Annotated in this window: 47 protein-coding genes and 1 tRNA gene (2 of these 48 running past the window's edge); 16 read left to right on the forward strand and 32 right to left on the reverse strand. The window is 33.0% G+C overall.

What is annotated here, in order from left to right; translation table 11 throughout:
• The 6 genes from EZS29_RS03400 to EZS29_RS03425 form a co-directional block, all read right to left on the reverse strand.
• Nucleotides 1-1,182: the 5' portion of a SpoIIE family protein phosphatase gene (locus tag EZS29_RS03400; protein ID WP_130606546.1), read on the reverse strand. Its footprint begins 489 nt before the window's first position; the window shows 1,182 of its 1,671 coding nt (coding positions 1-1,182); the start codon lies at nucleotides 1,180-1,182; the stop codon falls past the left edge of the window.
• A gap of 68 nt (nucleotides 1,183-1,250) precedes the next feature.
• On the reverse strand, nucleotides 1,251-1,946 hold the full coding sequence (locus EZS29_RS03405) for a class II aldolase/adducin family protein (RefSeq protein WP_130606548.1): 696 nt from the start codon (nucleotides 1,944-1,946) through the stop codon (nucleotides 1,251-1,253).
• A 43-nt stretch (nucleotides 1,947-1,989) separates the two neighbouring features.
• The gene (locus EZS29_RS03410; RefSeq protein WP_130606550.1) at nucleotides 1,990-3,138 is read right to left on the reverse strand and encodes a RuBisCO large subunit C-terminal-like domain-containing protein; all 1,149 of its coding nucleotides are present in this window, start codon (nucleotides 3,136-3,138) and stop codon (nucleotides 1,990-1,992) included.
• Between the two features lie 25 nt (nucleotides 3,139-3,163).
• A complete protein-coding gene (gene mtnA, locus EZS29_RS03415) occupies nucleotides 3,164-4,267 on the reverse strand; it encodes an S-methyl-5-thioribose-1-phosphate isomerase (protein WP_130606552.1) in 1,104 nt (367 codons plus the stop codon).
• A gap of 31 nt (nucleotides 4,268-4,298) precedes the next feature.
• A complete protein-coding gene (gene mtnP / locus EZS29_RS03420) occupies nucleotides 4,299-5,174 on the reverse strand; it encodes an S-methyl-5'-thioadenosine phosphorylase (protein ID WP_130606554.1) in 876 nt (291 codons plus the stop codon).
• An 11-nt stretch (nucleotides 5,175-5,185) separates the two neighbouring features.
• The gene (locus tag EZS29_RS03425) at nucleotides 5,186-6,211 is read right to left on the reverse strand and encodes a glutathione S-transferase N-terminal domain-containing protein (RefSeq protein WP_172603755.1); all 1,026 of its coding nucleotides are present in this window, start codon (nucleotides 6,209-6,211) and stop codon (nucleotides 5,186-5,188) included.
• A gap of 109 nt (nucleotides 6,212-6,320) precedes the next feature.
• Between EZS29_RS03425 and EZS29_RS03430 the strand changes: the two genes are divergently transcribed.
• Entirely contained in the window at nucleotides 6,321-6,830 is a 510-nt protein-coding gene (locus EZS29_RS03430) for a hypothetical protein (protein WP_130606558.1), read from the forward strand.
• Nucleotides 6,831-7,081: 251 nt separating this feature from the next.
• The gene (tuf, locus tag EZS29_RS03435) at nucleotides 7,082-8,269 is read left to right on the forward strand and encodes an elongation factor Tu (RefSeq protein ID WP_130606560.1); all 1,188 of its coding nucleotides are present in this window, start codon (nucleotides 7,082-7,084) and stop codon (nucleotides 8,267-8,269) included.
• Between the two features lie 53 nt (nucleotides 8,270-8,322).
• Here the strand turns inward: tuf and EZS29_RS03440 are convergent, their stop codons facing one another.
• Entirely contained in the window at nucleotides 8,323-8,982 is a 660-nt protein-coding gene (locus EZS29_RS03440; RefSeq protein ID WP_130606562.1) for a response regulator, read from the reverse strand.
• Nucleotides 8,982-11,828: an ATP-binding protein gene (locus EZS29_RS03445; protein ID WP_130606564.1), complete on the reverse strand. Its 2,847-nt coding sequence runs from the start codon at nucleotides 11,826-11,828 to the stop codon at nucleotides 8,982-8,984. Before EZS29_RS03445 ends, EZS29_RS03440 begins: the two co-directional genes overlap by 1 nt.
• A gap of 233 nt (nucleotides 11,829-12,061) precedes the next feature.
• Here EZS29_RS03445 and greB point away from each other — a divergent pair, with 233 nt between their 5' ends.
• Nucleotides 12,062-12,559, forward strand: coding sequence for a transcription elongation factor GreB (gene greB, locus EZS29_RS03450; RefSeq protein WP_130606566.1), 498 nt, complete (start codon nucleotides 12,062-12,064; stop codon nucleotides 12,557-12,559).
• A gap of 17 nt (nucleotides 12,560-12,576) precedes the next feature.
• Nucleotides 12,577-13,284, forward strand: a complete 708-nt coding sequence (locus EZS29_RS03455; RefSeq protein ID WP_130606568.1) for a dienelactone hydrolase family protein — start codon at nucleotides 12,577-12,579, stop codon at nucleotides 13,282-13,284.
• Here EZS29_RS03455 and EZS29_RS03460 read toward each other — a convergent pair.
• The 3 genes from EZS29_RS03460 to EZS29_RS03470 all read right to left on the reverse strand — a co-directional run bounded on the left by EZS29_RS03460 (nucleotide 13,281) and on the right by EZS29_RS03470 (nucleotide 14,862).
• A complete protein-coding gene (locus EZS29_RS03460; RefSeq protein ID WP_130606571.1) occupies nucleotides 13,281-14,021 on the reverse strand; it encodes a substrate-binding periplasmic protein in 741 nt (246 codons plus the stop codon). The two genes, EZS29_RS03455 and EZS29_RS03460, sit on opposite strands and share 4 nt — an antisense overlap.
• Before the next feature lie 130 nt (nucleotides 14,022-14,151).
• Nucleotides 14,152-14,226 (reverse strand) — tRNA-Cys (locus tag EZS29_RS03465).
• Nucleotides 14,227-14,295: 69 nt separating this feature from the next.
• A complete protein-coding gene (locus EZS29_RS03470; RefSeq protein WP_216678711.1) occupies nucleotides 14,296-14,862 on the reverse strand; it encodes a gamma carbonic anhydrase family protein in 567 nt (188 codons plus the stop codon).
• 97 nt (nucleotides 14,863-14,959) lie between these two features.
• Between EZS29_RS03470 and EZS29_RS03475 the strand changes: the two genes are divergently transcribed.
• The 3 genes from EZS29_RS03475 to EZS29_RS03485 all read left to right on the forward strand — a co-directional run bounded on the left by EZS29_RS03475 (nucleotide 14,960) and on the right by EZS29_RS03485 (nucleotide 18,730).
• Complete coding sequence (locus EZS29_RS03475) at nucleotides 14,960-16,072, forward strand: hypothetical protein (RefSeq protein ID WP_130606573.1); 1,113 nt, start codon at nucleotides 14,960-14,962, stop codon at nucleotides 16,070-16,072.
• Complete coding sequence (locus EZS29_RS03480; protein ID WP_130606575.1) at nucleotides 16,069-16,749, forward strand: tetratricopeptide repeat protein; 681 nt, start codon at nucleotides 16,069-16,071, stop codon at nucleotides 16,747-16,749. Before EZS29_RS03475 ends, EZS29_RS03480 begins: the two co-directional genes overlap by 4 nt.
• A gap of 178 nt (nucleotides 16,750-16,927) precedes the next feature.
• Nucleotides 16,928-18,730, forward strand: coding sequence for a PepSY domain-containing protein (locus EZS29_RS03485; protein ID WP_130606577.1), 1,803 nt, complete (start codon nucleotides 16,928-16,930; stop codon nucleotides 18,728-18,730).
• Between the two features lie 97 nt (nucleotides 18,731-18,827).
• Here the strand turns inward: EZS29_RS03485 and EZS29_RS03490 are convergent, their stop codons facing one another.
• A complete protein-coding gene (locus EZS29_RS03490) occupies nucleotides 18,828-19,880 on the reverse strand; it encodes an NAD(P)-dependent alcohol dehydrogenase (RefSeq protein ID WP_130606579.1) in 1,053 nt (350 codons plus the stop codon).
• A 411-nt stretch (nucleotides 19,881-20,291) separates the two neighbouring features.
• Between EZS29_RS03490 and EZS29_RS03495 the strand changes: the two genes are divergently transcribed.
• Nucleotides 20,292-20,588, forward strand: coding sequence for a hypothetical protein (locus tag EZS29_RS03495; RefSeq protein ID WP_130606581.1), 297 nt, complete (start codon nucleotides 20,292-20,294; stop codon nucleotides 20,586-20,588).
• Nucleotides 20,589-20,603: 15 nt separating this feature from the next.
• On the opposite strand, the gene EZS29_RS03500 is transcribed toward EZS29_RS03495, so the two are convergent.
• Complete coding sequence (locus EZS29_RS03500) at nucleotides 20,604-22,853, reverse strand: nitric-oxide reductase large subunit (RefSeq protein ID WP_130606583.1); 2,250 nt, start codon at nucleotides 22,851-22,853, stop codon at nucleotides 20,604-20,606.
• A gap of 23 nt (nucleotides 22,854-22,876) precedes the next feature.
• On the reverse strand, nucleotides 22,877-23,191 hold the full coding sequence (locus EZS29_RS03505; RefSeq protein WP_130606585.1) for a cupin domain-containing protein: 315 nt from the start codon (nucleotides 23,189-23,191) through the stop codon (nucleotides 22,877-22,879).
• A gap of 399 nt (nucleotides 23,192-23,590) precedes the next feature.
• Here EZS29_RS03505 and EZS29_RS03510 point away from each other — a divergent pair, with 399 nt between their 5' ends.
• Nucleotides 23,591-24,382, forward strand: coding sequence for a hypothetical protein (locus EZS29_RS03510; protein WP_130606587.1), 792 nt, complete (start codon nucleotides 23,591-23,593; stop codon nucleotides 24,380-24,382).
• Between the two features lie 72 nt (nucleotides 24,383-24,454).
• On the opposite strand, the gene EZS29_RS03515 is transcribed toward EZS29_RS03510, so the two are convergent.
• The 12 genes from EZS29_RS03515 to EZS29_RS03570 all read right to left on the reverse strand — a co-directional run bounded on the left by EZS29_RS03515 (nucleotide 24,455) and on the right by EZS29_RS03570 (nucleotide 40,429).
• Nucleotides 24,455-25,003, reverse strand: a complete 549-nt coding sequence (locus EZS29_RS03515) for a hypothetical protein (protein WP_130606589.1) — start codon at nucleotides 25,001-25,003, stop codon at nucleotides 24,455-24,457.
• 134 nt (nucleotides 25,004-25,137) lie between these two features.
• The gene (locus tag EZS29_RS03520) at nucleotides 25,138-27,462 is read right to left on the reverse strand and encodes a hybrid sensor histidine kinase/response regulator (RefSeq protein ID WP_130606591.1); all 2,325 of its coding nucleotides are present in this window, start codon (nucleotides 27,460-27,462) and stop codon (nucleotides 25,138-25,140) included.
• Between the two features lie 7 nt (nucleotides 27,463-27,469).
• Nucleotides 27,470-28,918 (reverse strand): ABC transporter substrate-binding protein, encoded by a 1,449-nt coding sequence (locus EZS29_RS03525; RefSeq protein ID WP_130606593.1) that lies wholly within the window; start codon nucleotides 28,916-28,918, stop codon nucleotides 27,470-27,472.
• A gap of 27 nt (nucleotides 28,919-28,945) precedes the next feature.
• On the reverse strand, nucleotides 28,946-30,466 hold the full coding sequence (locus EZS29_RS03530; protein WP_130606595.1) for an ABC transporter substrate-binding protein: 1,521 nt from the start codon (nucleotides 30,464-30,466) through the stop codon (nucleotides 28,946-28,948).
• Entirely contained in the window at nucleotides 30,463-30,696 is a 234-nt protein-coding gene (locus EZS29_RS03535; RefSeq protein WP_130606597.1) for a hypothetical protein, read from the reverse strand. Before EZS29_RS03535 ends, EZS29_RS03530 begins: the two co-directional genes overlap by 4 nt.
• Nucleotides 30,697-30,709: 13 nt before the next feature.
• Nucleotides 30,710-31,603, reverse strand: a complete 894-nt coding sequence (locus EZS29_RS03540; RefSeq protein ID WP_130606599.1) for an HEXXH motif-containing putative peptide modification protein — start codon at nucleotides 31,601-31,603, stop codon at nucleotides 30,710-30,712.
• 146 nt (nucleotides 31,604-31,749) lie between these two features.
• On the reverse strand, nucleotides 31,750-33,426 hold the full coding sequence (gene ilvD / locus EZS29_RS03545) for a dihydroxy-acid dehydratase (RefSeq protein ID WP_130606601.1): 1,677 nt from the start codon (nucleotides 33,424-33,426) through the stop codon (nucleotides 31,750-31,752).
• A 180-nt stretch (nucleotides 33,427-33,606) separates the two neighbouring features.
• Nucleotides 33,607-34,647 carry a ketol-acid reductoisomerase gene (gene ilvC / locus EZS29_RS03550; RefSeq protein ID WP_130606603.1) on the reverse strand — a complete coding sequence of 347 codons (1,041 nt, stop codon included), beginning with the start codon at nucleotides 34,645-34,647 and terminating at the stop codon, nucleotides 33,607-33,609.
• Nucleotides 34,635-34,922 carry an ACT domain-containing protein gene (locus EZS29_RS03555; protein ID WP_130606605.1) on the reverse strand — a complete coding sequence of 96 codons (288 nt, stop codon included), beginning with the start codon at nucleotides 34,920-34,922 and terminating at the stop codon, nucleotides 34,635-34,637. Before EZS29_RS03555 ends, ilvC begins: the two co-directional genes overlap by 13 nt.
• A gap of 9 nt (nucleotides 34,923-34,931) precedes the next feature.
• On the reverse strand, nucleotides 34,932-36,623 hold the full coding sequence (ilvB, locus tag EZS29_RS03560) for a biosynthetic-type acetolactate synthase large subunit (RefSeq protein ID WP_130606608.1): 1,692 nt from the start codon (nucleotides 36,621-36,623) through the stop codon (nucleotides 34,932-34,934).
• A gap of 275 nt (nucleotides 36,624-36,898) precedes the next feature.
• A complete protein-coding gene (locus EZS29_RS03565; RefSeq protein ID WP_130606610.1) occupies nucleotides 36,899-39,070 on the reverse strand; it encodes a 3-hydroxyacyl-CoA dehydrogenase NAD-binding domain-containing protein in 2,172 nt (723 codons plus the stop codon).
• 21 nt (nucleotides 39,071-39,091) lie between these two features.
• Nucleotides 39,092-40,429, reverse strand: a complete 1,338-nt coding sequence (locus EZS29_RS03570) for a thiolase family protein (protein ID WP_130606612.1) — start codon at nucleotides 40,427-40,429, stop codon at nucleotides 39,092-39,094.
• Nucleotides 40,430-41,633: 1,204 nt separating this feature from the next.
• Between EZS29_RS03570 and EZS29_RS03575 the strand changes: the two genes are divergently transcribed.
• From EZS29_RS03575 to EZS29_RS03585, 3 genes are all read left to right on the forward strand, one after another.
• Entirely contained in the window at nucleotides 41,634-42,008 is a 375-nt protein-coding gene (locus EZS29_RS03575; RefSeq protein ID WP_130606614.1) for a YgiW/YdeI family stress tolerance OB fold protein, read from the forward strand.
• A 142-nt stretch (nucleotides 42,009-42,150) separates the two neighbouring features.
• Nucleotides 42,151-42,864, forward strand: a complete 714-nt coding sequence (locus tag EZS29_RS03580) for a YebC/PmpR family DNA-binding transcriptional regulator (protein WP_130606616.1) — start codon at nucleotides 42,151-42,153, stop codon at nucleotides 42,862-42,864.
• A 21-nt stretch (nucleotides 42,865-42,885) separates the two neighbouring features.
• On the forward strand, nucleotides 42,886-44,613 hold the full coding sequence (locus EZS29_RS03585) for a M14 family metallopeptidase (protein ID WP_130606618.1): 1,728 nt from the start codon (nucleotides 42,886-42,888) through the stop codon (nucleotides 44,611-44,613).
• On the opposite strand, the gene EZS29_RS03590 is transcribed toward EZS29_RS03585, so the two are convergent.
• The 5 genes from EZS29_RS03590 to EZS29_RS03610 are packed head-to-tail and all read right to left on the reverse strand — an operon-like array spanning nucleotide 44,594 to nucleotide 52,994.
• Nucleotides 44,594-45,070, reverse strand: a complete 477-nt coding sequence (locus tag EZS29_RS03590) for a hypothetical protein (protein WP_130606620.1) — start codon at nucleotides 45,068-45,070, stop codon at nucleotides 44,594-44,596. The two genes, EZS29_RS03585 and EZS29_RS03590, sit on opposite strands and share 20 nt — an antisense overlap.
• An 11-nt stretch (nucleotides 45,071-45,081) precedes the next feature.
• Entirely contained in the window at nucleotides 45,082-46,920 is a 1,839-nt protein-coding gene (locus tag EZS29_RS03595; RefSeq protein WP_172603756.1) for a tetratricopeptide repeat protein, read from the reverse strand.
• Between the two features lie 41 nt (nucleotides 46,921-46,961).
• Entirely contained in the window at nucleotides 46,962-49,436 is a 2,475-nt protein-coding gene (locus EZS29_RS03600; RefSeq protein WP_130606624.1) for a Mur ligase family protein, read from the reverse strand.
• Between the two features lie 13 nt (nucleotides 49,437-49,449).
• On the reverse strand, nucleotides 49,450-52,410 hold the full coding sequence (locus EZS29_RS03605) for a hypothetical protein (protein ID WP_130606626.1): 2,961 nt from the start codon (nucleotides 52,408-52,410) through the stop codon (nucleotides 49,450-49,452).
• A gap of 53 nt (nucleotides 52,411-52,463) precedes the next feature.
• A complete protein-coding gene (locus EZS29_RS03610) occupies nucleotides 52,464-52,994 on the reverse strand; it encodes a rhodanese-like domain-containing protein (RefSeq protein ID WP_172603757.1) in 531 nt (176 codons plus the stop codon).
• A 122-nt stretch (nucleotides 52,995-53,116) separates the two neighbouring features.
• Here EZS29_RS03610 and EZS29_RS03615 point away from each other — a divergent pair, with 122 nt between their 5' ends.
• The 4 genes from EZS29_RS03615 (at nucleotide 53,117) to EZS29_RS03630 (ending at nucleotide 57,382) form a co-directional block, all read left to right on the forward strand.
• Complete coding sequence (locus EZS29_RS03615; RefSeq protein WP_130606654.1) at nucleotides 53,117-54,109, forward strand: alpha/beta hydrolase; 993 nt, start codon at nucleotides 53,117-53,119, stop codon at nucleotides 54,107-54,109.
• 12 nt (nucleotides 54,110-54,121) lie between these two features.
• Complete coding sequence (locus tag EZS29_RS03620) at nucleotides 54,122-56,431, forward strand: AsmA family protein (protein ID WP_130606656.1); 2,310 nt, start codon at nucleotides 54,122-54,124, stop codon at nucleotides 56,429-56,431.
• Nucleotide 56,432: 1 nt separating this feature from the next.
• Nucleotides 56,433-57,032, forward strand: a complete 600-nt coding sequence (locus tag EZS29_RS03625) for a GNAT family N-acetyltransferase (protein ID WP_130606658.1) — start codon at nucleotides 56,433-56,435, stop codon at nucleotides 57,030-57,032.
• Between the two features lie 122 nt (nucleotides 57,033-57,154).
• Nucleotides 57,155-57,382, forward strand: a complete 228-nt coding sequence (locus EZS29_RS03630; RefSeq protein ID WP_130606660.1) for a cold-shock protein — start codon at nucleotides 57,155-57,157, stop codon at nucleotides 57,380-57,382.
• 8 nt (nucleotides 57,383-57,390) lie between these two features.
• Here EZS29_RS03630 and EZS29_RS03635 read toward each other — a convergent pair whose 3' ends face one another.
• On the reverse strand, nucleotides 57,391-57,671 hold the 3' end of the coding sequence (locus EZS29_RS03635; protein ID WP_130606662.1) for an MFS transporter. Its footprint extends 1,255 nt past the window's final position; 281 of the gene's 1,536 nt are visible here — the last part of the coding sequence; the start codon falls outside the window, past its right edge; the stop codon is at nucleotides 57,391-57,393.

The following is a 57,671-nucleotide window of genomic DNA, read 5'->3' on the forward strand; positions in this document are numbered from 1 at the left end:
AGCATGAGGATCTATAATAGCTGCAAACATTGTCATGTAATGATCTTTATCTCCACTAAGTCGCACGACGATATCGAGTTCTTCTAGAATTTTTGCAGGATTTATTTCATTTTTTGCATAGATAGAGTCACAATATCCCTTAACAGCAGCTGTTAGCATTCCACTAGGTGTGCCATGCCCGGTTACGTCGCCAAGCATTATTAAAATCTTATTATGAGCCAAAGGATAAAAATGCCACCAGTCGCCTCCGCACTCAGAAGCAGCTTTAAAAAAACTCGATAATTCGAAATATCCAACGCGCAGATTCATAGCGTTTGGAATAAGAGATTCTTGCACAATTCGAGCCATTTCAAGTTCATTCGTCATTCTCTGTTGTTCTTTTTGTTCATCTATGAATTTTATAATCTGAACGACCATGTGATTAAAGTTATTTATAAGGCTATCAATTTCGTCTTCACCCAAAATACTATTTCTTCTTTTAGTTTGAATAAACTCATTTTTGGCAATTTTTAAACTGGATTTTTCGAGATCAGTTAATGGTAAAATTATAAGTTGTCTGATATAAAGAAAACTTGTAATGAGTATGACTGCACCAAGGATGAAAGAAAGAAAAATTGATTTATTTATTGTTTTATTTATTGCTTCTGAAATATTTTTTGTAGAGTATGTCATAACAAAATAACCAATTTTAAAGACAGATATTTTTCGAATATGGTTTTCTTTTGAATAAAGTGCTGTTGCGATAATTACTTTTTCTTCTTTAATAAGTCTTTTTTCAAATATTTTGTTAGCATTTTTATTATTTAATGCTTGCATTTCTTTTTTGCTAAAATATTTATATAAGGTAGAATTTTTTCCATCGTATTCTCTATCAAAGTAAGAAAAAACATTTTCATTTTCATCTAAAACAACGACCGAGTCAACTATTGGGTTTTTAAGAATTTGTTTTAATGCTGTTTCTACTAAGGTCTTATCAAGTCCCCAAATACCATTTTCTATTATTGGAACAGCAGAAGTGAATGCAGATTGCGTGTTCGTTTTTGCTTCTAATTCCATGGCGAGGCGAATAGATTTGATATCAAAAAAAGTATAAATTCCTATTACAAAATAAATAATAAAGATAAGGCTTGTTGCTATTTTTACTGTCAATGGAATTTTTATTGTTTTGAAATTAGAAACCAAATACTCTACCCCATGTTCTTAAAACTATAGATACAAATTTCAGCCATGAGGTTTTCGGTTTTTAGATATTATTTCTTTAGGTTTTTCGCGAAATGCAGAATTGCTTCGAGGCGCATTTCTGCTTGAGAAATTGAATTGCCAAAACAATAAATTCCATGTCTTTCTAAAACAAAAGCTGTGAGTGGAGAAGGAATTTTGTTTTGAATAAAATTTTCTATAATTACATTTGAAAGCAAAGACATATCCTGATGATTCTCAATTATGGGAAGAAAAAAATCTTCTGTATGAGATTTAAAACCAAGCGCTTTTAATAGTTCATGTCCTTTTATTTTAATAAAACCAAATTTTAAATCATATTGTTTTTGCTTTGTAAATTGTGTAAACTCATTACTTTCTAAATTAAATACATCGAGTTCGGGCGCATGGCAGTGCAAAACTGCATTGGCAGAGATAAAATTCTTATAAATCAATGCATGTAAAAGTGTTTCATCACTTGGTTTAGGGGAAAGCGAGTGTAAAGGGTTGCCGCTTAAATCTGTGCGGATGAAATGAGTTGGGTTGAGGTTCCTTTTGTGCAGTCCTGATTTTGTAATTAGAAATTCGTCGGGCTTTGTCCGCAAACTAAAATTGCTACTTGTTGCAGGGATAGCCTTGCGCGCATCTAAGCGAGTCACAACTTTGCATAAAGAATTTAATTCATAAATTTCCATTAGCGACAAAGGAAAAAAAGATGCATCTTTAATATATTTTTGCAATGTTTTCATAATAATTCCTAGGAAAAAAACTGCGAGAGAGAATTGAGAATTTCTATAATTCTTTAAGAAATTCTTTTATGCTTACATTTATTCCTTTGGGATGAGTAAAAATACCTGTCCCTGCATTTAATATAAAATTATTGCCAAAATCTTTTTTAGCCAAAGGAGCATGTTCTGGTTTTATCCCAGCACTTGGTACGGGAATCGTTTCATTTATGTGCCAATTGTTATTTTTCAAGAGACAATGCTTTGCAATGTCTAAAGCCAAATCTTTATTGAGACCTAGTTTTCCATAAGGACTTGGAAACAGACTCAGATCTGCGCCAGCGGCGCGAATAAACTGAGCTAAAGTGACGCGTGGATGAATCGTTGCTGTTGTTTCTTGAATACCAAATGCGCCTACCAGAGCAGGGTGTGAAACAATTGGTAGATTTGTTACTTTTCTGAGTTCTTGGAGGACATCAATTCCTGTGATCCAAGTGTTGAGAAGAAATGCGCTTGCCCCAGCATTTTCTAACGCTTTTGCATGCTCAAGAAAATGTGTCCCATCAATTTGTAAATGCACGGCATACAGAGTTTTTAAATTTCTTTTCGCAGACTCTTCAGCAATTAGACTGACTCTTTTTAAGCTTTCTAGAGGAGTTGAGTCATGGCGAATTTCGTCATCTTTTAATAAATGCACACCCGCTTCTGCTGCTTCTACGTAGAGTTCTGAGATTTTTTCTGTGCTCATGCCCACATTGGGTTTTAAAATTCCCATTAAGAGTGGTTTATTGAGATCAGCACCAACACTTATTCTTATATTATTAATATTATTTTTAGGGCCGATTAATGCTTTTTCGTTAAAACAATCTTGGGAAAACCAAACGGAATTGAGTTGAACTCCTTCAAAAAAACTCATTTTTCCAAACAGAATGGACATGAGCCAAGAAAGTTTACCCTGCCAAATTTCGAAAGGAAAAGCCACCGTTGCTTCATGATAGAATGTATCCGATTCAATATTCACTATTTTCGCAATTTTTTTTCGCAAAATATTGATAGCAACATTCTTTGTATCCCATGCACCTAAAGACTGACCTAAAGCAATTTCTTCAATTAAATTCACAGAGTGTTTCTGCGCATCAATGCGAAATTTTGCAAATGCATGGGGTTCGTTATTGAGTGGAGTCAAGAGTTCATGGTTTTTAATGTATTTATTCATTGATTATTTCCTATTAAATGAGGAATTAAAACAAAGACGTTGCTTTCTTTTTTTTATTTAAAAAATCAGCAACGTCATATTCGCCAATCTCATTTTTAAAGATCACACCAATCTCTGTCACTATTCCTGAAATAAGAAACGCGGGAGTGACATCGAATGATGGATTCCAAACATCAATACCGTCCGCAGCAATTTGCATATTGTTTATATGAGTTAATTCTTTTTTGGGACGCTCTTCGATCATAATTTCTTTTCCAGATTTTTTCTTACAGTCGATTGACGTTGTAGGGGCTGCCACATAAAAAGGAATATTGTGATAATGTGCTGCTATTGCAAGTTGGTAAGTGCCAATTTTATTTGCAGTATCTCCATTTGCAACAACTCTATCTGCACCAACAATAACTCCATCTATTCCTTTTTCTTTCATAAGGAATGAAGCCATGGAATCAGAAATGAGTGTGGCTGGAATTTTTTCATAGACTAGCTCGAAAGCAGTTAAACGTGCGCCTTGATTATATGGTCTCGTTTCACAAGCAAAAGTACGTTCCAGTTTTTTTTGTGCATGCAAAGTTCTTATAATTCCAAGAGCTGTGCCATAACCTGCTGTTGCTAAACTACCAGTGTTGCAGTGGGTTAATATTTTAACTTTTTCTTTTTTAGAAAAGCACTCTGCGCCAAAATGGCCAATGGCCATATTGTCAGAGATATCATTTTGCAGAAGTTCTTCTGCTTTCTTAATAAATAAATTTTTGAGTATTTCACCACCAGTAATATTATTTTCTAAATGAATCAATTCCTTTTGCATTAAGCTTTTCATATCTTCTGTCATTTTAAATAAATTAACAGCAGTGGGACGACTTTCGCATAAATAATCGAGTTTAGAAAAAATATAATTTTTAGTATCAACGAGATTTAATTTCTTATTTAAGTTTTTAAGTTCACTGGCAAGTGAAAGAGCTGCAGCGATAGCAATTGCAGGAGCTCCACGCACTTTCATGCTTTTAATTGCAGCAAAACCAAGATCGCTCGTTGAACAATCTTCATAGACAAATGTTTGAGGTAATAAAAGTTGGTTGAGTACTTCAAATTTATTATCATAATATCGAATAGATTCTAGTGATTTTGACATTATTTTGGCCCATTATTTGGATTGTAAAAAATTATTTCCAATATTTACCATATAAAATATCGAGTTTTCTTTTTGTTTCTGTGGGAATTAAACTCTTATCGGTCATAATTGCAAATTCAGCGGCATTAAAAATATGATTTTTGCTTTCAAGTGGTAAATGTTTATGTATAGCAAGAGCAATTCTTTTAGATGCTTCCACATTTTTCTTTAAAACGGCAAGGACTGCTTCAACTGTAACAGGTTCTGTTTCTTCTTTCCAGCAGTCATAGTCTGTAACAAATGCTAAAGTTGCATATGCAATTTCAGCCTCTCGTGCGAGTATTGCTTCTGGCATTGCTGTCATACCAATAATCACAGCGCCTTCTTTTCTAAAACTGTGGCTTTCTGCACGGCTGCTAAAGCGAGGGCCTTCAATACAAACTAAAGCGCCACCCATATGGGTTGTTACTTTTTCTTGTTCACATGCTTTTGAAATATATTTTTGCAGATCCGTGCAATATGGATCTGCAAAACTAATGTGACCAACAACTCCACTGCCGAAAAAACTTCTTTCGCGAATATATGTCGTTTTATCAATTATTTGTGTAGGAATAACTGCAGTACCTGGAGCCGTATTTTCTTGCAATCCTCCAACTGCGCTGACACTTACAATATGAGTTACTCCGAGCTTTTTAAGTGCATAGATATTTGCTCTATAATTAACTTCTGAAGGAGTAAATCTATGCCCTTTGCCATGACGAGGGATAAATGCAATAGGTTTTCCATCTATTTCTCCTGTGATAATTTTATCGGATGGAGAGCCAAATGGAGTCGATATATCTTCTTCTTTTAAATTTTGAATTCCAGGAAGATCGTACAATCCACTGCCACCAATAAATGCAAGATATGTTTTTTTAAATTGATTCATGAGAGTATCCTTTAATTGTAAATGCGTGTAGTAAGAACTTCAGCAAAAGCAAAATCCATTGAGGTAACACCCCACTTAGGTTCATGCGTACAAAGTTCTACTTTAAGTTGGTTAAAGTTTTCAAGTATGAAGTTTGTGTGATGATCTGAGCTTTCTTGCAAGTCGCAAATAATTTGGATTGCATTGAATGCTTCTTCATAATTCTTAAATTGAAAAACTGTTTCAATATATGGTCCAGATTTATTCGCATTTTTGTGCCATATTTGAGTTATATTTTTCTGTAATGATATGGAAATTTTTTCATTTAAATTAATGATCTCAGTTGATATATCATCGACCAGAGTGCGCGAAGAATTTTTAATTTTCTGAATGTCAACAGAAGGAGAAAAGAGAGGAGTCACAAATTTTGTAAACTCTTCTAAACTTGGCACAGATTTTCTTACTACAGAATGATGAATAATGTCATTTAAATATTTTGCAGCTCGAGAATTCTGATCTGGCAAAACCCATTTTTTTCGAATATTTTCTACTGAGAAATAATAAAGAAAAAAAGGTATTAAATTGATATCCGCAGCATTGATTTCCTGCCCACCTAGAAATCGAGAGTTATTTAATTCTAATAATTTTTCCAGCTCATAAAATGCTAAAGGAATTTGACCGAGGGCTTTATGCTCTTTTAAGATGCTGCCATTGCAAAAGAGTGTTTGCATGAAAGGTTTTGTTACCTTTTCAGACACCTTTTCCACAGTGAATTTTGTATGCATATTTTCTACAATATTATTGCCAAAAAGCTTATCACCTTTGCCTTGAATGGTATCGAGATATTCAATTATAAGCATACTCTCTGCAAAGCCGATTCCTTTTGAAAGCTCTAAGGCAGGAACGGTTTTATTTGGGCTGATTGCAAGAAAATTTTCCGGTGGATTAATCAAATCAATTTCTAATATTTCTATCTGTGGATCGACAATTTTTCTCATTTTGAGGGCTATTTTTACTCTAAAACAAAACGGGCATTCAGGAATGGTATATAGTTTCATTTTTTCCTCCATTTCAATGTCGAATTAAAAACGCGGAATTAACTTCCCTCCTATTTACTGCGCGCAGGTCGATAACGGAAAGCTCATCTATATAACAAGGACAGGTGATATGCTAATTCAATTTTTAAATTTTATCTTTTCCTATATAGCTATTTTTATTGGTATAATAATTCAGGCAATTTTTCTCATGCTGCCTATCGAATTTAAAAATTGGGATGATGATTTCTTAAATGTCATGACCTATGTTGCTTTACAAGTGTTTGTGGGAGGCATGCTTTTTGTCATTTCGCCTTGGTTTTTTGAATCTACAAAATTGAGTGGATTTACTTTAGTTGGATTTTTTGTAACGATAGGCATTTTGGCTGTTGCAAAAGCCTTAAAAATCATACCCCTCGAATTTACCCATGCAGTTAAAGAACAAATACATATTCCTAAGAGAATTAATTTCTTCGAGTTTTTTTATACGAAAAGGATGCTTGAATTGGGGGAAATTTCCTTTGAGCAACCTGATGCTGAGCTCCGATATAATGCTTTCCGGGAGAGATTGGTACGTACGCGTGCAGATGAGAACGAGACAATCATGGAGGAATTGATAAACATGGAGAATGAATCTCATTAAAATCTCTTAACAATATTAAAAAAAGCCAATCTTTTCCTTTGTGGCTGTATGGGATAAAACAAAGCAACTCTTGAGCTAAAAATTTATAAAGAGCACCTAAAAGATCATTGCATTTTCTATGGAATGTTTGTATCTATGCCCTTCACAGGTGCAGGAAGAGCTTTACAATCGCTCCTGACTGTGCTTATTCTAAGCATGATTTTTTTTCGTGTTGTTTTTATTTTGTGTTGCCTATACTGGAGGATTACACCGTGGCAAAGGAAAAATTTGAGCGTTCCAAGCCTCATATGAATATCGGTACCATTGGTCACGTTGACCACGGTAAGACCACTCTTACAGCTGCTATCTCTGCTGTTCTCGCTACACGTCAAGGTAAAGTTGCTACTAAATTCGACGAAATCGACAAAGCGCCAGAAGAAAAAGCTCGTGGTATTACCATTAACGCGTCTCACATTGAGTACGAAACCCCTAACCGTCACTACGCACACGTTGACTGTCCTGGTCACGCTGACTACGTAAAGAACATGATCACTGGTGCCGCTCAGATGGACGGAGCAATCCTCGTTTGTGCAGCAACTGACGGTCCAATGCCTCAAACTCGCGAGCACATCTTGCTTGCGCGTCAGGTGAACGTTCCTTATATCGTTGTTTTCTTGAACAAGTGCGATATTGCTGACCCTGAATTAACAGATCTCGTTGAAATGGAAATCCGTGAACTTCTTAGCAAGTACGGTTTCCCTGGTGACGACACCCCTGTTATTCGTGGATCCGCTCTTGCTGCTCTTCAAGCTCCTGGCGACGAAAAAGCTGGTAAAGCAATTGTTGAACTTATGGACGCAGTTGACTCTTTCATTAAAGAGCCACCACGCCCAATCGACAAACCTTTCCTTATGCCAATTGAAGATGTCTTCTCAATTTCTGGCCGCGGTACTGTTTGTACTGGTCGTATTGAACAAGGTATGTGTAAAGTTGGTGAAGAGCTTGAAATCGTTGGTATTAAGCCAACTTCCAAGACTATCTGTACTGGTGTTGAAATGTTCCGTAAGGTTCTTGACCAAGGTCAAGCAGGCGACAACGTTGGTGTTCTTCTTCGTGGTACAAAACGTGAAGACGTTGAACGCGGCCAAGTTCTTGCTAAACCAGGATCTATCAAACCATTCAAGAAGTTTACTGCGCAAATCTACGTTCTTAATAAGGACGAAGGTGGACGCCATAAACCTTTCTTCAAAGGTTACCGCCCACAATTTTATTTCCGTACAACTGACGTAACTGGTGTTGTTGATCTTCCAGCTAACGTTGAAATGGTTGTTCCTGGTGATAACGTTGAAATCACTGTTGAACTTATTACTCCAGTAGCTATGGAGCCAGGTCTACGCTTTGCGATTCGCGAAGGCGGCCGTACTGTTGGTTCAGGCGCTGTTGGTAAGTGCATCGAGTAATTCATTTACCTCGGCTCATCGAGCGAAGTTGATGAGAAAAAGCCCTCTAGAGTTTAACTCTTGAGGGCTTTTTCTATTTTGATCATTTTTGTTTTAAAAGCGTATTCTTCTAATTCTATATCAAGACTTTCTCCAATATTACCAATTTTTTTTACTATATCTGCTATTCTCCATAAGGAATCATTTAGTTTCTTTCCGATCTCTGTATCCCTTAACTCAGGGCTTTCTAAACAGTTTATTGCTATTGCTAGAGGGTTATTTATTTCGTGATTATAAGTTGCTACCATAGCATTTAATGCTTCAATTTTTTTTAATTTTGTCATTTCTTTTGAAAGTTCTGCAAGCTTTAAATGAGTTGAGATACGTGTAACAGCAATATCAAAGTGCACGGGTTTTTTAATATAATCATTGGCTCCTTTTTGTAGACAATCAATTATGTCAGATGCATCCCCTTTAGCTGTAACCATAATAATAGGAAGTTCGAGTGAATTATGAGTTTCTCTGATTTTTTCAAGAAGCTCTGAACCTAATTTTCCTGGCATCATAATATCCATCAATATTAAATTGATATTATTTTTTTTTAATATTTTAAAACATTGTTTATCATTATCTGCATGAAAGGTTTTGTAGCCTCCTTTTTGTCTTAACCCATCCACTAAAATATTTCTGTCAAATTCACTGTCATCGACAATTAAAATATTATTATTTTTCATTAAAAATGATCCTTTTTAAATTTTTTTAATTCACGTTTTAATTTTATGAGCTCAGTGTTCAAATTTTTATACATTACCAAAGCATCTATTATCTTTTTTTTTCGTCCCATATCTTCTATTTTTTTACAAAACTCTATAGATTTATCGGCATAAAAATAAGAAAGTGCTCCATTTAAAGTGTGTGCAGATTTTTCTAAATTCTCATAGCTTTTATTATCAATTGCATTTTTAATTTTTGTTAAATATTTTGGAAGAATAGAGAGAAAATTCTCAATGGTTTTTTGTGCTAACTCTTCCATTCCATCAAAATTCAATAAAAAATTATTTTTATTGAATGAAACTATATTTTTTTCAGTTTTCTTTCTATTAATTATTTTTTCATTTTTATTTAAGATGGAATTATTTGTATTTAAATTTTTTCTAAGAGTCTCTAAATTTATTGGCTTGCTTATATAGCCATCCATTCCACTGGAAAAACACCTATCAATATCTGATTGCATAGTGCTTGCGGTTAATGCAAGAATCCGTGGACGACGCTTATTTTTAAATTTCTCGGTAATTTTTTTTGTGGTCTCATAACCATCAAGTTCAGGCATATGGCAGTCCATGAGAATAAGATCATAGTTTTTGTTTTCAAGATATTCTAAAACTTTATTGCCATTTAAAGCCAAGTCCGCTTGATATCCTAATTTATCAAGGTAACCAAGAATAACTTGTTGATTAATTATATTATCTTCAGCAACTAAAATTTTGAGAGTACTTTTTGGACTAAATTCATAATTTACATCTTTAATAAATTTATCAATTATATATTCATCATTATTTAAAGTTAAATCAGCCATAAAATTAAAAATAAAACTAGATCCTTCAGCAATTTTGCTTTCGACTCTTATTGATCCTCCCATGTTTTCACATAAGCCTTTGCAAATCGCTAAACCTAAACCTGATCCGCCAAATTTTCGGGTGGTCGAAGAGTCAGCTTGGGAAAACTCTTTAAATAGTTTATCAAATGCGTCTTTGGGAATACCAATTCCAGAGTCTTTTACAACTATTTCAATTTGAATATTATTATTTCCTAATATTTTCCCTTTGGATTGTATTTTAATGAATCCTTTTGTTGTAAATTTAAGAGCGTTAGATACTAGGTTCATAAGAATTTGTCTAAAACGCGTAGGATCACCTTTAATCCATTCTGGAATTGATTTGTCTCGAGTGTATGTTAATTTAATATTCTTTTTTTGGGCTTGCGCATGAAATAATTCTATAACTTCAAAAATTGTATTTTCCAAATGAAAAGGAATTTTTTCAATATCAATCTTTTTGGCTTCGATTTTTGACAAATCGAGGATATTATTTATTATATCTAAGAGTAGATAACTACAGTTTTGAATTGTTTTTAGTTTCTCAATCTGTTTAGAATTTGTTGCTTCTTCTAACATTAAGTTGCACATACCAATAATTCCATTCATTGGCGTGCGAATTTCATGACTCATATTGGCCAAAAACTCAGATTTCGATTTAGCAGCAATCAATGCAGCTTCTTTTGCTTTATACAGTTCTGTAACATCATCTATAATGGTCAACATAAAACGTGGTTTTTCGGATGGATTTGTTATTAAGGCTATTTTTCTCGTATGTAGGAGTAATTTTCCTTTAATCGGAACAATAGTTTCTGCTGCTTCAATTTCAACAAGCTCTCCTGAATGAAAAGCCTTCAGATCCCATTCTATGATTTTTTTTGCATTTTCTTCAGGATATAGTTCAAATACTGTTCTTCCAACTGTTTCATCTGCTGAGCGCATTAAAATTCTTTCTGCACCCTTATTCCAGACATTTATACGCAGGTCATTTTTCATGTCCTTAACAATGATTCCTGATGGTATATTTTGCAAAATAATATCTAGGAAAATTCTTTGTTCAAGAATTTCTTTTTGAATCATTTTCACTGCGTCAGACATTTCTTTCTGTTCGGTAATATCTGAGAATTCATATATTGTAAATATAGGTTCGTTTTCTTTTGGAGAATAGATAAGAGAAGTATTCATTCTGATCCAACGGGTTTTCTCGGTTTCTTTTTTGAGACCGATAATAATATTTTTTTGATTTTCTCTATATTTAAATGAATAATCAATTGGGTTTTTAGTTGCAAAAAAGGGATTTTCAAATTCGTCGATTAAATTATACTGAGAAAAAAGATCATTACTGTTATGTAATTCTGTCGCAGTTAATGTAAAAAAATCAAGAGCTGCTTTGTTGAGTTCGTGAATATTGCCTCTTATATCTGCTATTATCATCGCATTTATAACATTCTGAAAAATATCATTGAAGTGGTTATTTATTTCATAAAAATTAGTATTTGCGATGCGCAGATCTAAAATATGGATAATATGATTGGCTAGTTTTTCTAGAGATTTTTTTTGTTCATCGTTTAAAATCTTAGGTTTTTTGTCTATGACACACAATGTGCCAATAGCGTGTCCATTGGCAGCGACAAGAGGTGCTCCTGCATAAAAGCGGATATATGGTGCACCGGTCACAAGAGGGTTATCAACAAAGCGAGGGTCTTGTTGTGCATCAGGAATTTCAAAAACTTTCTCTTCGTGTATGGCATGACCACAAAAAGAGATGTCCCGATGTGTTTCTTTGGCGTTGAGTCCGAAACGTGATTTAAACCACTGTCTGTCTTTATCTATGAGACTGACCAGCGCTATGGGGGTTTGGCAAATACTAGAGGCAAGCAGGGTAATATCATCAAACACATTTTCAGATTCAGAATCTAAAATAAAATAATTGTTAAGAGTTTTTTGCCGTTCGTATTCATCTGGGCCTATGACTGCTTTTTTCATTTTTATTCCTTGAGAGTTTAATCTCAAATAATGATAACATTTTTAAAAATTATTTAGGCCATTTTAAAATCTTATTGTCATTTTAATGATTTGGAAAAATAAATATTTTTAATTCTTAAACAATTCTTACTTTCTTGCTTAAATAATATCATAATGTTAGCGTAAAAAATCATTAGAGTAGGTTGCTCAACAAGCATCCCAAATGTTTTCTTGTGTAAAAAAGTGTGTTTTGAATGAAATTAAAAAGCGAAGAGTCTAAGAATCCTGTGAATCTGATTACCCCAGAGGGTTATAAAAAACTGATTGATGAATTTACTGAACTTTCTAAAATTGAGCGCCCAGCTGTTGTGCAAGAGGTCTCTGCGGCAGCAAAACAAGGTGATCGGTCTGAAAATGCAGAATATCAATATGGGAAAAAGAGATTGAGAGAAATTGATAGAAGACTTCGTTTTTTAGATAAAAGAATTTCCTTGGCGAGAATTGTCAATCCGCAAGAGCAAGTAGGAGATAAAATACTATTTGGTGCGACTGTTACTTTAAAGAATATGGATGGTAAAAAAGTCATTTATCAAATTGTAGGGGAAGACGAAGCAAATTTAAGCTTAAAAAAGGTGAGTTGGAAATCGCCTTTAGGCAATGAGTTGTTAAACAAAAAGGTTGGGGAAATTGCTGTGGTGGAAGCACCCGTAGGTCTGCGTGAGTATGAAATTGTAGATTTTATTTTTAAATAAAACAGGAGAAAATTCTTATGAAGGCGTATGATATTGATTACCGAGTGGAAGATACTATTTGCCGTGGATATTGCATTGAACCACAAGCGGAAGGTAGGAAACTTCCTGGTATCTTAATGTTCACCGATTTTTGGGGGCTCAACAGTCGACAAAAAAAGGTTGCTGAAAAATGGGCAAATCTTGGTGCCGTCGTGCTCGTTGCTGATCTTTATGGAGAACAAAAAACAGGAACTTCTTTCGAAGATTCTGGTAAACTTATGCATGCTGCAATTGAAAATGAAGAAGCCTTTAATAAAAGAGTTTTTGCAGCTTACGAACTTCTGAAGAAAAATGCCATGGTAAATAATGATCATTTATATTCAATTGGATATTGTTTCGGTGGAGCTGTTTCTTTAAAACTTGCGCGTATAAGTGAAGGGTTAAGAGGTGTTATCAGTGTTCATGGTTTATTAACGAGTCAAATAAGAGTGCCTGCAAATAAAAAAATGCCAAAAATGCTTATATTGAATGGAGCGCGCGATGGGATGGTGCCTGACTCCGATATTAAATGTTTTCATGAAGAAATGATTGCTTGTAATGCTGATTTTACTTTCGTTTCTTTTGGGCAAAGTACACATGCTTTTACCAATCTCGATGCTGCTGGTAATACTGTGACTGCATATAATTATTCAGCAGATAAAAGAACGGATATCTATGTGAGAGAGTTTTTACGAGAAAACTTTTAAAAAGATTCTAAGATCTCTTTATAGTCATTGGTTTGCATAAATTTTTTAGCTTCTTCATCGAATTGATTTATAAACTTATTATCCATTTCCTTTTTAAAAATAACATATAGTTTTAATTGGTTAATTCTTTCTCCAATGGGCACGACTTTATTCATGGAGTTTATTTTTTTAACCGAAACCGAGTTCATATAAGCATCATTTGTGGTCATAAAATCTGCTTCATTTTTGATAATTGCTAAAAGACATGATTTTGCATCAAATTTTGAAATTTCAGTTATTTCTTTTTTTTCAATTAACTTTATTAAAGCATCTTCTTTATAATAGCCAATTGGATTGCATAAAGTCGTATTTTTAAAATCTGCAAAATTCTTTTTGTTTTTATGCTTAACATTTGCATATATAAAAATATTGCCATTTACTAGGCTGACGTTTGAATATTTAACTTCTTTTTTTCGCTCTTCTGTCTTAGCATATGGGAATGTTACATCGGCTTTATTCCTTTTTACCATGTCATAACCACGCGCCCATGGTAGAAATTCAATTTTGTAATTTACTTTAAGGCGCTTAAAAATTTCTTTGACAAAAGAGGTATACATTCCACCACTTTTTAGTTTTTCATCTGTATATGGCGCGAAATCGTTGCCTGTAATTAAAGTTAGTTTTTCAGAACTATATGAAAAGCAGTTTAAACTTATCAAAAATAAAACTAATAAAAATTGTAGAAATATTTTTTTCATAGTTCTCTCAATCAAGTTTTTTCTAAATTAATACATTTAAGCGAAGGTTTGAAGTAATCAGGTGTCAAGTATATTATCAATAGTTTATAATTGGAAGTTTGGCTTGAATGAGATTCATGAAGATAAAATTTGGAGGTGCCGATCGGATTTGAACCGATGTGAAAACGATTTGCAATCGTTTGCGTAGCCGCTCCGCCACAGCACCATCTAAAGAGTGGATGAAGCTATAACGTCTTTATTTGAACTTTGCAAGTCCTTCTCTTAAATTTTACACTTATTTGGTTATATTGCTGTAATTAAAGCCTTTTGTGTATTCTAGATAACGGAAAGTGGTGTCGAGGACACGCTTGAGCTCATCGTCTTTAACCTGGCGTACGACTTTTGCAGGTGAGCCGATGACAAGACTCCTTGGGGGAATTATTGTCCCTTGGGTAATGAGACTTCCTGCTCCTACTATACTTTCTCTGCCAACAACAACTCCATCCATAATTGTGGCGCCCATGCCAATAAGGCATCCTTCTTCAATCGTACAGCCATGGACAATTGCGAGATGGCCTATACTGACATTTTTAGCGATATGAGTCGGGTTTTTTTGGAAAGTACAGTGTATGACTGCTCCGTCTTGAATATTTGTATTTTCACCAACTTTTATAAAATGGACATCACCGCGGACAACTGCATTAAACCATATGCTGCAATTTTCCCCAAGCTCAACATCACCAATGATACGTGCTCCATCTGCCAAAAAAACGGAATTTGGGATTTTAGGCATGATTTCTTTATAAGCTGTGATTGTTGCAAAAGGACTTTTATTTTTTAAATTCATAGATTCCTGTTCCATAAATGACTCTTCTCCATCTCAGTTCAATTTGAAAATATCCGATGAGTACGAAGGTTACAATAACTAAAATTTATATTAGGAAATTTATTTTTTGAAAATGAATATCAGAAAAATTTTTTTTAATTTATTTTGTAAACTCTCTTTTTTACTTATTTATAATCATTGTGTGAATGCTCAAGATATTTCAAGCCTGAAAAAAGCAGCTTCCATTTATCAAAATCCATTCGACCTCGCAAGTGGTGGTGCAAGCATGACTCGTGCAACGCAGGAAGGGGTTTTATTTGCAAATCCAAGTTTACCCGCTTTTGGCGAAGGGATTATTCGTTCGATTTTTTTTAAAAATACAGTCAGTGTTGGCGCACAGAGCATTGGCTTTTTAAATGATGCAGCAGCTGCATTTGGAAGTTTTAATACGACTCAATTGCAAAATTTATTGGGGGATATAGTAAAAAAACCTGTTTACTTTGGGTTAGATTCTGCGGCCGGTATTGTCACTTCAAGTTTTAGTATAGCAGGCTTTTCTTCTGCTAAAATCGATCTCAATGGACGCCAGTTTGGAATTTTAGGATTGCCAAATATTCAAATTAAAAGCAATGGTTTTCTTGGGGTCGCTTCTGCTATTAGCACACAATTCGCTAATACTTTAGCAATTGGCATAGGACCAAAATATATTTACAATGCAGAAATAAACGCAGACTTAGGCGTAAATGATATTTTGAATGCAAGCCAAGCACAAAGTATAATTACAAACGCATTGAAAAAAGGCACAGCGATTTCCACTGATATTGGAGTTACTTTACAAAAAAGAACAAAACACTTTGATGTGCGTCTTGCAGGAGTTGTTGCCGATGTAGGTAACACACAGTTTACGGGCGGAGTTCCTCCCTGGCTACAAACCTACAATGCTGGAGTAGGATTGACTTTACATGATGAGACAAACGCATTGCACTGTGCTTTGGATTTCCGTGATATTTCCGATGTATATAAAGAAGATTTGCCAAAAAAAGTTTATATGGGCTGCAAACTTTTAATTACACGCATTTTTGGTTTAGGCTTTGGCTATTTACAAGGTTGGCCATCATATGGTTTTGTATTGAATTTATTTTTAATGCGAATTGAAGCTGGTACATATACTAAAGATGCTGGTAATTATCAGGCAGGTCTCTTAGGGCGACAAGTGTATTTTGCTTCTTTAGGATTTGAATTATGAGTAAATTAATTATTGGAATAATATTTTTGTCAATTTTAATAAGTATAAGTTCATGTAGTGGTAATATTTTATCATCTTTTGCAGATCAAAATTATCAAGAACAAGCAGAGATCGATATGCAAAATGGAAATTATAGCTCAGCACAGACAAAATTAATAAATATTTTAACAACAGATCCAAATAATTATACTGTAAGATCACTACTTGCTGCCTGTTATGCAGCGCAAGGTGGAGTTATTATTTATCAAGTGCTATCAAATGCAATCACAAGTTCAAGTTCATATGATATTAACGCCAATCCATTTGGTTTTACATCTGCAATTTTACCAGCTCCCACTGCATACATTTTAGGACAAATGCAATTGGCTATCGATTCAATGGCTCTTATTCCAGCGGCAAGTATGTCGAGTGATATGCAATTTGTTGAATCTATGTTTATTAATCTTTATTTATTGCTTCAATTAGAAGAATTATTAACTTTATTACGAGCTGGAACGCCATGGACAGCGGCACAAACAACTTTAGTCGTTAATACATATAACACTGCGCTTTCATCGAATCTTTCAAGTACGAATCCCATTACACAACTTTTTTCTGCGATTACAACTGGAATTTCAGACACTCCAGGTGCAACTCAAGCACAGCAAATTCAAAACTTTTTAACGTTTTTTGTGTAAAATTAAAAATAACTTTTTTTAATAAAATTAAAAATTAATTATTAAAAATTATTAATTTAATTTTTTTAATATTAGCAAACTCATGTGTCAAAATTCTAACTGGCCACTTTTTTGAATGTATTGGTATATTGATACTCCATTACACTTTTTAAAAACGTTTTCCGTAGGAGAGATTTAAATGATTAAAATGTCTTTGGCATTGATAAGTTCTTCTATCTTTACTTTAGTTACTTTATCTGCAGAAGCAGGAAGTACTGCAAAATCGAATGACTTGATCAACTCCCTTACTGTTGGAGTAACTCCCTTACCAGAGCTGATTGAGAGTGGAAATGGTCTGTATCGTGCAGATGGAGTAGCAGAAATTGTTTCTGAAGATAATTTTAGGACTGCAGATTCAAATTTGGCTAAGAATCTCAAAAATTCTGAAAGTAAAAAAGATACATCAATTGTAATTGCTCGTGAGTATCTAAAATTAAATGCGAGCAAATATGGTTTAAATACTGATGATATTGACGAACTTAAGGTAACGGATACGAGATTGAATGAAACGTTTTCAGTTGTAAGATTTGAGCAACGGATAAATGATGTTCCTGTGTATGGAAGTGAAATTGCTGTAACGGTAACGTATGATGGTAAAGTTACATTTGTAGCAAGTAATACAGTAACTGGTCTTGCTAAAATTAAATTTTCAACAGGTAAATTTATTGAGAAAGAAAAAGCTATTGAAGTTGCTAAAAAGCATCTTGGTGTTGCACGCTTGAGTTCTAAAAAAGCAGAACTTGTAATATTTAAAGCAGAAGATCTGCGTCAATATGACGCTTGGCAAGTTAAATTAATTCCTAAAGATGGTCCAAAAGGTGATTGGGAAATTATTATCGATGCTGTTTCAGGAAAAATTCTTCGCTCTGAAAATAGAGTGATGCATGCAAAAGGAACAGCAAAAGTTTATAAAACTGATCCTTTGGCTTTCTTAGGTAAAAAATATGGAATCCCAGGTTTAGTTGATAATACGACCAATCCAACTTCAGCAAATACTGCGCAAAGTCCTACAGATTCTCCAGAACTCACATCAGCACGTGTTGCTGTTACTTTAGAAGATATCACTCTTAAGGATGGAAATTATTCTCTTGCAGGTCTATATGCAGTGTGCTCTGATTTTGAACCACCAACAGACAGCGCTTGTCCTGTGCAAAATAAACAGGATTTTGATTTTACTCGTACGCATGTGAGCTTTGATGGAGTCAATGCCTATTATGCTATTGATTCCTATATGCGGTATGTCAACGAAGCTTTGAACGTAAAAGTCATGCCCTATCAGTATAAAGGTGGAGTTCAATTTGACCCACATGGTTTGAATGGAGATGACAATTCTCATTTCATTCCAAGCACAGGTAGAGTCGCTTTTGGCCAAGGTGGAGTTGATGATGCAGAAGATGTTGCTGTTGTTATTCATGAATTGGGGCATGGAATTCATGATTGGTTAACTCGTGGCAATGCAGGTAACGATGGACAAAATGGTATAGGTGAAGGCACTGGGGATTATTTAGCTGCAGGTTATTTACGTGATAAGCAAGAAAGCAAATGGAAGCCAACGGATACAGAGTATCAATGGGTTATGCGTTGGGATGGACACAATCCTTTTTGGGGTGGGCGCGTGACAAACTGGAATGTCGGCCGCACTTATCCTAAAGATGTTGTAAATACAGGCTCGCCACACACCGCGGGTCAATATTGGTCATCTTGCAATATGGCAGCACGTGATAGAATTGGGGCAAAGGAAATGGATAAAGTTTTCTTAAATGGCCTCTCAAAAACAGTGCGCACAACCAATCAAAAAGGTGCGGCACAAGCTATTATAGATGCAGCTAAAGATATGAAATACACTCAAGATCAAATTAATAAAATTGCTGAAGCATATAATACAGCTTGTACATATGGTGTCACTGTGCCAAAAGCGCTTGATCCAATAGAAGGTGAATAATAAGTATTTTTTCTCAGCTTTATTTATTCTGAAGATCTGCAACGGAATTCATACTTATAAAGAATGATTTCCGTTGCAAAATATTTATTAAAAAATTTTAATCCTGGTTCAATGATTTAATATCAATCACAAATCGATAACGAACATCGCCTTTAATTATCCTTTCATATGCTTCATTAATTTTATTCATCTCTATGATTTCTATTTCAGGTGTTACATTGTGTTTCGAACAGAAATCGAGCATTTCTTGAGTTTCTGCTATGCCGCCGATTAATGAACCTGCAAGTTGGCGGCGGCGGAATATGAGCGGGAAAACATTAATTGCGCTTGGTTTTTCCGGAGCTCCCACTTGCACCATGGTTGAATCTAATTTTAGCAGGGCAACATATTGGCCTAAATCCGTATGCATAGAAACAGTATTTAAAATAAAATCAAATTTATTTAAATGCTCATTCAATGCGTTTTGCTCTGAGGAATTGATATATTCTTTTGCTCCAAATTTAAAGGCATCTTCTTTCTTTTTATTCGAGCTGCTCACCACAGAAACTTCTGCTCCCATTGCGACAGCTATTTTCACTGCCATATGCCCTAAACCACCTAAACCGATTACTGCAACTTTTGAACCTTTTGTTACTTTCCAGTGATTTAAAGGTGAGAAAGTTGTTATCCCAGCGCATAAAAGTGGAGCTGCTTTGTCGAGGGGTATATTATCTGGAATTTTTAAAACAAACTTTTCATCGACAACTATTTTGGAAGAATAACCTCCATAGGTGTAACCTTGTCTGCCTTTTTCAACTCCATTGTATGTCCCGACAAAACCTACATCACAATATTGCTCAAGACCTTCACGACATGATGGACAGTTTTGGCAAGAGCCAACCATACAGCCAACTCCGACACTGTCACCCACTTTAAATTTTGTTACTTTATTTCCTACTTGCGCTATTTTACCTGCGATTTCATGTCCAGGAACGACGGGATATTGGGTCTGACCCCATTCATTTCGAGCTGTGTGAATATCGCTATGGCAGACACCACAGTATTCAATGTCAATAAGAATATCGTTTGCGCCCACTTCCCGACGCTCAATGTGGAATGGTTTTAGTTTTGCTTTTGCATCGAGTGCAGCATAGGCATTTATGAGACTCATTTTTGGCTCCTTCAGTTTAAAGAATGCAGTGAGCTTAAGTTAAATTAAAAAGAAAAGCCATAATTAAATATTGTAAAAAATGGAAATAGATTTTCAATATATAACTCACTTTATATATTGAAACTATTTACAACAGACAAAAATCAGTTTAAATAAGACAAATGTAATTCTTACGTTAATAGATAAATAAGGAAAGGACTTTTAGGTGAATTTAAATTTTAGAAATATAATGTTTTGTTTATCAATCGTACCAAGTTTTGTTTGTGCCAATATTACGAAAAACTATTAAAAGATATCAAAGCTGCGATCGACAATAAGCAGGATTATTATCTTTAAAGATTCAATCAAGAAGTTGAAAAAAAAGTAAAGAAAGTAAAAATTCCAAATAAAGTTAAGGCAAATATTGTTCTTTTGACCGATGCCCGTTGTGCTAGTGCTTGTCTAGATTTTGCCGATAAAGTTTTCTTGCTACCAAATGTTAAGCATGTTGGACAGATGACCTCTTCTGACACTCAATATATGGATTTAAGCATGATTAATTTAAAAAGTGGGTTAGCTGAATTAATGTACCTTATGAAAGTTTATCGCAATAGAAAGCTTAAGGCAGATGAAAGTTATCTGCCCCAATATGTTTATGATGGTGATATTTGGGAAACGGAAAAGTTAAAAAAATGGATTCTAACTCTGCAAGAAAAAAATAGATCGTAAGATATCTCAGTTATTTTAAAATAAAGATTTAAAATTCTTACTTTTATTTCTTATAAAATATTTCATAGACCATACAAGTAGTATAATACCAATAAAAAACAACGAGTCCCCAATAGCACGAAGCCATTTAAAAAAGTTTACCAAATCTGTTTGCATAACTTCAACAGAACGAGCATACCAAAAACCTGTATTTATACTATGAAATAATTGAATAAGTCCTACAGGCAATAAACTGATTAACACCATTGCTGCGAGTCCAATATTTAAACTCCAAAAAATATAACTCATTAGTTTTTCGTTAACGATTTTATTTGGAAATAATATTTTCAAGCAAAAGAACATCAGACCTAGTCCTAAGAAACCATAAACTCCGAAAAGAGCTGAATGGCCATGAACTGGTGTTGTGTTTAATCCTTGCATGTAATAAAGAGCAATTGGTGGATTGATAAAGAATCCAAAAACACCTGCTCCAACTAAATTCCAAAATGCAACGGCAATAAAAAAGTATATTGGCCATTTAAAGGGTTTAATCCAATCTTTATCTTTGACACTTTTATAATTTGAATAAGCTTCAAAGCCAACAACTGATAAAGGAACAACTTCAAGTGCAGAAAAGCTTGAACCTAACGCCAGAATAACTGTGGGAGTTCCAGTAAAGTACAAATGGTGAAATGTTCCTAAAATACCCCCAATTAAAAATATAAAAGTGGAAAATAAAATAGATTTTGTTGCGAAATGCGGAGTTATTAAATTCAATTTTACACTTAAAAAAGATATCACTGTTGTGGCAAAAATTTCAAAAAATCCCTCGACCCAAAGATGAACAACCCACCAACGCCAATATTCAACACGCGCATAATGAGTTGTTTGCCCCCACATAAATCCAGCACCATAAAATAGAGCAATCGCAACACATGAAATTAAAAATAAAAAGATAATACCTTTTGTTTCTTCCACTTTTTTAAATATAGGTATAATTGCTCGTATCATAAGTATTAGCCAAAGTATGAGTCCAATAAATAAAAATATTTGCCAAAAACGTCCTAAATCAACGTATTGATAGCCTTGATGTCCAAACCAAAAATTTGCTGAAAATCCTAATTTTTGTTGAATAGTAAACCATTGACCTATGAATGATCCCAAAACAATTACAATTAAGCAATAAAATAAAAAATCAACCCCCAATTTTTGGTATTTGGGTTCAAATCCTGATATGAGTGGGGCAATAAATAAACCAGTTGCGAGCCATGCTGTAGCGATCCAAAATATTCCTAATTGATTATGCCAAGTTCTCGTTAAGGAGTAAGGTAAGTACTCTGCTAATGGGAAACCATAAAACGCTTGGCCTTCAACACCATAGTGAGCTGTAATAATACCAAAAACTGCTTGCAATAAAAATAGGAGCACTACTATGTAAAAGTACTTTAATGTTGATTTCATTGAAGGAGTAATGGTTATGCTATTTAAAAAATTAATTTTTGGTGGTTCTATGTTTTCTTGTTGCTCATGCGAAGCATAGTACCAAACAAGAGCTCCAATGCCACCTATTAAAAATAAAATACTCACAAACGACCATATAAATGCGCTTGTTGTCGGGGTATTTCCAACTAAAGGATCGTGTGGCCAGTTGTTAGTATAGGATATTTTTTCTCCAGGTCTCTCTGTTACGCAAGACCATGCGCTCCAAAAAAAGAAAGATAATAGTTGTTCTCTTCTTAAATCACTTGGAAGAATATTTTCCTGAATCGCATATTTTTCCCGCAAATTTTGATAAGATATATCAGAAGAGAATAGTTTATAATAGTCATTGTAAACTATTTTTATAGCATCTGATCGTTCTTTTGAGAGAGTAAACAAACCTGTTTCTTTATCATAAGTATTTTTCCTAAGTTCTAACTTTACTTTTGTATTAATTATTTCTTTCTTTTCATCATCAAGTTGGTTAAAACTTTTCTTAAAATTTTTCTGTGAATATATTTCTTGCAGTGCAACAGCCTCTTTATGTAGCCAATCTGCTGACCAATCTGGAGCGACATAAGAACCATGTCCCCACACTGAACCAAGCTCTTGTCCACCAATTGACTGCCAAGCTTTTTGCCCATTTTTTATTTGATCTTCTGTAAATATAATTTGATTATCTTTTGTAACATAGGCTTTAGGAATTGGAGGTTCTTTTAAATATATTTCCCTCCCACCATACAAAAGAGTTATAAATGATGCGCTTACCATTATGATTAAAGCTATAATCAATCGTTTGTGAGACATAAAAATTCCTTTTTTAATATTCTTTAATTCTTTGTCATCCCACAAATGTGTCCTGCTTCAATACTAACTTTGTGACTAATATTTATATGGTGAACTATAAGTTCTAATGATTCGAAGGCTTGAATAGAGTGTTTTTCATCTGGATTCATAAAAATAAAGCTACCCTGGCATATTTTATTCTCTATACCGCCGACATTAAATATTCCTAGACCAGATGTGACTGTAGCGGTTACAATTGCTGAAGAACTATGCTCTGCTATAAAATCATTCGCATCTAAATTTAACTTCACTATGAAAATTGATTTGTCATTTTTTAATATTGTTCTCTTGATTGGCATAAATTTCTCCTATTATTTTAATTAAAATTTTGTTCTCAATTAAAAGGATATTTCTTTACAGAGAGACTCCCTTTTAAAAGATGTATTTTAAATACATCTTTTAAGGAGTTAAATCAATAAGGAAAAAAAATTTGATATTTATATATCTATATATTGAATAATTAAATCTTAATATTAATTAAATTTATATAATATAGATAAATATTATATAAAGCGCATTCATTCTATTAAAGTTAGCTAGATGTTGGCTTTTAGAATTTATTAGATAGGAATGATGGGTGATCTTTACTATGTATCGCAAGAGCTAAATACTTTAATAAAACTCTTGCTTAACTCTTTAAAATATATTATATAAATCAAATTATTTTAGTCAATTTAGAAATTTTTCTAGGAGTAAAAATGAGATCTTCTATATTAACACTCAGCCTCTTTCTTTCATCAAGTGCATTTGCCTGTCTGAGTGGAACAGGGCCGAGCAAAATGCAGGATGAAAAAATTGATTGTGTTATGCATACAGGGTCAATTGCTTTTAAAAATGTCACTGTCGGCAAAAATTTTGAGAATGCAGGTTCTGTAGATCTGATTGACAGTCAAATCCAAGGAGCATTTATAAACACAGGGCATGTGAGTTTAGACAAAGTTTCAATTGTCGGATCTTTTGTAAACACAGGCTCAGTAGAACTGAAAGACAGTAAAATACAAGCTGATTTTGATAATACGGGCATAGTTTATATTGAAAATGGGTTTGTAGCAGGGGATTTTAAAAATACAGGAAAAGTTAAACTTCAGAATGTTGAAAATCTAGGTGATATAGATATCACGGGCAAATTTAATGCCTGGAAAATAAAATCGAAGAATATCAGTATCATTGGTCAAACGGAATTTTCAGGGCAAAGTATTGTCAGTGGGAATGCTTTTGTCAACGGTGATTTAACGGCTAAAGAAACTATCTTTAAAGACAAAATAGAAGTTACGGCAGAAATTGTTAAATTATATGATAGTGTTTTAGCAAAAGATATTTACTTTAGAAAAAATAAAAATGATAAATATGAACAAGAGTATTTATATATAAATAATTCTACAGTGCATGGAAATATTGAATTTGAAAGTGGCAAAGGAAATGTCATTATTTCCAATGGCGGGAAAGTGAAAGGTAAAATAATAGGAGCATCGGTGAAAAATAATTCTTAAGTTGCATTCCCAGGAATTAGAATCTGAGATTTACTCACCCCCTAAAGGAGCAAGAATGCGGCCTTGATTTGTTCAACTGAACTCAGCCTTAGACTTTATAATTATTCTAGACGGAAAACAGCCGCTCGACATGGAGCTTAAAAAATAGATGCACTTCATAATATCTGAGTGGAGTATGAGATCCTGACCCAGTGAACCAAGCACGATATGACAAAACTTTATGCCTAAAGCTAAGAAACTATCCTGAAAAATATCGAAGCATTGCATAAATGAATTTTTTGCAAGAATAGAGGCTGGGTTAAAATGGTCTACTTTTTTTAATGCAGCCGTAGAACCTATACTGACAACTAAACAATGTGCAATTAATTTTTTATCTTCAATAAAATATGTGATTAAATTCCAAAATGCGAGAACATTTACGCGATAAAAATCATCCATCTCTTTTGTATTTGGCACTTCACTTTCGCCGTAGGGGCTTGCACAATGAATGATGAGATCGAAGTGACGGACATTTTTATAAGCTATTTTAATTTTTTCTAGAAAATCTTCACTAGCAATATCTTGGGATAAAAAATATTCTTTTTTGAAAATGTTATCATTATTTCTGCCGATAATAAACATTTCGTATTCATTGTCTAAGCTTAATTCATTGCATATAAAAAGTCTAGGTGCACAAAATCAAGCGCATATTTTAGACGTAGCAAAAATAGAGTTAAACGAGCAAACGAATAATTAAAAAATATATTCAGAATAAGTTAATTAAATTTATGGGGAAATTTTTCTTTTATTTCTGAGTATGAAATAGGAATTTTATCTAAGACGCCATCAAATATCGCGACTTCGTTCTCCACAAACATATTGAGGCTGCTGCAGAGAATAATGGATTTATGAAAGCCAATATCTCTACAGGCTTCAACGAACTTATGTTCAACAATATTTTTCTTATCACCGCAAAAAAAGTAATCAGCTATTATCAGTTCAACTTTTTCCAAATTGTTTATTAAAAATTCAAAGGCTGTTCCTGGGTCAATAAAAGTATAGCACTCAGAATCATGCAATGCATATTTCCAGCAATCTAAATAAAATTCATCGTCATCTATGACTATAACAATCGGTTTTGCTTTATTCGCTAAAATCGATTTTTCATTTCTTTCCAAATGATTTAAAACAATTTTTAAAATATGAATCGACTCCATCGGTTTTGCTAAATAAGAATCAGCTCCGCTTTCAAAGGATTGCTTAAGAATGTCATCTCCTATGCGATTAGAATGTAAATATATTTTAACCACTGCATTTGTTTTTCTAATTTTCTTAGCGATATCATAACCGTCTATTTTTGAGTGATTGAGATCGATATCGCAGAGAACTAAATGAACCGTATGCAAATAAAAATATTTTAAACCTTCAAAAGGATCCTGTTTGCTGATAACTGTGATTTTTATATTATTGAGAAGTTCTTGACAGAGTATTTCGATATAGTTTAAATAGGATTTGTCGTCATCAATATGCAAAATAATAAATTCATTTACTGTATCATTTTTATGAACTAAAATATTATTTATTCTTTGATATATACAAATTTCATCTGATTGAAACAGTTCTTCATGAGATTGGATTTTTTTATACAAAGATGAGTGATTATATAAAACTACATTTTTTATCGCCCTGTCAGCTTGCAGGCAGCTTGGTATTGTAAAACTGAGTTCAACTTCATTTTGCAAAGCGTTAGCAATGAAATTCACTTTGCCGTTGTGATTCTCTACAATTTGCTTGACAATAGCTAAGCCTAGGCCCGTTCCAGAATTCTTTCCTTTCGAATAGAATTTATCAAAGACTTTATCTGAATCATCATGAACACTGGATGTATTGCTATTGATTATGCTAAATTCTATAAATCTTTTATTATCGATAATGAATTCTTCAGTGGATATTTTTAAAGAACCCGTTTTATTCATTGCTTTGATTGCATTGTCAAATATATTGTTCAATACTCGGAGTATTTTGAAATCGTCAGCTTTAATAGAAAATTTGTGTTTTAAATCCCAGCTAATAGAAATTGATGTGTTATTAATACGCGAGAAGATTTGTGCTAGAGATTTGTCAAGAAGAAGTACGGGAGAATGTGAATTGATTTCACATTTTATATCTTCACCAAAATACATGATATCTTTAAAAATATTTTGAATGTATTCGAGTGAAGAGTGTATTTCTTGTTTACCTATTTTGATTAATTTATTTTGCTCATCTTTATTTTTAATTTTATCTATAGAAGTTAAGAGTGATAGTATAAGTGTATAAGGTTTATTCACATCATGGATAATCATTTTGATGGTATCGACCATGGATTTAAAATGGGACATTTTTTCAATTTCATTTTCCCGTTCCTTTATTGTATTTAAAGCTGTTAAAATATTTTCATTATATTGGCATAGACAGCTGTATAAATTATTGATCTCAATAAATTCAGAGATTTTTGTGTCATATAAATCCCCATTTTTAATGTTATCTTCTATATTAAAAATGGGATCTGTGATTTTTTTATAGGTCTGTATATTTCTTTTTTTCTTGTAAAAATAAATAATAAATGATAGAACTGTGCATAAAAAATATGATGAAAAAATAAGAAATATGTCAAGCTTTTTCCCTAAAATTAACTCGCCAATTTCTCTTTTATTTGAGTGAAGTTGGAAATGATATAAAAAGATAAAATTGGTACTTATGCTATACTCGTCGGATATTTTGACTAAAGTATTATCCCTAGAGTGATTTGGCTCTAGCGAAAAAACTTCATGTTTTTCTTTGCTCAGGTCATTTTGTGATATTATTTTAATATAGTCAAAATTATTGCCCATTTTAAGAGAGTTGAGTGTATTATCTATATAAAAAGTATTGCCTATCACAAGCGAGTTTGTCAGTCCAAAGGAAAGTGAATTGGCGATATCTTGTGATTTTACAATATATGCACTCCAAAAAAATACTGCCCATAATGATGTAATGAAAAGCAATATGGCAGCAAAAGCACGCTTGGCCTCTGCTTTGCTTTTTTTCAGAATATAATTTTTAAGCTTTTTTTCTTGCATAAAAAATCTAAGTCTTCATCACAATATTTGAAAAATGAAGAATATATTGTTCCATTTGCTCTGGAGATATTTCTTGAATTTTTTGCGAGTTATAAGTGATATTCTCTTTAAAGCAGAAAATTGGAATAGCAACAGTACTGTCTGAAATATTTTCAGAAATTTCCTTCAATCTTTGACTTAACTCTTCAGTGTTCTTTGAACGTTGGGTTTTACAGTATAATTTGTCAAAATGAAAATCACTTGGATATTGATAAGTTTGAGCACTTTGATTACAAAAGTAACTAAAACTCATAATTGGATTGTCGTTATCCGCAACCTGAGAACACAAACGAAATGGAGAATCTGTGAAATCATCATAGAAAACATGCCAAAGTTTATCAGACTCAACAAACTCTACTTTAAGTCCTATTTCTTGCAATTGTCTTTGTATAGTTAGCTTGTAATTATTACCCAAATAGGAATCTGCTGATATCGGAATTTTATAGGTTTTATTTCTCTCAGTTGTATCCAAACACATAGCTAAGAGTTTTTTTCCTTTTGCAATATTTTGGCTCACTTTGTTTTCGCTTCTACCAATGCTATTTGGGAGAAGAATCTCATGTAATTCTTCACTTTTCCTTTTTGTTTCTTTAGCTATTTCTTCTTTATTCAGTGCCAATTCAATTGCTCTTCTAAAGTTATACTGTTTAGAGAGCTCATGATTGAAGTTAAATAAAATAAGTCTTTTGCCTGTATAGCAACTCAACTCTTCAGTTTTATAATAAGGGTCGTTGGCAAAATTTAACTCTGCATTGCTGAGGTCTGGATTTTGATTTAATTTTGTAAAAAAATAGACAATTTCTGGTTGATTATTTATATTTTCTTTTGCAAGTTTAAGCGTGAACATTTTCTGTTCAGGGTCACTTTCTATAACTTTATAATCTCCTACTCCAATAGGCCATTTTTTCCATTCAATCAGATCTTCACACAACTCTTCTTGTGGAACCAATGAATAATTGGTTTGACAAAGTGAGTTTAAAAAGAAAATATTTTTTTCATTTAGCTGAACAGATAGGCTTAAATCATCAAGTACTTTAATCCCTTCAACTTTTGCAGAGACATAGGGTGTTCCATGGTTTATTTTATCAAGACCCAGAATATCAAAGTTTTCCATCGAACCTTCATTGGGTTTAGAGGCAAAAAAGCTACGGACTAAGCTGAATTCGAGATCTTTTGCATGCACTGAGCGGCCGTTGTGAAAATAGAGATTGGGTTTTAGAGTAAAAATATAAGTATTACTTTCTTCATTATGTTTATAACTTGCTAAGAAATCCGAGCGGAGCTTACCATTTTTAAATGTGAATAATTGGCCAAGTACATTGACTTCGAAATGGTGCCGCGCTTTTGCACTTGCGGATTGTTCCCAAGGGACTTTTGAGAGATTTTCAATATAAAAAGTGATACTCCTATTATTCATAGCAAAAAACTCCTTAAAATTATATTATTAATTTATATAGTTATTATTTAATTTTATATTTGATAAATTTATAAAAACTCCTCCAAACTGAGAACCTAAATCACTTATTTTCGAACTATTATAAGTGATATTTCCTGGCTGTAAAAAAAGAGGAAGAAATATTTTTTCATTATGCATAAATAGGGATAATTTCTTTAATTTTTCATTTAAAATATCACTACTAGGTGATTCTTGTGCTTCATTGTATAAAGTATCAAAGCTTGAATTTTCAGGAAAGTGTCCTTTCAGAGGACTTCCAGTTTTAAAGAAAGAAAATGATAAAAGAGGCTCATAAAAATCTTCAACTAATGATGCTAATCGAAAAGGAGAATTTGTAAATTCATCACTAAACACATCCCAGTATTTTTCAGATTTAATAAATTCAACATTGAAACCTGCTTCGGCAAGTTGTTTTTTCATTACAGATTTGTAATTATCACCAAAATAAGGATCTGAGGTAAATGGTATTTTAATTACGTCATTTTTTGGTATCAACTTTTTAAATATATTTTTTGCTAAACTTATATCTTGTTCAGGTAAAATATTTATCCTTCCAAAATTACTTGGACTTATTGTTTCATACATAGGTTCAGTAGGAGTCGTTGTTTCATTTGAAATGTCTTTTCTATTAAGTGCAGCATCTACGGCTTTTCTAAATTCTAAATTCGAACCTAATTTAGAATTATAATTAAACATTATAACGCGTTTTCCAATGTAACCTGCTATTCTACTCGTTTTATATGATTTATTATTATCGATTCTGAGTTTATCAAATGTAATATCCGGAGTTAAATTTTTCTTTGTTGAAATTATAACATTTTTTGGTGATTTCTCCTCAGAATTTACTAATTCTAACTCAAATAATCCTTCGGATAAATTTATTTCCTTTATTTTATAGCTTCCAGCTCCTATTGGCCATTTTTTCCAAGTCGTTAAGTCTTCATTAAATTCCTCAATTGGGACAAGTGAATAGTTTGACCTAGAAATAGTATATAAAAAAGTTGGATTTGGTGTGTTAGGTTTTACGGTTATTGTCAAATTATTTATAATTTTTATTCCATGTACTTTTCCACTTTTATAGACTTCACCATGTTTAATATTTTCAAGACCCTTAATATTTCTAAAATACATAGATCCTTCATTTGATTTTTTGGCAAAAAAAGTTCGCAAAAGACTAAACTCTAAATCCTTTGATGTGATTTCTCTATTATTTTGAAAGCGTAATCCCTTTTTAAGTCTTAGAATATATTCTTTTGTATTATAATCCCAATCAAATTTATCCAAATATTTTGAAGTAATATTAAAATTTTTATCTATTTCTAAAAGTTGTCCTAAAACATTTGTCGTGATAGCATACCTGGCTGTGGCAGTAGCATTTTCATTCCACGGTTTATCAGTTGGATTATATACATCATAAATTATCTTATTTTCAATTGTCATAGCATATCCTGGGTTGTTATTTAATAAAATTACAAAGCTAGTAGTACTAGCAATAAAAAAACTTCTCATGCTTCGTAGACTCCGTGAGTGGGAGATTGTTTTGTTTCATAAATTCTTTCTAAGTCGCAATGTTTTAAGTCTTTATCTGTGCAGAGTCTTTGTGGAAGTGTGGAATTTATTTTTTTGTAATAATTATTATAAATATTTTCTTTAAGGCTCAATGTATATGAATTATTTTGGTAGCACAAACTACTTGCGATAACTCCGAAAACAGAAATAAATAAATTTTTATTTTTCATATTATATCCTTTTCTATGTTAAGACTATAAAAATATTTATTAGCTTTTGTCCAAGATCTGTAAGTTGGCATTTATTTGAAAAATCATGTAGGCTTAATTTTAAATTTTTTTGTAATGTACTTTTTTTATCTTCAGCATAATCTTTAATTTTTTTATTAAAGATTGACTTTTCTAAAATTAAGTTAAGGGAATGGATCATAAAATAACTGGCAATACGGGCATGAAAAGCTAGTAAAGGAGGTCTTTCTGTTTTTCTGACTGATGAGTAGATCAAGGATGTGCACTTGCTTGCAATAATATTATCAAAAGATTGATAAAGATATAGCAATTGATGTCCAGCTTCGTGAGCAAGCATGAGAATAGTATCAATTTCAATTGATGGGCTCTTTTTATATAAAGGATAGACAAATATATTACCTATGGTCTTATTTGAACTGGAAGAGAAATATGTAAATTTATTATTAATAACTAAAGGTGTGATATTAATAATTAGAGTATTTAAAAACTTGTGGAATAGAGGGGAAATGTTTTCAATTATAAAAAAAGAATTTTTAATAATATTTTCAAACTCTATTATGGAATAAAATGGATAATTTATAGTCTCTTTTGCTTCTATATTTTCTTGTATAAGTTTTGCAAAGCTCCCTTGCTCAGAGCTAGACAGAAGTTGGTCTAACTTTTTTAAAATACTTAAGTCTGTAATTATTTTCTGTTTTTGAAGAATAATTTCATTGTTTACATCTATAAATAATTCTTTACTTTCAAAGCTTTCATCAATACATCCTAGATAAGGTGAATAATCTAGAAATTGATAATTATATTTGATACTCGCTTTTTTAATGATTTGATTTTTTACTTTCGCAAGAATGCAGCATGCATCTTTAATATTTTCAATTGTAAAAAGCATTATAAATTCCTTGATCTAATATAGAAAAAAATTAATAGCATAGAAATGGCTGGTTGGCAAGAATTTATTTGGTTTTAAGATTTTTTAATATTATATTTTATTTGTAAAGTTTAAATGGGAATCAATTTGAAATTAAAATTTCAATTTCACTCACCATCTGTAATACAGCCAAGGCTTGCGGAAGAAACATTTTTTATATATTTAAACAAAGTGCCTTTTGTTACCTTATAAGGTGGCATGACCCATTTTTCTTTTCTACTATTTAATTCTTTGTCAGATATTTCTAAATGGATTGAATTATTTTCAATATTTATGGAAATCATATCATCATTTTCGACTAAAGCAATGGGCCCACCCACTTGTGCTTCTGGGGAGATATGGCCAATGATGAATCCATGGGAACCACCTGAAAAACGACCATCGGTGATAAGTGCAACGTCATTGCCTAGGCCAGCGCCCATAATTGCAGAAGTGGGGCTGAGCATTTCAGGCATACCGGGTCCACCTTTTGGCCCTTCATAACGAATGACAACAACATCCCCTTTTTTAATTTGATTATCTTCAAGTGCTGCAAGCATTTTTTCTTCAGAGTTAAATACTCTTGCTTTGCCGCGGAAAAACAAACCTTCTTTCCCTGTTACCTTAGCAACCGAGCCTTCGGGCGCTAAGTTGCCTTTTAATATTTGCAAATGCCCTGTCTTTTTAATCGGGTCACTTAGGGGGTGAATGATTTTCTGCTCAGGCTGCAGGCCTGGAACTTGTGCTAAATTTTCTGCGAGAGTTTGTCCTGTGGCTGTAAGGCAATCCCCATGTAATAAATTATTCTCAAGCAGCATTTTCATCACGGCAGGCGTTCCTCCCTGCTTTTGCAGATCGGCCATGGTGTATTTGCCGCTGGGTTTGAAATCAGCAAGCAAGGGAATTCTGTTACTTACATTTTGGAAGTCATCCAGTGTTAACTTAATTCCTACGGAATCGGCGACGGCGATCAAATGCAAAACAGCATTGGTCGAGCCCCCTAAAACTGTAATGAGCACCATGGCATTTTCAAAAGCTTTACGCGTCATAATATCGGACGGCTTAATATCTTTCTCTAAAAGTTTGCGCATGGCCGCGCCACTTTGAAAACACTCTTGTACTTTTAAGTTATCGATTGCAGGCGTTGAAGAACTATAGGGTAAACTCATCCCTAATGCTTCGATTGCACTTGCCATCGTGTTTGCTGTGTACATGCCTCCGCAAGCGCCTGCGCCAGGACAAGCTTTTTTTAAGACCTTTTTACGCTCGTCATCATTTATTTTTCCTGCTAAAAATTCGCCGTAGCATTGGAATGCTGACACGATATCAATATCTTTACCATTCAGTTTACCTGGTTGAATCGTACCACCATAAACAATAAAGCCAGGACGGTTTAAACGACCTAAAGCAATCAAGCAACCGGGCATGTTTTTGTCACAGCCTGGAATGGCAATGCAGCCATCATACCACTGGGCCGAGACGATTGTTTCTATGGAATCGGCGATGAGATCTCGAGATTGGAGAGAAAAACTCATCCCATCTGTGCCCATAGAAATGCCATCACTCACACCGATTGTGTTGAAACGCATACCCACGAGCCCAGCATCCTCAACACCTTTTTTTACATGTTCCGATAAATCGAGCAGGTGCATGTTGCATGTGTTTCCTTCGTACCACATGCTAACTATTCCCACTTGTGCTTTCTTAAAATCTTCATCGCTTAAACCTGTGCCATATAGCATAGCTTGTGCAGCACCATGTGCTGCGGGTTCTGTAATACGTGCACTGAATTTATTTAATTTCATAGTTTCTGTTCTGCTCGTTCAATAAAAAATTATATATTAATATTTATATTTGCTAAATAAGACGTTATTTATCATTAATTAAATGTAAAAACATGACTTCTTATTTGAAATTAAGTTCATTTTACGGAAAAAATTTTGTTACTTTGGTCGAATTAATATTTCAAACCAACCTATGTTTTGTTACTTTGGACGAAGCTTTCTCACAGTTTGACCCACTTGCCAGATTTCTTCATTGTGGAGTTTTTCAAGTTCTTTATCTAAAGACGCCTTGTAGTCGGTTTTGCTATTTGCCGAGATAACAATGCGTGCTTCTTCACCTGTGGCAACGCTTTTATAGAGAGCTTTGAATACTGGAAGAGTGGCCTTTTTAAAGCGAGGCATCCAATCAAGCGCTCCTCTTTGTGCTGTAGTGGAACAATTTTTAAACATCCAATCCATGCCATTTTCTGATATCAATGGAACTAGGCTTTGAGTTAATTCTTCAACTGTTTCGTTAAAGGCTTCACTGGGTGAATGTCCATTTTCGCGCAGAACTTCGTATTGTGCTGCGATAATACCTGCAAGAGCTCCCATCAACACACCACGTTCTCCGCAGAGGTCACTGTACACTTCGTGTTTAAAATTCGTTTGAAATAAATAGCCTGAGCCGACGCCAATCCCATAAGCCAAAGCTTTTTCTTCGGCTCTTTGTGAAGAATCTTGGTGCACGGCATAGCTGGAATTGATACCTTTTCCTTCTTTAAAAAGTGTTCTTACGCTGCGTCCCGATCCTTTTGGCGCAACGAGGATAACATCAATACCTGCGGGTGGAATAACTCCTGTTTTGTCTGAATAAGTCACTGAAAAGCCATGAGAAAAACAAAGTGTTTTCCCAGGTGAAAGATATTCGCGCACTGTGTTCCACAACTGCATTTGTGCTGCATCGGATAAGAGGTAACTGATAAAGGATGCTTTTTGGCATGCTTCTTCTATGGAAAATAAATCTTTTTGCGGTACCCAGCCATCCGCAACTGCTTTGTCCCAAGAGGAAGAGTTTTTTCTTTGCCCAATGATCACATTAAATCCATTGTCTTTTAAATTCAGTGCTTGCGCAGGCCCTTGCACACCGTATCCAATAACAGCGATGACTTCATTTTTTAATGCATTTTTTGATTTTTCAAGAGTAAATTCTTCACGTGTAACGACTGTTTCTTCGGTAAATGCAAATTTTAATTTTGACATACGTAAACTTCCTTATTTATGGATTTCACATGATTTTTAAGTTTAGCTTTTACTGTTGTGAGCTCAATAATTTTACTGAGTTGTTTTACTATTTTTTCAACTTTAATTTCATCAATTTCTAATTCAATATAGAAATTTGTATTAAAATTTTGTTTTGATCTTTCAAATTTAAATTGATCAATAAGTAAACGGTTTCTTAAAAAAACATTGGATAATCTTTGAAAGACATCGAGAGAATTTTCTGCAATGATCGAAATAACATATGTTGATTTCACAAATCCTCCTTAAGAAAAACGAACCTCGCTGACACCAGCACCCGATGGAATCATAGGAAAAACATTTTCACTTTTTAAAACTTTTACCTCTAAAAAATAAGATTCTTTTGCAGAAACAAGCTCATCTAAATAATCATTTAACTCAGTATGATTTTCAGCTTTATTTGCACGAATGCCATATCCTTCCATGATTTTTATAAAATTTGGGTTGTGCATTTCAGTGCTTGAGATCCGATTCTCAAAAAAAAGTTCTTGCCATTGCCTTACCATTCCTAGAAAACTATTATTTAACACAATTATTTTCAATGGAATTTTCTCTTGCATAATCACACCCAATTCTTGAATGTTCATTTGAAAACCCCCATCACCAATAATTGCAATGACCTCCCTCTCTCCTGCTCCAAGTTTTGCGCCAATTGCTGCAGGCAAAGCAAATCCCATTGTTCCCAGACCACCCGAAGAAATATGTGAATTATTGCATTTAAAATTATAATAACGTGCAGCTACCATCTGATGTTGACCAACATCTGTTACAATAACTGCATTGCCATTTGTTTTTTGCGATAAAAGATGAACAACTTCTGCCATCTTAATTTCTTTTTCATTTTTATGATTTAATTCTTTGTGTATTACTTCATTATATTCTCTTTCATAATATTTTTTAAATTTATCGATCCAGTTATCATGATTGTTTTCATGAACACCTTCTTGAAGTATTTCAACAATTTCTTTTGCATCACCTATAAGCGCAACGGTGCATTTTACATTTTTATTTATCTCAGAAGGATCGATATCTATGTGAATTATTTTTGCCTGTTTTGCGAAGCTATTAAGATTTCCAGTAACCCGATCATCAAAACGCATACCAATGGCAATAATCACATCTGCATCATTTGTTAAAAAATTAGCAGCATAATTACCATGCATACCAAGCATTCCTACATATAATGGATGATCACAAGGAAATGCAGATAAACCTAAAAGAGTACAGGCAACAGGAATTTTTACTTTATTTGCAAAAGCTAAAAGTTCATTCTCCGCCTTTGCTAACGTAACACCATGACCAGCCAATATATAAGGTTTTTTGGCATTATTGATCAATGTGATAGCGAGCGAAATATTATCAATAAAATGACTTTCAAATTTTTTATTTAATGCAGTGAAATTAAATGACTCATCTTTGTATTCAAACATTTCAATTTGAGCATCTTTTGTAATGTCAATTAATACGGGACCAGGCCTGCCCAATTGAGCGATGTAAAATGCTTTTGCAATGACATATGGAATTTCTTTTGCGCTTGTTATTTGATAATTCCATTTTGTAATTGAAGTTGTCATTGATATAATATTTGCTTCTTGAAAAGCATCTGTCCCTAATAAAGAACTTGGAACTTGTCCCGTAATACAAACAACGGGAGTCGAATCGAGCATAGCATCACAAATTCCAGTTAATAAATTCGTTGCACCTGGACCCGAAGTTGCAAAACAAACTCCTGTTTTTCCAGAAATTCGTGAATAACCTTGAGCTGCATGTATTGCGCCTTGTTCATGTCGCGTAAGAACATGTCGAAGTTTTTTATCGAAATCATATAGAGCATCGTAAATTGGCATGATTGCTCCACCAGGATAACCAAAAATCAATTCCGTTTTTTGACAAAGTAACGACTTGAGCAGCATGGCTGCACCAGTGATTTTTTCCATTTTATTTTCTCTTTTATTTGGAACTGAAAAACCCCCGGGCTCTGAGAGCGGCGGGGGTTTATAGTTTGTTATTTTGTCGTAATAACTCTATACAAAGCCCTCGCGTAGGGGATTTAGGATGAGCACAATAATGACGACTAGAACGATTACAGAAATATTTATTTTATTTTTATTATTGAGTCTATTAATTGTTGTGTTAGTCATAAATCCCTCGTCGGCTTCATATTCATAACGAACACTAAAGATTTATTGTAATACTGTCAAGTAAGCTGTTCTTAAAAATCCCAATATGCTGCAGGCTCAAAACGCTTTCCATGTTTTAGTGCTAATTCATTTAATTTTTCTTTTACATTTTTCTTGCCAAGGACTTTTGCATAGTGAAATGGTCCCCCTAAAAAGGGAGGAAAACCAAGGCCAAATATTGCACCTAAATCGCCTTCATCTTCAGACTTAATTATTTTTTCATCTAAGCATCGAGCAGCTTCATTTAAAAATACATAGACGCATCGGTCAGCAATTTCTTTGTGATCAAAATTACTTCTATCTATATTGAAATGTTTATAGATTGTAGAGTCGGGTTTGTCTTTTTTATTGTCTACGTAACAATAAAATCCTTTATTGTTTTTTCGCCCCTTTCTATCTTCCTTAGCGATATTTTCAATTTCATTTGGTACTTTAAGTCTTTCGGAAAAGGCATCGAATAATACTTGAATAATATGTTCTCCAACATCTATTCCCACTTCATCAAGTAAAGTAATTGGACCGACTGGCATACCAAATTTTTCCATGGCATTATCTATATCTTCGATTTTTCCACCTTCAGCTAAAATATTGAGAGCCTCTGCAATTTGAAAAGCTAAAATGCGTGTAGTGTAAAATCCCGGTCCATCATTAACTACAATAATTTGTTTTCCCATTTTCGATGCAAGATCAAATATAGCTGAAGCAGCTTCTTGTGATGTTTTATCTGTGGTAATTATTTCGACCAAAGGCATTTTTGGTACAGGAGAAAAGAAATGCATACCAACAACATTTTGCGGTTTTTTAGCGGCTGCTGCAATTTGGTGAATGGGGAGACTACTTGTATTGGTTGCGAATATAAAATTCTCATTTTGGATTGCATTTTCACATTTTTTTAAAACATCATGCTTAATTTTTACATCTTCAAAGACCGCTTCAATCACAATGGGCGATGTTTTTAAGGTTGAAAAACTCATGGAGGGGCTCACACGATAAATTTGTGAATCTCTTTCAAACCATTTTATTCTTCTTCTTTTAAAGCGCTCTTCAAAATAGCTGCTGACAGATTTTAAACCCCTCTGCAGCCCGTTGGCATCTTTGTCGATCATAGCTGTGCGGATATTTTTCTCAGCTAAGACCGTTGAAATTCCACTCCCCATCAAACCTGCACCCAAAACACCAACTGTGGCATCACCTTGATTGAGAGGATCCATGTAAAGATTTTTTGCTTTTTCTTGGACTGCTTTTGGGTAAGGATTTTTCTTTGCGGCTGTCATAATATTAAAAATATGAACAAGGGAGCGACTTTCTTCACTGATCACGAGTTCACTGAAGAGTTTTGCTTCTACATCAAGACCTTTTTCAAGCGGTAATTCAACTCCCCGCATAACAGCTTCAAGCGCTTTAAGAGGTGCTGGATAACGACCTTTTGTGCTTTTCATGACCATTGCTCGACTTTGTTTAGAAATAACAGCTCTGCCAAAGGGATTGCCTTCCAGCGCAATTTTTTGCATATCAAAACTGCCTTGCATAGAAGAAACGATGCCTAAAGAAGAGGGAAGTCTTCTAATAGATCCTTTTTTCTTTTTGCAAAGTGCGAGTGCTTTTTCAAAGAGTTGATTTTCGGGTACGAGTTCATCGATAAGACCCATTTTAAGTGCTTTTTTCCCATCCACTTTTTTTCCAGTAAGAATAAGGTCAAGTGCTTGAGCAATGCCAACAAGGCGAGGAAGTCTTTGTGTCCCGCCACCCCCCGGCAAAATACCAAGTTGCACTTCAGGTAAGCCCAATTGAGTAGAAGCATGTGCAGTGCAAATGCGATAATGACATGCGAGTGCAAGCTCGAGTCCACCGCCAAGACAAGTGCCATGAATTGCGGCGACAGTTGGCACTTTAGCGTTGGCAAAATAGTTTGTAATGCGATGGAGTTCTTTGCTCCCTCTTTCGCCCGCCGCTTTGTCTGTAAATGTTTTAAAAATGGAAATATCAGCACCAGCAGCAAAGCAATTGTGTTTAGAAGATTTTATTATAATACCTTCAAGTTTATCATTTGCTAATATTTTTGGCATGTTTTCGTCAATATCTGCAAGCATTTCGAGGGTGAAGCTATTCACACCTTTGCTTTCATCATTCATATCAATTATGCAGATATTATTTTCATATTTAAATTGAAATACCTTAGATTTGGAAACGAGATTAGCAGACATAAATTAATAACTCCTATATTGTTACTTTGTTTCAAGTAACACAGACATTCCTATTCCACCTGCAGCGCAAACTGAGACCAACGCATATTTTCCATTTTTTCTTTTAGCAATTCTTAGAGCATTGCCAATCAAGCGTGCACCCGTGGCTCCAAATGGATGACCAATAGCAATAGCGCCACCTTGAATATTTAATTTGTCTACAGGAATATCTCCAAAAACAGGCATATCTAATTTTTCGCGGCAGAATTTTTCATTTTTCATGGCATCGAGGCAGCTCAGAACTTGTCCCGCAAATGCTTCATGAATCTCGTAAACGTCAATATCTTCTTTGCGTAGGTTATTATTTTTAAGAATTTTAGGAATGGTGTAGGCAGGACCAATCAATAATTGGTCATTTGGATCAACGCCTACAGTGATAAAATCAACAATATAACCAAGCACTGGAAGGTTTTTTTCTTTTACGTAATTCTCACTGGCGAGGAGAAGTCCAGCTGCTCCATCCGTCAGAGGACTTGCATTTCCTGCAGTAATCGTACCCGTTTTACGATCAAAAACAGGTTTGAGTTTACTCATGGCTTCAATTGTGGTTTCAGGGCGGATCATATTGTCTTTATCGACAAAAATTGTTTTATCTTTTCCGCACCAGATCGGAATGATTTCGTCTTTAAGATAACCAGCTTCAGTTGCTTTTGCGGCATTTATGTGACTTTTATAAGCAAGTTCATCTTGACGCTCACGGGAAACGTTATTTTTAACACACATTATTTCTGCATGTTCGCCCATAGTGAGTCCTGTAAACGGTTCGGCTAGGGCTGGTGGTTTAGGCAAAAACCATTTAGGGTTTACGCTGCCAATCAAGGAAAGTCGTTCCTTAAAAGATCTAGCCCTCGACATTTTGGTTAAAAAACGACGGGCTTCATCGGAAAAAGGAATGGGTACATCGGAAAGAACTTCAACACCACCAGCAAGAACCAGTTGATTTTTGCCAAGGCGAATTCTATCCGCAGCTATTTCTGCGGTCTGTAAGGAAGAATCACAGGCTTTATTCAAGGTAAATCCAGCAATTGAAGTTGGCAGTCCTGAAAATAAAACGATTTCGCGTGCAAGGTTGGCATTTTTTGTCTGCGGAATAACCACTCCCCATATACATTCATCTACATCCGAAGCCTGAACTCCAGTCCTTGCTATCAGTTCTGTCGCAACCCTTAAGCTGAGTGATAAAGCGGTTTCATTTTCAAATACGCCAAAAGATTTCACAAAAGGAGAGCGGACGGCGCCAACGACTGCTACGCGCTCACTTTTAGCATTGGAATTCCTTTTACTATCACCATATCTATCTTGGCTTTCGTTGTTATCCATTTTATCCTCACTGAGTTGTTAAAAGTATAAATCCACTCTTTTTATGGGTGTACAGTATCAGAAAACTTTCAGAGCCCCAAATTTTTAAGAATTTGCGTAGGAAAAATTTTATTTTGCATATGCAAAAGTGAAAGCTATTGATATCTAGAAGTTATTAGATATAAAAAAGTAATTATATTTTAAAAAAAAATTTTGTTTTATTAAAGAGAAGAATAATAAAAAAGGCTTAAGTACCTAAAGAATAAAAGCTCAATTATGAGTTGGGCATATGGAATTAAGTTGATACAAACTTTTAATTAAATAAAAAAATTTAAATATTTTTGAATTTTCAAAACAAATTTCATAAATTTTTTATAATATAAAAAATTAAACAATATAGCCTAATATTTTAAATTGCAATAAACCTTCATTTTTAATTAAGAGGAGTTCAACAATGGTTCTATGATCAAGACGTACAAAGAAAGTAATTAGAAGAAACTTAGTTCAGTTCACTATTTCTGGTCTTACAAAATCTCAATTTTGTAAGAAACATAATTTATCAATGTCTTAAAAATAAAGATGGTGTTCAGACGCATTCGAAATTCATTATTTTAATGATGAAAAAGTTTATGTTGCCTATTCTTAAGACTGTAAGGACTGAGAAGTTATTAGTTACGTTGCGTCTAAGGAGCCGTTATTAGGAAAATCTATTGACGAATCAATGACTCGCTCCGTGGAAAAAGTTTTAAAAGTTACAAAGCTAAGCGATAAATAGAGTGACTCAGAGATTGATGATCGATTTATAGAGATAAATCAGTTCAAAATATAGCAAGAACTCTTGGACTAAAGATTTGCTATACTTCTCCATATTAATATGTGAATGCATATATTTTATAGCTAATAAAGAGCGAATAGCATTAGGATTTGATAAGAGTTATAAAGATTGAATTTTAAGAATAAATATATTTGACAATTATCTTCTCTTTGGTATGTATACTGATTTCTCTATAAATAGTTAAGAAAATATTTTAATAATACATCAAACAAGTAGATATTTAAGTCTATACGACTATGATGAAATAGTATTTTGTGAAATGCTGATATAATGCCAACGGTTCTGACACAGGGCTGAGAATATATATATAACAACTTCTTGCATTAGTAACCCGCTTGATACATTATTTATGTTTAATGTGTGGTTTGGTTTCTTTTTAAGGAGATTTTCATGTCTATATTTAAGTATTCTCTTGTTTTTGGAGCATTTTTCATAACTTTAGGAGCTCAGGCAGAGTTTGTCAGTTCAAAAAAGTCTGATAGTGAAATGACAATTAAAGCAGCACTTGAATTAAAAGATAAAGAACCTGTTGTGGTTGTTGGCAAGATTACCAAAGAAATTAGAAGTGAAAAATTTTTAGTTGTCGATTCAACCGGTGAAATTTGTGTTGATATCGATAAAAAAATAATGCCAACTGAAAAGTTTGATGAAACAATCAATATTAAAATTTCAGGAGAAATTGATAAAGATTTTAAATTAAATGGGGATCAGTGTGATAAATTTAAAATCGATGCAAAATCGGTAGAAATTGTAAAAAGTAAATAATTAATTTTTATGTAAAGCGTATTTTACTAACTTATCTTTGCATTCCGTTAGCAAAATGGTAGTCCGATGAAAGGTGCATTTTCTTACGGAATTTTTGCATTTATATTTAATTGAATCTTCTAACTATTTTAAAGGAATTTGTATGGGTCGTCATAATACAATTGCAGGTCGAATGGCATCGAGTGCTGCTGCGAAAGGGCGTCTTTTTACGAAGCTGGCACGTGAAATAATGGTCAGTGCACGTGGAGGGAGTGATATAAATAGCAACTCAGCATTGAGAGCTGCAGTGAATAAAGCTCGTGATAACAGCATGCCAAAAGATAATATTGAAAGAGCCATAAAAAAAGGCGCTGGTGAAATGAAAGGAATGTCTTTCGAAGAGATTACTTACGAAGGATATGGCCCAAACGGCTCAGCAATTATGGTGGAAGTTTTGACCGACAATCGCAATCGTACACATCCTGAGTTGCGTCGTATTTTTCAAAAGAATGCTGGGAACATGGGCGAAATGGGTGTTGTTGCTTGGATTTTCAAGAAACGTGGAGTTTTTGTCATTGATTTGGAAAAAGTGAATGAAGAAAAAATAATGGAAATAGCTCTTGATGCAGGCGCTGAAGATATTATAACAGAAGATAACTACACAACTGTCTATACAGAGGTTGTAGATTTTGCTGCTGTGCGAGAAGCTTTGATTGCTGCGGAAATTCCGTTCGAAAAAGCCGGATTAGAATTAATTCCCGAAAATCATGTTACTTTAACTGGTGATAATGCGAAAGCAGCACTTGAGCTCGTTGAAAAATTAGAAGAACACGATGATGTTCAAAATGTTTACCATAACTTTGCGATTGAGGATTAACATATATTAAAGGAGATTATTATGTCGCAGTATCTTTTTCCTGATAAATATTTAAACTATAAGGATATGATGAGTGACATAAATCTCCTCTGCAATCACTTCCCCAAAAAATGTGAAGTAGAGAAAATAGAAATAGCAAAAACAATTGAAGGTCGAGCAATAATTGCTATTCGTGTATTTCCAAAAGGTAAGCAGGTTGATCAACCCACATTGTGGATGGATGCCAATATGCATTCTATAGAATTAATAGGGACAAATACTGTTCTTGCCCATATAGAATTTTTAAAAACAAAATTAGTTGGAAATGAAAAAAAATATTTTGATATAAATTATGTTTTTGTTCCTCGTATTTGTCCTGATGGAGCAGAAGTTTATTTTATCGATAGTAAAGTTAATCGAAGCAATGCACGAGACTCTCGTTCGCAAAAAGAATTGGGCTCTGTGTGGCAAAGAGAATGCTTGTTAGAAAAAGATGAAAGAAAAATAGAGATAGAATTATTTAAAAATAAAAAGCGCATAGGTTTTATGCGGAAAAAAAGTGAAGCTGGTATTTGGACTTGCGATGAAATGTATCCGGAATTAATGCGGCGAAGAGAATTAGGAGATGAAGGACCTTTCTTTGATATATATCCAGAAGGTAATATTTTAAATTTCGATGGAATAAATATTCCCTCGAGTTTTTCTGTTTCAGAGAATGAAATAGATCTCAATCGTAATTTTCCTACAGATTGGGCAGCACATATTATAGAAAATAAAAGCGGTAAAATGCCTCTATCAGAAATAGAAAGTCGCGCAATTGCCGACTTTGCAACGAAAATTCCTAATATATATTTTTGGTTGAATTATCATACATTTGGAGGGGTCTTTATCAGACCGCCCGGGCGTTTTTCTGACGAAGAAATGAATATTTTTGATCGGAGTATTTATCACTCTATTGATACAAAACTCGAAGAAATAACAAAATATCCTGCTGTCTCTGGATTTCAAGAATTTACTTATATTCCAGGCAAGCCTTTACGAGGAGCATTGACGGAATATGCCTATAATGCTTTAGGTGCTTTCAGTTATGTCTGTGAGCTTTGGGATCTCCCTGTTCGTTTAGGCAGACAGGAAAGACCCTTTATCAAGCGCTACGAAAATTGGTCAAAGAAAGAGTGGCGTCAGTTTTATGAATTTGACCGTAGTGAAAACAATTCATTGATTTTTGGTCATCCTTGGAAAGCATATCAACATCCACAATTAGGTGAAATGGAAATATCAGAATTCCCGGTGCAAATTGGGATTCATAATCCACCGCAAAAATTAATTTCTGAAGTTATTCAAAATCAAGTAAAGTTGTTACCTTTGCTTGTTGATTTAGCACCCAAACTAAAAATAGAAGTTAAAATCGAAAATACCGAAGATAAAAATTTAAAATATGCTTTATTAACTATTCAAAACAATGGTTTTTTACCGACTTTTATATCTGAAGAAAGAAACAAAGCTCAAGGTAGTAAAAAAATATTAGTAGAAGTTATTGAAGTAAAAAATGGAAAACTCATTGGTGAAAGTGTTTATCACTTAAATGAATTATATGGTTATGCACGAATTAATAATGGCTGGCTTGACAGCGCCGATTCTGGAACAAGCAAACAAACTTTGCAAATATTAAGAATTCCATTTATTGCTGATAAACATAATTTGGGTGTTGTGTTTAAAGTGAGTTTTGCTTGTATCGGAGAGTATTTTATCACTTTGGGAGAGGTTTAGAATCTTGTTCTTTGTCTTCATCTTCAAGCCATTCATGTAAACCATGTTTGCGTAAGGCATCTATAATAGCTGAGCGTTCGGTTACTATCATCTCTCTTTCGCAGAATTTATTGTCTAAATATCCTCTGTGATCGTCGTATGGATTACAAATAGCCAAGCGGTATTCTGATAAAGGTGCCGCACCGACACTCATTAAATCATCAAAATTTTCTAAGCTCACTTCAGAAAAATCATATTTAAGTTGATGGCTTGGTATATAAGGGAGATTGTGTGAGCGAGCTAAGCAGCGTGCAAGAGACGATTCGTCAACATAATTCAAATCTAGCAGGGCATCCGCAACTGAAAGTTTCCAAGATTCAGCATACTTTGTTACGATTATCCAATCAACGCGATCAATTCTAATTTCATTGGAAAGAGCTTCGAATAAATGCGGTAAAATAAAAGATGTCGTTGTCATGAAAATTCCGTTCAATCATTTTCTGGGTCAATATCAATGGCTTTTTTAGCTTCCAGTATCTTGCTACCGATACTTTGCTGAATACGGGAAAGCTCAGGATCGGACTCAAGTTGATAAGGAAGCATATCTTCTAAAATTTTGCTAGTACTTTCGAAGGTTCTAAGTGAGTCTTCAAAATATTTTAATTTTAATTGTGCTGAAGCTAAATGATACAAAATTACGGGTTCATCTGGTTCTATCTTAATTGCTTCTGTTATGTATTTAAAGGCATTCTTATAATCATTTTTTTGATAATAGAGCCATCCCAGTGAATCCAAATAAAAACCATTTTTTGGATTCAATGCCACTGCTTTTAATAAAACTTTTTTGGCGAGTTCAAGTTTTTTATTATTTTCTACCAAAGAATATCCGAGAAAATTGAGTCCATCTGCATATTTTGGCCAACGAGAAACAATTTGTTCAGCAAATTTAATAGAAGAATCATCGGATTTTAAATATTTTAGATACTCAGCTTTTTTCAAATAAAGTTCCTTTGCATCAGAATGAGTTGCAATGGATTTATTAAGTATTTCAATAGCATCGTTATATTTATTAAAATAGGCTAGTATTGAAGATTTAAAAAGAGTGTCCTCAACTATATTCTTTTCTGAAAGAGTAAATTTATAAATTTGTTGTTCAGCAAGTACTTTTTGATTCGTATTGATATAAATAATAATTTTTTCTTTTTGTGCATCAGTATAATATTCGTTGTCTTCTTTTATTTCATTTAAATACATGAGAGCTACATCAAATTTTCGAACTTTTTCATTACAAATTGCAAGATAATATTTAATTGATGAGTTTTCAAAATTTATTTTAAGCAGTTCATATAACCTTCTCTCAGACTCCTCATAATCTCTATTTATAAGCATGATCTTCGCTATTTGAAATGTGAACTCAGGTGGAAAAGGTATTTGATCATCTGAACTAGATTCAAGCTTAAGAAGTATAGATAGTGCTTCTTGCGTTTTATTCTGAAAAAGTAAAATATTAATGTAGTTCTGTGCATTCAGGTTATTATCTATTTCTTTATCGAAAGCGAGTTTAAAATATTTTTCTGCTTCACGATAGTTCTTTAAACTTTGATTAATTTTTCCTAAGAATATAAATGTTTCAATAACATCTTGATCTACAGAATAAGCTTTTTTAGCATAATAAAGTGCTTTTTGGTAATTTTTTTCTTGATAATAGTTCTTAGCTAAAGTTAATAATACATTACTTGATCGCGGGTTCTTAGTTAAATATGATTCTAAAACTTTTTTTGCATTTGTTTTAGAGTATGAGGAATAAAAAATAACGATAGCTTCGTCTTTAGGAAATTTTTTAAATGCTTTTTCTAAAGTTTTAACGAGAGATCCATTGTTATTTTGCATTTGATAAACGCTGGCAAGAGCTAACATTGGTTCTGAATATTTCGGATATAGAATTGTCAAGCGGTTTGCTATTTCTTGTGCATCATTGAGTTTTTTGAGTTGAGCTTTTACATTTATTAAATTTAAGCCAGCAGCTAAGCTTTGTGAATATTGAAAGCAGACTTCAAAAAGTTTTTCTGCACTTTCAAATTGACCTTTCTCTTCTAAGTTTTTTGAGAGAAGAAATGCTTCATTTGCTTGAGATTCAGATAAATGTCCTGTTGCGGCATCATGTAATATTTTATCTAAACGAATTTGTGCATATTGTGGTACATTTGCACGAAGAGAGGTAATATTTGTTTCATCATTATTTAATTTTGTTTCACGTGAATTTTTTAATGATTGACATGCAGATATAAAAATTAATATTGTAACAGCGGAAACATATTTAAACTTCAAACTTGAATTCCTTATCAAGCAATACATTTTGTTCCCATTGGTTAAAACTCTTTTGCAAAGCGATATGGTATCCCATCGAAGGATCCGCTCGACATGAATACTATGGTATCACCTGGTCTCACTTCTTGTTTTAGAGTGGCGAGCAATTTTTCATTGTCGTCAAAATACCGAGCTTTTTCTCCGCAAGCTTTCGCAACGGAATTTCCATCTAAAACTTCATCCTTTAACATTCTCATATCTTGGGGAACCTTACCAAGAAAGACTTCGTCTGCATGAAAAAAACTTTGACTCAATTGATCTTGTAAAACTCTTCGCCGCATCGTTGCGTTGCGTGGATCAAAACAGGCAATAAGTTTCCCTTTTTTTCCAACGCTTTTCATATAACTGCGAAAAGCTTCAAGGGTTGTTACAATAGCTGTTGGATGATGGGCAAAATCATCAAAGACAGAAATATTGTTGCGTTCCTTTAAAAGTTCGAATCTTCTCTTTACCCCTTTAAATTTGTTCATAGCAATACGAACTTTGGTCAGAAATTTTAAATTTGACTTATAATTCTTTATGTTTTCAAAAGATTTTTCTTCATTTAAAATATTGTTTGCGTGTAATACTGCCAGAGACCCTATTGCATTTAAGGCATTGTGCAGGCCAAAAATTCCTGATTTAAATTTAAACTCTTTTCCGTTAGGCTGAATACAGGTAATTTCAATACCTCCTGAAAAAGTTTTGTATTCCTTTAAGATCCATACAGGAATTCGGGTCTTAATTTTTTTATTCCTACTGAATCCTATGACATAAGCTTTAGAATCCTTAGCGCAACGCAATGATCTTGGGTCGTCCAAATTTGCTATGACTATTCCATTTCTCTCTTTCGTTAATTTTGCAAGGCGGAGAAATTCCATTTCAATAGCTTCGACATTCTCATAAATATCTGCATGATCAAATTCAATATTATTTATTAACGTGATTTTAGGTTCGTAGTGTAAAAACTTTGGACCCTTATCAAAAAAGGCTGAGTCGTACTCATCTCCTTCTAATACAAATAATTCTTTTGATCTTAAAGCAAACCCTGCATCAAAATTTGCTGGTCGCCCACCTATTAAAAAAGAAGGATTTTCATTTAATTCAGTTAAAAGATGTGTAATTAAACTGCTTGTTGTTGTTTTTCCATGCGTTCCACTCACAATGATATTGCGACTGTCAGATAAAAAATATTTGCGCAGAGCAGAGGGAAAGCTCAAAACAGGAATATTTTTTGTTAGGATGTCTTCGAGTTCATCATTTTTCTTAAGGCTTGCACTGATGCGACTAACAACATTTGCAAGTATAATGGCATCCGGGTGGTGTTTATCAATCGTGCCATTTAAAAAACCAACATCGGGTATAATTCCAAGGTCGGCTATTATTTTGTCCATAGGTGGATAAATAGGATTATCGCTGCCAGAGATTGAATACCCAGCTGATTTGAGTAGACCTGCAACCTGTGCCATACCCGTACCACCCACACCTGTCATATGAATTTTTATTGATTTATGCGAATGATCTAATTTGTTGCAATAAAGAGCGGGTGAAAAAGTTGTAGCAATATGCTCATCTTTTTCAATTTTATGAGTGAAAGTGATGAAAGATGAATTTTTATTTAAATTTAAAATCACTTTAGCTTTAGTAACTAAAGGAAATCGGAATTCATTATGGCCAAAAATAGGCAAATCAAAAATAGGTAAATTTAATTTGCTACTGAATACTTTAATTAATAAATTGCGATCAACTTCTTTTTCAAACGCATCTAGGCAGCCAGAAAAATTTCCAAGGACAATAGCTTTGGTGTTTTTTAAAAAATTTGAGTTTATTAATGTGTCAATTTTTCTAATTATTCTATAAAGAAATTCATTGCAGTCTTCTAGAAATAAAATGTTATTTTTTGGTAAATCTATGTGGCGTATACTCGCTAGACTCTCTGCGAGGCTTAAATTGAGTGGAATACACACGCCTTCAATATTCTGCGAAATATTTTTTTTCTCATAAAAAACAGGAGAGTTGAAGGTATTTTCACTTTCTTCATCTTTGAGCAAAGAAAATAAAACTTTTTGATCTAGTATCGGTCCTGTGAATAAGTTTTGCGAAAAAATATTTTGTCCATGGATATAACGGAAATTAGGATATTTTAAGGATAAATAGTTGCCCAGAAATGAAATATCAGAAAACCCAACTAAAGTTTTTGTGGGCAGCACAGGTGGGAGTAGATTTTCTAAATATGGAATGAGTTCTGTGCATCCAACTCCCCCGCGAGCAGCAAATATAATATCGTATTTACGCATTGTAAGAGCATGGCTAAGTTGTGTGACTCTTTCTAATATGGGAGAACTTGTGCAATTGTGAAAGGAATCAAGTTGGGGCTTAATTTCTGTGACCTTATAGCCTATTTCTTCAAGCTTCTGAATGTTTTTTAATTTATCATTTTCGCTTATCTCTAATTTTCCAGCGGGATGAACAATTGCAATCTGCTTATTTACAGTCATAAAATTATCCTTTTCAATCCCTATGAGTTACTTCATAAGAAAAACTAAATTTATTCTTTTGAGATTCGCTCCATATTAACATATGGATTAAAGAAATAAAATCCGTGTTTTGAAATTGTTGACTTATCGTTTTAAAAGCAGCAGCTTTAAGATTATTTATAGCAGAGAATGGTGAAGTGATAATTGGACATTGAAATAAGACAATCGAATTATTTTTATCGAGTGCATAGCATAATGATAACGTTTTTGTCTTATCACTTATATTCAACGAGGAAGCTGCAATTTTATTATTTACCTGAATGAGGCATGTGATAGTGTCCGTATCCTTGTAGTTGCTTATTTCAAAATCAAAATAAGGTTGTGTCGATTTTTTTTGTAAGTGAATATTTCCATTAAATAAAATTGAATATTTGTAAATAATTTTGTTATCATATAAATTATTTAAATCTGTTTTACAAGTAAAATTATGCTCATTATTAGAATTATAGTTAATATGCGCAGACATAAAAAAGCCAGGAATAAAACTTTCATTGGCTTCGCTATTTGAAACTACTTTATTAACATCGATATTATTTGTTGAATTATTTTGATTTTCGCTTACAATATTTTCATTTATTTTTTCCTTATTATAATATATTGTCAATTCTCTTTTTTTCTTAGCAATTGAAAAAGAAACACTTAAAGGGTATTTTTGTTGTTCAATATTTTTTTGTATAAAATTTAATTCTAAATTATTTGAAGTTAAATCAGATTTTTTTAAATATTTAAATGGAGAATAATTTTGTTTAGCTTTTCTTTGTTCAATTTTCTTCTTTTGCTGGGTAAGAATTTTATTGAGTCCAGCGAAGCTCAGATTTTTTAATGTTTTTGTCTGAGAAACCGTTGTTCCATTGCTTACAGTAATTAGACATGATTCTTCTGGTTTTGTTTCTTTAAAACGGTATAGATATAAAAAAATATTGCTCTTTTCAAGCGAATTTATTAAATTTTTATCTAACATATTAAAATCATACATGTTGTAGTTATTTAACGAACTGAGGTTTATGGATTTTTTATTATTTTCTAAATAGAATTGAGTTGAAAGATATAATTTTTGTGGGTCATGAACAAATATATAGCATTCTTGAGTTCCGTTCTTTAAAGACTTTACTCCGCTTGCTAATATAACAGGCTTTAAGTTTTCATTTATAAATTTAACTTTAGAATAGTACTTTCTATAGATATTGTTCTCTAAAAAACTCACTTTAAATTTTAAATTAGGTAAATTAAAAATATCAATTGGAGGATAAGAGTCAAAGTAATTTTTTAATTCATTTAATTTATTTTGTGAAATATTTAGATAATAAATGCTATTTTTTTCTTTTATGCATATATTATTAGATATAATGTTATTATTTTGATCTTGAATTTCGCAATTAATATCACTTATATTTGTATCTAAATTTTCAGTAAACAATAAAAATTTATTAGGAATATTTATATTTATGAGATAACTTTCTTTTAACCATGAAGGGTTTTTCTTGCTTGGATTTTCAACAAAATAAGTTTTTGCACCTAATATGCTCCGATTAAGTATTTTACCTGCTACAATGCAAGTTAAATTATTTTCGCTTAAGAATATATTTATTGAGTCTGAATTTCTAAATTCTATAAGTTCTCGATTGTCTTTAAACCAATAAATGTTAAATAAAGCGGATTTGTCAAAGGAATCTTGAATCTTGCAAAGGTATTGATTCTCTTTATTTGTTTTATTTAAATTTATACTATTTGATATATCTAAAGTTTTTTCGTTATCTTTTATTGAATTGAATATAACAATTTCTTTTTCAATTTTATCATTATCTATATTTAATATAAGTTTAATTTTTTCAGGAAATACGGAGTTTTTAAATTGTAATGAGGGAGTGATTTTTAAATCAATTGTCTGGTCAATATTATTTGCTATAATCTCGCACTTTACATTTAGACTGTTGATACAACTCCAGTCATAGTCATTCCGTGGTAAGATGAGATTGGCTCTGTATTTTACAGATTTAACTGTGTCATTGTTAAATATTTCAATCTGTTTGAGGCCATTGATTGTCAAGTATTTTTTAGATATTTCAAGATTCTGGGATTCACCATTATTATTTATACATTTATATACATCATTGTAGCTTAAAAATTGTTCAGGTAAAATGCTATTATTGAAATTCGATATTTCTTTATTATTTTTTGACCATAGAACTTTTTTCTCATTTGGTTTGTAAAGAAATTTTAGTGAATTACAAAATAAACTTTTAAAGTAATTTGTGTCATTAAATTGAATTGTAGGGGGAAGATTTATATTATTAATATCATCTTTCTGAATAATAAACTGAACACCTGTTGCGTGAATAATTTTATTTTTTTGTTTAATTCCAATATTTAGGTTTAATATCCTATAATTTTCGTCTCCAATTATATTAAGAAATTTGTTAGTGTCATTATTTTTTCTTTCAATACTGCCAGTATCTTTGTCAAGAAGAGAGCAGAAGAATTTTTCAGATATTTGATTTGCTCCACTTTCACAAAAGTAATATTGGGAATCTTCTTTTGTTTTAAAATAATTGGAGATAGAAAAGTTTGAAAGGTTTGATAAAGAAAACTTATATATACCTGGCGATAAATTTGGCCAATTTTGAAAATTGGAAAATGTAGACGACGCATTCACTTTTTTAAAGATGAGACCGTCAAATAATATAGATTCACAATTTATATTAGGAAATTTCTGTGCAATTGAAAAATCTATGAAAGGAGAATCCGATTCAATAGTTTTTCCTGAATCATAATTATGTAAATACCATTTATTTTGAAAAATTTTTACGTTAGAATTTAAATCATTTAATTCACAAGCAATTTTTTGCTTAGAATAATCAACTGTTACTTTGGTATACGAAGTTTTTTGTATTTCTTGATTGTCAAAGTGATAAACAGTTGGAAATATTATTGGCATTCTTAAGTTCTTCCACGAAAAAAAAACTGTTAAGTTTTAGCCTATCTTATTTTTTAATATCTTGGAATAGATGGGTCTATTTTTGAACTGTAGAGATCGATACCTCCTTGCAAACTTCTTGCATTTGTAACCCCATTTTCACGTAGATACAATGTCGCATTCATAGAGCGCAATCCATGATGGCAAACAACAATAACGCACTCAACTTTTTTTGCGGACTCAACAGTTTCTTCGAAGTTTGTTTCTGTCAATAAATAGGAATTTGGGATATTTGCGAGTTCGTATTCCCAGTCTTCTCTTACATCAATAATGAGCATTTTTGCTTTGCGCATTTTCATTTCAGCAAATTGATCCACCGTGATTTCAGCTTTTTGCATGTCGAGCCATCCTTGATTTAAAGCCTCGAGCATAGCAGATCCATCTTTTTTATGTTTTTGCGAAACCTGCTCAATAGTTTCATTTGCTTCATATCCACAACTTGCACAGCCACCGACATGAAATTTGCTATGTAAAAGTGAGCGGGCGAAAGGATAATGAGTTTCGACTTCTTGCATAGTTGTTTGCTGAGTGAATTGATTTTCCATAAAAAAATTTCCTTCTTCTGTTTTAAAGTTAAGAAACATGGCGCTGGGCTTTGTTTCATTTTATCTCAAGGCTATAATCTAATTCATGTTAAGTGAACACTGTTTTTTGAGGTTAAAATAACATGTATCCAATTGAAGCTTGGGTTTCTGAACGTCTTAATAAGATTAACTATAATCGATTTTGTGGCAGCGAGCGCAGGCATTTTTCTTTGAACAAACTTCATGAAGTTTCTGTAACATATTATGAAGTTCCTCTTTCTACTGGGGGAGGGAATGCCTTTTTATCAGTGCCAAAATATTTCGAAAGTGCTCAGAAATCACTTATTATACTTATGCATGGTTTAGGTGATGATTGCTCTTATCCTCTTTTGCATTGGATCAGATTATTAAATGCAAGTGGAATGTCTGTTTTATCTTTTGATTGGGATGGGCATGGTGTAGGTGGAGCATCTATTCTTGATTTTCAACAAGCAACACGCAGTCTTCCATTATTGCTCTTTCGTTTATTTGGCGAAGAATCACGCGGAGGGTTGAGTGCTAAAAGAGATGGTCCATCCTGCTATCTTATGGGGCACTCCATGGGAGCGTCCTTGGCGCTTATCGCTGCAACTCGCCAAGATGTTGCACGCAATATCAGTGGAGTGATCGCCGTTTCTCCTGCTTTGAGTATAAATTCTTACGCAAAAGCAGCTGGGGAGGTTTGGAATTATCTCTACCCAAGCGCATGGTTGAAAGACTTTTTAAATAAATTTTCCTATTATGGATTAGATGGATTGTTTCCAGCGACCGGGTCTTTTAAAAGGAAATCGTTTCCACTGCGTATGCGAACTGCGATTGGTTATGTTGATCAGGCTAAAAATTTTGTAAATGAGACTTTTGAAAAAAGAAGAATTTTGCGAGAAGTAAGTGTTCCAGTTTTATGGATGCATGGTATGAAGGATCGCATCGCTCCCTATTCGCAAGTGGCGGCCTTAATGATGGAAATTCCATCTGCTTTCTTTGCCCATAACGATGAAAAGAGAGGCCATTTGCGCATGGCTTTTTCGGATCAGATCCCAAAGTATTGTTCAACATTTATAAAACAATGCTACGAATTAAAAACAATAAATGATTAAGGTGGACGATTTGTGAGTACACAAAGAAAATGGTTGATAGGTTTTGCAAGTTTCTTTTTATTGATTTTCTTAATACTAATAGCACTCCCATTTATGATAGATTTTAATAAATTCAGACCACAAATCCAAAATGCTGTTGAGCAAAAATTAAATGCAAAAATTAATTTTTCTTCGGCTCGGTTGACCATTTTTTCAGGGTTAGGTGTTAATTTACAAAATGTTACGTTAGATAATACAGATGAACTTTTTTTTAATACTCAGCTACTTAAAGTGAAAGATGTTAAAGTTAAATTGGATTTTTTTCCTTTATTGCAAGGGAAAGTCATTGGTCAAATAATTGTAAAAAATCCAGAAATCAATATTATTAAAAATGGAAATAAAACGAATATTTCTAATCTAATAAAAAGGTCATCGAGCAATTCGAGCGCTGACATGTCCGCTTATGCTCTTGAAAATGAGACTGCAAAGTCGAGTTCAAATTTAGGCTCCCTTTCAAAACGGCTAGTTATAAATTCAATCTCAATTTATGATGCTTCATTTAATTTGCAAAGCTCTTCCGGTGCATATGACAGAGAAATTGCAAAAGTTAAGAACATAAATGCAATTATTTCAAATATTGGTTTAGATCGAGATACTAAAATTGAAGTTTACTCCGATATTGATATCAATGATCAAGGATTACAGGTAAGAGGGCCAATTAAATTACAAGTTATAGCAAACACAGAAATGAATTCCAATGAGTGGAAGAATACAATGTTTAAAGGGCTTTTAAGCCTAGATAAATTAGATATAAATTTCAGAGATGCGTTTGTTAAAGGAGCTCAAATTCCATTGAATATGAGCTTTTCAGGTATGGCAAAGCCACAAAACCTAATGATAGATGATTTTAAATTTGTAATACATACATTGAATGGACGAGCGACAGTTGCACTCGATAATTTTCAAAAAATGAATTCAGATATAAAAATATTTTTAAATTCTTCAGATCTTTCTGACCTAGCAACTGTTTTTCCTCAACATAAAAAAATCTTATTAAATGCATCAGTGGATATGATTACAAAAGTATTCGGATCCCTTTCGCAACCGAATCTTTTAAATGTGAATGTAGATCTTACGGCAAAATTAGCAGAATCTGATCTCATATTAGCTTTAGCGACCGAGTCAATAAAACCGTTTAATGGACTTCTGCGTGTGCAAAGTAAAACTTTAAAATTGGACGATATCATAAAGCCTTTTTTAGAAAAATCAGCGACTTCACTTCCCAAAAAGGTTGTAAATGAAAAAGAAAATATGCCCAAAACACAATCTATTGGTAATCTTGATAGTAAAGAATTTTCTTTGTCAGAAAATATGAAACGTCTACTTTCTGATTCTGATTTCAGCACTGAAATAAATATTGGTAATTTAACTTATAATAATAATTTGTTTAATAATTTTTCTTTTATGGCAAGAACTAAAAACTATTTACTCTCTATAAGTAAGTTTAATATGAGCGCATTTTCTGGGAATTTTTCTTCAATATTAAAGACTGATTTAGGTTCAAATCCTATAAATTTCTCTGGTAATATTGCTTTTAATAAAGTAAGAATTGAAGAATTAGCTCAATTCATAAAATCTGATTTAGAAAAAAGCCCATTAGATGGAATTACAGATATTAATATGGTGTTTAATGGGGCTGGAACCACAAAAGAAAATCTCTCTAAATCTTTGAATGCAAAAGGTTCATTCTTTTTTTATAATGGGTATTTAAATACAAAAAGTCTTGTTGCATTAGCGGGAGAGCAATTTAATAATTTTATATCGAGTTCAAGCTTCGGAACATTAAAAATTGATCCTTCAACTTTAAAGAAATTGAGTTTGAGCGACAGTGATAAAACAAAAAAGAATTTAAATAATGTTAAGGGGGATTTTGAAGTAAAAGATGGAAAGCTTTTGATTCGTAACAATATTGATGGTGAAGACGGTCTGTTAGCTCTGGAAGCAGATGTCGGAATTGATGAGACTTTAAGAGGAATGGCGGTTTTTACTGCAAGTAAAAAATTGAAAGAGAAATTGTTTGAGCAAAGTAAATATGCTAAATATTTTTTAGATGAGAGAGGTAATTTTGTTTTAAATATGACTTTAGGCGGAACTGTTCTTAATCCAGATGTTTTCTTAGATACTGCAGTTCTTCAGGCTCGTTTTACAAAAAATGGTGCAAAGGAAATCTCGGCTAAAGTTAAAGATGAATTAAAAAATAATCCTCATATTCAAAAAATTCAAGAAGACGCAAAAAAGTTTCTTGAAATGAATGGTATTAATTTAAATAAATTAGGTTTTTAAAATGTTTGAGCAATTTGAAAATTGTATATTAAATGGACATCTTGTCACGTTACGACCGCTTGTGTTAAAAGATGAGGAAGCATTGATCGGGTGCTTTAGTATAGATTATTTTAAGTATTTTCCAATACATTATGTTTCAAGTAAAGAAGTCGTCTCAAATGCTATTGAACGTAAACTTAAAAATATTTCGATGCCATTTTTAATTATAGAAAATAAGAGTTCTAAGGCAATTGGTATGACCTCATTTGCAAACGTTCGCTTGCACGATAAAAGTCTAGAGATAGGATCAACCTTTATTGAGAATCATTATCAAAAATTGGGTTATAATGTTGAGTGTAAATTACTTTTATTACAATATCTTTTTGAAAACTTATCTATGAATAGGATAGAATTTAAAGCTGATAAATTAAATACTAAGTCAAACTTAGCAATGGAAAAACTTGGATTCGTTAAAGAAGGAGTTTTTAGAAATCATATGATTATGCCAGATGGGCGCTTGAGAGACTCAGTCTATTATAGTGTCATTAAAGAAGAATGGCCACAAACTAAAAGAATAATTATTGATAGATTTAATAAAAAATTATCTCAATATCATAATTAAATAAAAAAATAAAAAAATAAAATATTTTAATCCGACATAATTTGTTACCTTGACAGAAAATGTTTTTTCATGTATTTTTAAAGACCAAATTGTTTAGTATCATAAAAATATAGGAGGCTCTTATGTCATCAAACAATGATGAGTATCAATGTGGGATCGTAAGATGGTTTTTAGAATCCAAAGGAATAGGATTTATTCAAAAAAGTAATGTAGGAAGTGATATTTTTATTGATCATACTACGATAGAAAAGTCAGGTTATAAAGTCTTAGTCGAAGGTCAGAAAGTAGAGTTTATAGAAAAAAATGGGTCGCGCGGGCCTGAAGCTGAAAGAATTCGAATTGTTTCTTAACAATTAAGTTAATGCCTATCGAGAATATTATCTTTTGTTTCTTTAAGAAAGAGTGTGCCAACGACAAAGCTCATCAGAGCAACAGCAATTGGATAATAGAGTCCAGCGTAAATATTTCCCGTTTGGACAACGACACTCGCAGCAATTAAAGGTAGAAATCCACCAAACCAACCATTGCCAATATGGTAGGGTAAAGACATTGATGTGTAGCGAATTTGGGTTGGAAATAATTCCACCAAGAAAGCTGCTATTGGTCCATAAATCATAGCTACGAATAAAACTAATATCG

The sequence above is a fragment of the Fluviispira sanaruensis genome (assembly GCF_004295685.1).
GTDB classification, from domain to species: domain Bacteria; phylum Bdellovibrionota_B; class Oligoflexia; order Silvanigrellales; family Silvanigrellaceae; genus Silvanigrella; species Silvanigrella sanaruensis.

Coding starts and splice junctions, on each gene's coding strand:
- EZS29_RS03405 (WP_130606548.1), bottom strand. CDS start 1,946: ATGAAAACATTGCAAAAATATATTAAAGATGCATCTTTTTTTCCTTTG.
- EZS29_RS03410 (WP_130606550.1), bottom strand. CDS start 3,138: ATGAATAAATACATTAAAAACCATGAACTCTTGACTCCACTCAATAAC.
- mtnA (WP_130606552.1), bottom strand. CDS start 4,267: ATGTCAAAATCACTAGAATCTATTCGATATTATGATAATAAATTTGAA.
- mtnP (WP_130606554.1), bottom strand. CDS start 5,174: ATGAATCAATTTAAAAAAACATATCTTGCATTTATTGGTGGCAGTGGA.
- EZS29_RS03425 (WP_172603755.1), bottom strand. CDS start 6,211: ATGAAACTATATACCATTCCTGAATGCCCGTTTTGTTTTAGAGTAAAA.
- EZS29_RS03430 (WP_130606558.1), top strand. CDS start 6,321: ATGCTAATTCAATTTTTAAATTTTATCTTTTCCTATATAGCTATTTTT.
- EZS29_RS03440 (WP_130606562.1), bottom strand. CDS start 8,982: ATGAAAAATAATAATATTTTAATTGTCGATGACAGTGAATTTGACAGA.
- EZS29_RS03445 (WP_130606564.1), bottom strand. CDS start 11,828: ATGAAAAAAGCAGTCATAGGCCCAGATGAATACGAACGGCAAAAAACT.
- greB (WP_130606566.1), top strand. CDS start 12,062: ATGAAATTAAAAAGCGAAGAGTCTAAGAATCCTGTGAATCTGATTACC.
- EZS29_RS03455 (WP_130606568.1), top strand. CDS start 12,577: ATGAAGGCGTATGATATTGATTACCGAGTGGAAGATACTATTTGCCGT.
- EZS29_RS03460 (WP_130606571.1), bottom strand. CDS start 14,021: ATGAAAAAAATATTTCTACAATTTTTATTAGTTTTATTTTTGATAAGT.
- EZS29_RS03470 (WP_216678711.1), bottom strand. CDS start 14,862: ATGGAACAGGAATCTATGAATTTAAAAAATAAAAGTCCTTTTGCAACA.
- EZS29_RS03475 (WP_130606573.1), top strand. CDS start 14,960: ATGAATATCAGAAAAATTTTTTTTAATTTATTTTGTAAACTCTCTTTT.
- EZS29_RS03480 (WP_130606575.1), top strand. CDS start 16,069: ATGAGTAAATTAATTATTGGAATAATATTTTTGTCAATTTTAATAAGT.
- EZS29_RS03485 (WP_130606577.1), top strand. CDS start 16,928: ATGATTAAAATGTCTTTGGCATTGATAAGTTCTTCTATCTTTACTTTA.
- EZS29_RS03490 (WP_130606579.1), bottom strand. CDS start 19,880: ATGAGTCTCATAAATGCCTATGCTGCACTCGATGCAAAAGCAAAACTA.
- EZS29_RS03500 (WP_130606583.1), bottom strand. CDS start 22,853: ATGTCTCACAAACGATTGATTATAGCTTTAATCATAATGGTAAGCGCA.
- EZS29_RS03505 (WP_130606585.1), bottom strand. CDS start 23,191: ATGCCAATCAAGAGAACAATATTAAAAAATGACAAATCAATTTTCATA.
- EZS29_RS03510 (WP_130606587.1), top strand. CDS start 23,591: ATGAGATCTTCTATATTAACACTCAGCCTCTTTCTTTCATCAAGTGCA.
- EZS29_RS03515 (WP_130606589.1), bottom strand. CDS start 25,003: ATGTTTATTATCGGCAGAAATAATGATAACATTTTCAAAAAAGAATAT.
- EZS29_RS03520 (WP_130606591.1), bottom strand. CDS start 27,462: ATGCAAGAAAAAAAGCTTAAAAATTATATTCTGAAAAAAAGCAAAGCA.
- EZS29_RS03525 (WP_130606593.1), bottom strand. CDS start 28,918: ATGAATAATAGGAGTATCACTTTTTATATTGAAAATCTCTCAAAAGTC.
- EZS29_RS03530 (WP_130606595.1), bottom strand. CDS start 30,466: ATGAGAAGTTTTTTTATTGCTAGTACTACTAGCTTTGTAATTTTATTA.
- EZS29_RS03535 (WP_130606597.1), bottom strand. CDS start 30,696: ATGAAAAATAAAAATTTATTTATTTCTGTTTTCGGAGTTATCGCAAGT.
- EZS29_RS03540 (WP_130606599.1), bottom strand. CDS start 31,603: ATGCTTTTTACAATTGAAAATATTAAAGATGCATGCTGCATTCTTGCG.
- ilvD (WP_130606601.1), bottom strand. CDS start 33,426: ATGAAATTAAATAAATTCAGTGCACGTATTACAGAACCCGCAGCACAT.
- ilvC (WP_130606603.1), bottom strand. CDS start 34,647: ATGTCAAAATTAAAATTTGCATTTACCGAAGAAACAGTCGTTACACGT.
- ilvB (WP_130606608.1), bottom strand. CDS start 36,623: ATGGAAAAAATCACTGGTGCAGCCATGCTGCTCAAGTCGTTACTTTGT.
- EZS29_RS03565 (WP_130606610.1), bottom strand. CDS start 39,070: ATGTCTGCTAATCTCGTTTCCAAATCTAAGGTATTTCAATTTAAATAT.
- EZS29_RS03570 (WP_130606612.1), bottom strand. CDS start 40,429: ATGGATAACAACGAAAGCCAAGATAGATATGGTGATAGTAAAAGGAAT.
- EZS29_RS03575 (WP_130606614.1), top strand. CDS start 41,634: ATGTCTATATTTAAGTATTCTCTTGTTTTTGGAGCATTTTTCATAACT.
- EZS29_RS03580 (WP_130606616.1), top strand. CDS start 42,151: ATGGGTCGTCATAATACAATTGCAGGTCGAATGGCATCGAGTGCTGCT.
- EZS29_RS03585 (WP_130606618.1), top strand. CDS start 42,886: ATGTCGCAGTATCTTTTTCCTGATAAATATTTAAACTATAAGGATATG.
- EZS29_RS03590 (WP_130606620.1), bottom strand. CDS start 45,070: ATGACAACGACATCTTTTATTTTACCGCATTTATTCGAAGCTCTTTCC.
- EZS29_RS03600 (WP_130606624.1), bottom strand. CDS start 49,436: ATGACTGTAAATAAGCAGATTGCAATTGTTCATCCCGCTGGAAAATTA.
- EZS29_RS03605 (WP_130606626.1), bottom strand. CDS start 52,410: ATGCCAATAATATTTCCAACTGTTTATCACTTTGACAATCAAGAAATA.
- EZS29_RS03610 (WP_172603757.1), bottom strand. CDS start 52,994: ATGGAAAATCAATTCACTCAGCAAACAACTATGCAAGAAGTCGAAACT.
- EZS29_RS03615 (WP_130606654.1), top strand. CDS start 53,117: ATGTATCCAATTGAAGCTTGGGTTTCTGAACGTCTTAATAAGATTAAC.
- EZS29_RS03625 (WP_130606658.1), top strand. CDS start 56,433: ATGTTTGAGCAATTTGAAAATTGTATATTAAATGGACATCTTGTCACG.
- EZS29_RS03630 (WP_130606660.1), top strand. CDS start 57,155: ATGTCATCAAACAATGATGAGTATCAATGTGGGATCGTAAGATGGTTT.